The following is a 43627-nucleotide window of genomic DNA, read 5'->3' on the forward strand; positions in this document are numbered from 1 at the left end:
CAACGCCTACGTGCTGGCCCACGAGTACGGCCACCACGTGCAGCACCTGCTGGGCACCAGCCGGCTGGTCACCCCGGGCGAGACCGGACCGGCCAGCGGCACCGTGCGCCTGGAGCTGCAGGCCGACGGCCAGCCCCCGGCCCCCGGGCCGACCACCGCCACCCCGGCCACGGCGGTCCTGGACGCCGGAGGTGTCCAGCCGGGCACCTTCACGGAACCTCATCGAGCGACGACCTCCTGGTCGGGGACGGGACACCGGTGGGGTCCGCTCGCAGCACTCTGCCCGGGGCGGGACCGCTGCGCACGCCGATGCCGTGCGGTCGGTCGGTGCCGGGACCTAGGGTCGGGTCATGCCCGTCGAAGGTGAGTACGAGCCGAGTCCGGAGAAGTGGGTCCGCGACCAGGTGGAGGTGTACGAGCGCACCGGCGGCAGGGAGGGCAACACCCTGCCCGGCCGCACCGAGCCGGTCGTCGTCTTCACCACCCGGGGCGCCAAGAGCGGCAAGGTCCGCAAGAACCCGTTGATGAAGGTCGAGCACGACGGGGTGTACGCGATGGTCGCCTCGCAGGGCGGCGCGCCGAAGCACCCGACCTGGTACTTCAACCTCAAGGCCCACCCCGACGAGGTCACCGTCCAGGACGGTGAGCACGTCTGGGACGGGGTGGCGCGCGAGATCGACGGCGACGAGTACGCCCGGTGGTGGGAGCGCGCGGTCGCCGCCTACCGCGACTACGCGGACTACCAGCGCAAGACCGATCGGAAGATCCCGATCGTCCTGGTCGAGCCCAAGGACTGACGAGCCGGAAGACTGAGCGGCGGGGTCAGGAGAAGCCGACCACCGCGTGCGGGGTGTAGGGCTCCTCGAGCCGGGCGACCTCCTCCGCCGTCAGCTGCAGCTCCACCGCGGCCACCGCGTCGTCCAGGTGCCGGTCCTTGGTGACACCGACGATCGGCGCGGTCACCACGGGCTTGCTGAGCACCCAGGCCAGCGCCACCTGCGCACGCGGGACCCCACGGGCTCCGGCGACCTCGGCCACCCGCTCGACGACCACCCGGTCCTCGTCGTTGTACAGCCTGCTGCCGAACTCGTCGGTCTCCGACCGGTTGGTCTGGGAGTCCCACTCGCGGGTGAGCCGGCCGCGGGCCAGCGGGCTCCACGGGATCACCCCGATGCCCTCGTCGGCGCAGAGCGGCAGCATCTCCCGCTCCTCCTCCCGGTTGAGCAGGTTGTAGTGGTCCTGCATGGAGACGAAGCGGTGCCAGCCGTGCTCGCCGGCCACGTGCAGGGCCTTGCTGAACTGCCAGGCCCACATGCTCGAGGCGCCCAGGTAGCGCACCTTGCCCGATCGCACCGCGGAGTCCAGGGCCTCCAGCGTCTCCTCGATCGGCGTGCCCGGGTCCCAGCGGTGGATCTGGTACAGGTCCACGTAGTCGGTGCCCAGCCGCCGGAGGCTCGCGTCGAGCTCGGCCAGGATCGCCTTGCGGGACAGCCCCGCGCCGTTCGGCCCGGGCCGCATCCGGCCGTGCACCTTCGTGGCCAGGACGACGTCCTCCCGGTCGGCGAAGTCGCGGATCGCACGGCCGGTGATCTCCTCGCTGGAGCCGGCCGAGTAGACGTTCGCGGTGTCGAAGAAGGTGATCCCGGCGGCCAGCGCCTTCTCGATGACGGCCCGGCTCTCCTCCTCGGGCAGGCTCCACGGATGACCGCCGCGGGCGGGGTCGCCGAAGCTCATCATCCCGAGACAGAGGCGGGACACCTGCAGGCCGGTGCTGCCCAGACGCGTGTACTCCATGGCCCGTCCCTTCCCCCGGCGCCGCCCTGCCCAACCTCCGGGCCGACGTGCTCAGGGCAGGGCGGCGTACCGCTCCTGCACGGCGGCCAGCACGCCCGGGGGCAGCTCGGTGAACGGCTCCAGCTCGATCGGCCGGCCCGCGCCCCGCCCCGTCCGCCAGACGCCCACGACCACACCCCGGTGCAGCGCGGTGGCCCGGAACATGCCGTTGCCGCCGGGCACGATCCGGTCGGCGAACTCCGTCGGCACGGTGCAGCTGCGGTCGGCGTAGCCGAGCACCAGCTCGTCGAAGCCGGGCAGCAGGTGCACGCCCTCGGCCTCGGCGCGGGCGGCGGCGAGCCGGTCGGGGGTCGCCGGGTCGAGCCAGTGCTCGGTGCCGTCGACGACGAGCCGCTCCAGCCGGGGTGCGGCGATCGCCAGCCCCGCCTTGACGTCGCGGACCAGCACGCCTGCCCAGCGCACCAGGTCCTTGACGGTCGCGGGGCCGTGCGAGGCGAAGAAGCGCAGCGCCAGCTCGCCGAGGGCCTCCTCACGCCCGAGGTGGCGGGGGGAGGTGATCCACTCCTCGAGCAGCACGAACTGCTGGTCGCTCCCGGCCGTGGGCCCCAGCACGAGCGTCCCGGTCTGGGCGAGGTACCAGAGCAGGTGGTAGCCGCGCTGACCCTGGGTGGACACCCCACCGGCGGCGATCACCGCCAGCAGGTCGGCCCGGCCGAGCCGGCCACCGCCGGTCAGGGCGCTGATCGCCAGCTCCCGGGCCCGCTCCAGCTCTGCCTCGGTGATCCCGACGACGGCGCGTCGCTTCTCCACCCCGGCGAGGGCGCGCGGCCCGAGCAGCGCCAGCATCCAGGGCAGGTCCTCGGCGGCGGTCAGGTGCAGCGTGCCGCGCATCGGCCAGGACCGGACCACCTCGCCGGCGTCCAGCGCGGCGGTGACCGCCGCCCGGGTGCCGCCGGCGGTGCGCAGCGCGACCGAGGTCAGCGCACCGGGCAGGTCCTGCCCCTGGACGGCGGTCGACCAGCGCACCGCCTCGGCCGGGGTCGGGCACCGCGGCCCGATCAGCCGTTGTGCCGCCATCCGCAGCCCGGCCAGGTCCACCGTCATGCCGACACCCTGGCAGCCCGGGCCGACAGTCCTGGGGTCAGCGCGCCCGGCGCAGGTACACCAGGCCCTCGGCGTCGGGCTCGGTGGTCAGCGGACCGAACCCGACCGCCTCCGCCGTCCGCAGGCTGGCGGTGTTGTCCGGTTCGACACCGAGCACGAACTGCTCGACGTCGGCGAGCGCGTCGGTCGAGACGAGGGCGCGGAGCGTCGCCGTCCCGTACCCGCGGCGCCAGCGGGCCGGGTCGACCACGTAGGCGGCGCCCATCGTGCGGCGCTCGTCGGTGGCGACCACCTGCTCGGTGGCCGGGTCCCACTGCGTCCACCGGTCGTAGACGTCGCCGCCGATCAGCGCGACCGGGGCGCCGTCGGCGGCCAGCGCGACGAACGAGCGGGCCCGCAGCACGGTCCGGCCGCGGAACTCCTCGCCCCGGGCGGCGGTGCGCAGGGCCAGCTCCCGTTCGGGCCAGCTGCGGCCGCCCAGCTGGCGCTGCACCACCGGGTGGTCGAACCAGGGCAGCACCGGCAGCAGGAACTCGGGCTCGAACGGCACCAGCCGGAGGGTCTCGCAGACAGGCACCGCCCCACCCTGCAGCACGCCCACGGCCACGTCATCCGGAGGCGTCGACCGCCCCCGGCCGACGTCGTACCGTGCCCTCATGATGGGGATGGGCAATCTCGGCCCGGACGGGCGCCGCCGGCAGCGGCTGGTCGCCGGGATCATCGTGGCGGCGATGCTGCTGGCCGCCGGCGCGGTGCTCTTCAGCGGCGCCTTCTGATGGACGGCGGACCGGACATCGACGCCTGGTTCGCCGCCGCCGGCACCCGGGAGGCCGACCTGCGAGCCACCGACGCACTGGTCCTGGCCGCCGCACCCGGCATCGACCGGCAGCTCGTGCCGATGGGCCGCGGGCAGGTGCTCGGGTACGGCCTGATGCCCTACCGGCCGCGATCGGCGACGGAGACGACGATGTGGCCGTTGATCGCGCTGGCCGCGCAGAAGCGGCACCTCTCGCTGTACGTGTCGGCCGTCGTGGACGGCGCCTACCTGGCCGAGTCGCGGGCCGCGCAGCTGGGGAAGGTGTCCTGCGGCAAGAGCTGCATCCGGTTCACGTCCCTGGACCGGGTGGACACGGTGGCGCTGGACCAGCTGGTGCGCGACGCGGTGGCCAGCACCGCCCGTGGGGACAACGACTACACCGGCGGCTGAGCGGCGCGGCGGAGGAGGTCGAGGACCTCGTCGTCCTCGGTGGCGCGGAAGTCGGCGTAGGCCTGGCCGACCGAGCGGAAGCCCGGCGGGCTGCTGAGCACCACCAGCTCGTCGGTCGCCGCGGTCAGGGCCGGCACCGCGTCCGGGGAGCAGACCGGGACGGCGAGCACCACGCGCGCGGCGCCCTGGGCCCGGGCGACGGCGCAGGCGGCGCGGGCGGTCGAGCCGGTGGCGATGCCGTCGTCCACCAGCACGACGGTGCGGCCGGCCAGCGGCACCCGCGGCCGCACCTCGCGGAAGAGCCGGACCCGCCGGTCGACCTCTGCCTGCTGGTCGTCCCGGACGCGGGCGAGGTCGGCGTCGACCACCCGGGCCACCCGGAGCACCCGCTCCTCGAGCACCACCACCCCGCCCTCGCCGACCGCGCCCATCGCGAGCTCGGGCTGGCCCGGCACCCCGAGCTTGCGCACGACGAGGACGTCCAGCGGTGCGGCCAGCGCGGCGGCGACCGGGACGGCCACCGGCACGCCGCCCCTCGGCAGCCCCAGCACCACGGGCCCGGCCGCTCGCAGGTGGTCCAGCGGGCGTGCCAGGTGGTCGCCGGCATCGGCGCGGTCACGGAAGAACACGGCCACCTCCGGGATGCGGGTCCGGTCCCGATGCTGCCGGGTCGGGACAGCGGGGGGAACGGGGCCCTAGGTCCCTTGCGGTCGCGGCCGGGACCGGGCAGCGTGGCGTGCAGCAGGACCCCGGGGGACGTGCCGGCAGACGGCACGCGGGGTACGAGCACCGGAGGGCACGCATGCCGTTGGCCGTGCTGCAGACCGTCCAGACCATCCCGTTCGTCGACCGATCCGTCGACCGATCCGTCGACCTGGCCGTGCGTCGGCTGTCCGAGGAGCTCGGGCAGCGACCGCAGGTGGTACGGCCGGTGGTGCTCGAGTGCCGGCAGCAGCTCAGCGGTTCCCCGGCCGGGGCTCTGCCCGAGCTGGTCGAACGGCTCGCCCGGCATCGCCTCCGGGCACCGGTGGACTGACCTCCGGGCACCGGTGGACTGACCTCCGGGCACCGGTGGACTGACCGGCCGAGGAACGGGTGGCCCCGTCGGCGGATGATGGGGTCATGGGCTACGTCGACGTCACGGGGATCCGGTTCACCCTGCCGGACGGGCGGGTGCTCCTCGACGACGTCGCCTTCCGTGTCGGGGAGGGCGCCTGCGCCGCGCTGGTCGGGGAGAACGGCGCCGGCAAGACCACCATGCTGCGGATCATCAGCGGCGACCTGACACCGGATGCCGGCTCGGTGGCGCTGATCGGCGGGCTGGGCATCATGCGCCAGTTCATCGGCTCGGTGCGCGACGACACCACCGTCCAGCGGTTCCTCGTCGACCTCGCGCCGCCCGCCGTCCGGGAGGCCTGGGACGCCGTCGAGACCGCCGAGCTGCGGATGATGGAGGACGACGACGAGCCCACCCAGATGGCCTACGCCAACGCGCTGGCCCACTGGGGCGACGTCGGCGGTTACGACGTCGAGGTCACCTGGGACACCGTCACGGTCGCCGCGCTGGGCGTGCCCTACGACGGCTGCAAGTACCGCGAGCTGAACACCCTCTCCGGCGGCGAGCAGAAGCGGCTGGCCCTGGAGTGCCTGCTCCGCGGCCCCGACCAGGTGCTGCTGCTCGACGAGCCGGACAACTACCTCGACGTCCCCGGGAAGCGGTGGCTGGAGGATCGGCTGATCGAGACCCGCAAGACGGTGCTGTTCGTCAGCCACGACCGGGAGCTGCTGGCCCGGGTCGCCGACCGGGTGGTCACCGTCGAGGGCGGGACGGCGTGGGTGCACGGCGGCAACTGGGCGAGCTACCCCGCGGCACGCACCGCCCGGCACGACCGGATGGCGGAGCTGCGCAAGCGCTGGGACGAGGAGCACGAGCGACTGGTCGACCTGGTGCGCACGCTGCAGCAGCAGGCGAAGAACTCCCCGGACATGGCCGCCCGCTACCACGCCATGCAGACCCGGCTGGCCAAGTACGAGGCCGCCGGGCCACCGCCGGAGCGGCCACCGGACCAGCACGTGACCATGCGGCTGCGTGGCGGCCGCACGGGGGTGCGGGTGGTGATGGCCGAGCAGCTCGAGCTCTCCGGCCTGATGCGCCCCTTCGACGTGGAGGTCGAGTACGGCGACCGGGTCGCCGTCCTGGGCTCCAACGGGGCCGGCAAGTCGCACTTCTTGCGGCTGCTGGCCGGCCAGGACGTCGCGCACACCGGCGAGTGGCGGCTCGGGGCGCGCGTCGTCCCCGGGTTCTTCGCCCAGACCCACGCCCATCCCGAGTGGCTGGACCGCACCCTGGTCGACCTGCTCTGGCACGGCGAGCCCGGGCGGCCGGGCGTCGACCGCGGGCGGGCCATGGCGGCGCTGCGCCGGTACGGGCTGGCCCCCTCCGGTGACCAGCTGTTCCGGTCGCTCTCCGGTGGTCAGCAGGCGCGGTTCCAGGTGCTCCTGCTCGAGCTCTCCGGCGCCACCCTGCTGTTGCTCGACGAGCCGACCGACAACCTCGACGTGCTGTCGGCCGAGTCGCTGGAGGAGGCGCTGGACGCCTTCGACGGCACGGTGGTCGCGGTGACCCACGACCGCTGGTTCGCCCGCACCTTCGACCGCTTCCTGCTCTTCGGCGCCGACGGGCACGTGCGCGAGGTCCCCGAGCCGGTGTTCGACGAGGGCCGGGTCCAGCGCGCCCGCTGAGCTCAGAGGTCGGGGTCGAGGGTGCCGTCGCCGCCGATCCGGTCCAGTTCGGTCAGCTCCTCGGGTCCGAGCTGCCGGGCCGCCGCCTCGAGGTTCTCCTCCAGGTGGGCGACCGACGAGGTGCCCGGGATGAGCAGCAGGTTGGGGGAGCGGGCCAGCAGCCAGGTCAGCGCCACCTGCATCGGGGTGGTCTCGAGCCGGCGGGCCACCGTGTCCAGCGCCGCCGACTGCAGCGGCGAGAAGCCGCCCAGCGGGAAGAAGGGCACGTAGGCGATGCCGTCCCGGGCCAGCGCGTCGACCAGCGGGTCGTCGGCCCGGTGCACCAGGTTGTAGTGGTTCTGCACGCACACCACCGGGGCTATGCCGCGGGCCTCGGCCAGCATCTGCGGCGTCACGTTGCTGACCCCGAGGTGCCGGACCAGCCCCTCCTGCTGGAGCTGGGCGAGGGCCTCCATCGGCTCGGCCAGCGAGCGCTGCACCGGCTCGGCGAACCCGGGCATCCGCAGGTTGACCACGTCCAGGACGTCGAGCCCCAGGTGGTCGAGGTTGTCGTGCACCGCCTGCCGCAACTCGTCGGCACCCAGCGCCTCGGGCCACTCGCCCGCCGCCGTGCGCCGGGCCCCGACCTTGGTGACGATCGTGAGCTGCTCCGGGTAGGGGTGCAGCGCCTCGCGGATGACCTCGTTGGTGACGTGCGGGCCGTAGTAGTCGCTGGTGTCGATGTGGTCGACGCCGAGCTCGACCGCGCGGCGCAGCACCGCCACCGCGGCGTCCCGGTCGGCAGGTGGGCCCATCACGTGCGGGCCGGCGAGCTGCATGGCGCCGTAGCCGATGCGGTGCACGGCGCGGTCACCGAGGGGGAACTGGCCGGACTGCTCCGCCGTCGTCGTCATGCCCGCCGGGCTACCCCGGGAGGCGGGGGTGCCACACCGTCAGCGGATGACGAACGGGACCTCGGGGACGGCGATGGGGGAGAGGACCCGCTGCCAGACGGCGACGTCGGCGTCCACCCGTGCGGCGCCCTCGGCGACCCGGGCCTCCGCGGCCAGCGCGGCCCGGTCCGCGCGGTCGCCCCGCACCGCCACCACCGCGATCCCGGTGCCGGCGAGTGCCAGGCCGGCGCCCACCCAGATCGGGGCGGTGTAGCCCAGCCCGGCCGACAGCACGCCGGCCCCGAGCGCAGCACCCAGCGCGTTCGCCACGTTGAACGCGGCCTGGTTCGCCGCGGACACCAGGCTCCCGCCGGGGACCCGGGCGGCCTCGATGACCCGGTTCTGCACCACCGGGCCGAGCGCGAAGGCCAGCGTCCCGAAGAGCACGAGCACCGGGACGGCGAGCACCGCGATGTCGGCGACGAGCGCGAAGAGGGCGAGCGCAGCGGCGGTGGCGACCAGGCCGACGGCGACGAAGGAGAGCCCCCACCGGTCACCGAGCCGGCCGCCGATCAGCGTGCCGACGGTGGTGCCCACGCCGAAGAGCGCCAGCACCGGGGTGACCCAGCCCTCGGACAGGCCGGTGAGCTCGGTGAGGATCGGGCTGACGTAGCTGTAGACGGCGAACAGTGCGGCGAACCCGACCATCGTCAGCCCGAGCACCAGCCACACGCCGGGCCGGCGGAAGGCGCCCAGCTCGCTGCGCAGGTCGGTGGGCTCACCGGCGACGCCGGGCATCCAGGCGAGCAGCCCGGCGATGGTGACCAGACCGATGACGGCGACCCCGGCGAAGACCACCCGCCAGCTCAGCTGCTGGGCGACGAACGTGCCCAGCGGCACGCCCACGACGTTGGCCAGCGTCAGCCCGGTGATCATCAGGGAGATCGCCTGGGTGGCCTTCTCCTTCGGCACCAGCCGGCGGGCGGCCACCGCCCCCACGCCGAAGAACGACCCGTGCGCCAGCGCGGCGAACACCCGGGCGGCCACGAGCGTGCCGTAGTCGGGGGCCAGCGCGGACAGCAGGTTGCCGACCGTGAACAGCACCATCAGCGCGACCAGCGTCTGTCGCGGGGTGAAGCGCACCCCGAGGGCGGTCAGCGTCGGGGCGCCGATCACCACGCCGATGGCGTAGGCGGAGATGAGCAGCCCGACGGCGGAGACCGAGACGTCCAGCCCCTCGGCGATCTGGGGCAGCATCCCCATCACCACGAACTCGGTGGTGCCGATGCCGAAGGCACCGATGGCGAGCGCGATCAGGGCGCGGGGCAAGGCGGGGCTCCTCGGTGTACTGCGGAGAGGCGGCCCGGACGTCGGGGCCTCCTCCAGCCAAGGGCAGGAAGGCCCCGGACCGTGCCTGCGCCGGGCATGAGACTGGTCACGTCGTCCCACCCGGCCGCGTGCGACGGGCCGCGCACCGGTGCTGGACCGGTGCGCGGCCCGTCGGCCGGAGCGGGGTGGATCAGGGCTGGAGCAGCACCTTCACGGCGCCGTCCTGCTTCTGCCGGAAGGTCTCGTAGGCCTGCGACGCCTGCTCCAGCGGCACGTGGTGGGTGGCGAAGTCGTCGACGCCGAGCGGGTCGGCGTCGGTGAGCAGCGGCAGGATGTCGGGCACCCAGCGCCACACGTTGGCCTGGCCCATCCGCAGCTCGATCTGCTTGTCGAACATCCGCATGAGCGGCATCGGGTCGGTCGCCCCGCCGTAGACGCCGGACAGCGAGATGGTGCCGCCGCGGCGCACCGCCTCGATCGCGGTGTTGAGCGCGGCCATCCGGTCGATGCCGACCACCGTCATGACCTTCTCCATGATGGCGTCGGGCACCAGGGCGCTGGCCTTCTGCGCGAACTTCGCGCCGGGGGAGCCGTGCGCCTCCATGCCGACGGCGTCGATGACGGCGTCCGGACCGCGGCCGTCGGTCTTGTCCCGCACCCAGGCGACGACGTCGGCCTGGTCGGTGGAGTCCAGGACGTCGATCCCGTTGGCGCGGGCCCGGGCCAGCCGCTCGGGCACGGTGTCGGACGCGAGGACCTGGGCGGCACCGAGGTGCTTGGCGATCCGGGTGGCCATGTCGCCGATCGGGCCCAGGCCGAGGACCAGCACCGACCCGCCGGGGACGACGCCGGCGTACTGCACGGCCTGCCAGGCGGTGGGCAGCACGTCGGAGAGGTAGACGAAGCGGTCGTCGGCCGGGCCCTCGGGGACCTTGATCGGCAGGGTGTTGCCGAAGGGCACCCGCAGGTACTCGGCCTGGCCGCCGGGCACCTGGCCGTAGAGCTTCGTGTAGCCGAACAGGGAGGCGCCGAAGCCCTGCTCCCGGTTCTGCGTCGTCTCGCACTGGCTCTGCAGCCCCTGGTCGCACATCCAGCAGGTGCCGCAGGAGATGTTGAACGGGACGACGACCCGGTCGCCTGCCTTGAGTTCGGTGACCGCGGGACCGACCTCGCGGACGATGCCCATCGGCTCGTGGCCGAGCACGTCGCCGACGGTCATGAACGGCGCCATGACCTCGATCAGGTGCAGGTCCGAGCCGCAGATGCCGCTCGAGGTCACCTGGACGATCACGTCGGTGGGGTCCTTGATCTCCGGGTCCGGGACGGTGTCCACCCGGACGTCGTCCCGGCCGTGCCAGGTCACTGCGCGCATGGGGGTGCTCCTCGGGTCTGGGTGCCCCGGACGGCCGCGACGGGGCAGCAGGCCGTTCACCGGGGCGTGACGTTCCTCGCCCCTACCCATCACGGCGAGTTCGATTCCTGACCCGCGCGCAGTGATGACGTGACAGAGGGTGCCCATTTGGCACTAAGTGTTGTGACCTCCGCCACTTGACCGGGTGTGCTCACCCGGTCGTCCACATCACGAACCGATCACGTCGTGTTTACATGGGCCCCGCCCGAATCGCCCCCGACGGAAAGACAGGTGCATGGACCCGCAACACCTCGCCCGGCTCGACGACGAGGGGACGGTGCTCTCGACCGGCACCGCTGGCGGGTCCGCCGCCGCCACCCCGCCGTCCGACCGCCCCGAGGTGCTCGCCTCCGTGCTGCCGTTCCGCCGGGCCGTCCGTCGTCCGCGCCGCCTCCTCGGTGCCGCCTCGACGCGCACCGCGTCGGTCACCTGCCCCGTCTCGGCCGGCACCTCGCCGGTCGCCGCGGCGGAGCAGTGGCCGCTCCCGGTCGAGGGGGCCGACCCGGTGCTCGTCGACACCTGGCCGCTCGGACCGGCCGGCACCCCGCTGTCGGCAGCCGCCGCACCGGCCGCCGAGGTCGCGACGAGCTCCCGCCGCCGGCTGACGCTCCCGTCCGGCCGGCCGGCGCTGTTCGTGGCCGCGGCGATCATCGGGGTGGTCGGGCTCGGGCTCACCGCCGCCGGCGCGCCGTCCCCGGTCGCCCGGGCGGCGGCCGACGAGCCGGTCAGCGTCGCCGAGGAGCTGGGCATGGTCCAGGCGGAGCAGCCCGCGCTCACCGGCGAGGAGGCCGCCGCCCGGCTGCAGGAGCTGGCCGCCACCCGCGCCCAGCGCGAGGACGCCGAGGCCGCCGCCGCCCAGGTGCAGGCAGAGGCGGACCGCGTCGCGGCCGAGGCGGCCGCGGCGGCCGCCGCCGAGGCGGCCCGGCCCAAGGCCGTGCTGCCCGTGCAGGGGCGGCTCACCAGCCAGTTCGGTTCGCGCTGGGGCACGCTGCACGCGGGCATCGACTTCGCCGCGCCGTTGGGCACCCCCGAGTACGCGGTGATGGACGGCGTCGTCCTCCGCGCCGGCGCGGCCAGTGGCTTCGGGCTGGCGGTCTACGTCCAGCACGCGAACGGCGACGTCTCGGTCTACGGCCACATGCAGGAGATCCTGGTCGAGGAGGGGCAGACCGTGCGGGCGGGCGACACCATCGCACTGCTCGGCAATGAGGGGCAGTCCACCGGTCCGCACCTGCACTTCGAGGTGCACGCCGGCGGCCTCGACGGGCCCCGGATCGACCCTCTCCCGTGGCTGCGCGAGCGCGGCGTCGCCATCTGATCGAGGACCTCGTCGTCCCCCCGCCCCTGCGAGGGGGCCGGCCTGGCGTTCCTGGCTGACATGCGGCATCGTGCATGTCAGAACGCGGGGCGACGGAGGGGACGGCGATGGGTCACGACCACGGTGCGGGGCACGGCTCCGGCACCACGGCCGCCGGGCACCGCGGCCGGCTGGCCGTCGTCCTGGTCCTCACCGGCTCGGTCTTCGTCCTGGAGCTGGTCGGCGCGCTGATCTCGGGCTCACTGGCCCTCCTCGCCGACGCCGCCCACATGGCCACCGACGCGCTCGGCATCGGCATGGCCCTCGGTGCGGTCACCCTCGCCCAGCGCCCCGCCCACGGCCGGCGCACCTTCGGCTGGCAGCGCATGGAGGTCCTCGCCGCCGTCGGCAACGGTCTGCTCCTGCTCGTCGTCGGCGGGTACGTCGTGGTCGAGGCGATCCGCCGGATCGGCGACCCACCCGACATCGACTCCGGCTGGATGCTCGGCGTCGCCCTCGTCGGGCTGGCGGTCAACGTCGGCTCGCTCGCCCTGCTCCGCTCCGGCCAGCGCGAGTCGCTGAACACCCGGGGCGCCTACCTCGAGGTGGTCGGTGACGCGCTGGGCTCCGTCGCCGTGATCGTCGCCGCCGTCGTCATCGCCACGACCGGCTGGACCGGGGCCGACGTCGTCGCCTCCCTCGCGGTCGGCGCGCTGGTCCTGCCCCGCGCCTGGTCGCTGCTGCGGGAGGCGCTGGACGTGCTGCTCGAGGCGGCCCCCAAGGGAGTCGACCTGGAGCAGGTGCGCGACCACGTGCTCGGCGTCCACGGCGTCTTGGACGTGCACGACCTGCACGCCTGGACCATCACCTCGGGTCTGCCGGTGCTCTCCGCGCACGTCGTCGTCAGTGACGAGGCGCTGGCCGACGGGCACGGCGGCCGGGTGCTCGATGCCCTCTGCAGCTGCCTGGGCGACCACTTCGACCTGGAGCACTGCACCTTCCAGCTCGAGTCGCCCGGGCACCGGAACCACGAAGCGCCCGTCCACGACTGAGGGAGCGGGGCGGGCTGGGACGATGCCCCCGTGTCCGTCTCCCTGGTGATCACCGCCGACACCCACGTGCCCAAGCGGGCCCGGGACCTGCCCGACCCGCTGTGGCAGCAGATCGAGGCGGCGGACGTCGTGGTGCACGCCGGCGACTGGGTGGACGTGGCCCTGCTCGACGAGCTGGAGCGGCGGTCGCGGCGGCTGGTGGCGGTGTACGGCAACAACGACCACGGGGTGCTGCGGGACCGGCTCCCGGAGGTGGTCCGGGTCGAGTTCGACGGCGTCCGGTTCGCGGTGGTGCACGAGACCGGGGACGCCAAGGGCCGGGAGCAGCGCTGCGCGGCCGCCTTCCCGGACGTCGACGTCCTGGTGTTCGGACACAGCCACATCCCCTGGGACACGACCGGGCCCACCGGGCTGCGGCTGCTCAACCCCGGGTCGCCCACCGACCGGCGCCGCCAGCCGTTCGCCACGTTCCTCACGGCCACGGCCGATGCCGGGCAGCTGCGGGACGTGGTGCTGCACCGGCTGCCCGTGCGACCGCCGCGCCGGTGAGCCCGCCCCCGCTCCCACCGGCCGCGGTCGCCCTGCTCGCGTGCCCGGTCTGCGGCCAGCAGCTCGCCGCTGACCGGGATGGTCTCCGGTGCACCGCCGGGCACGCCTTCGACCGGGCGCGGCAGGGCCACGTCACGCTCCTCCCACCGGGTGGCAGCCCGCACGAGGGTGACTCCGCGGCCATGGTGGGGGACCGGGCGGACTTCCTGGCCGCCGGCCACTACGCCGGCATCACCGCGGCGCTGGCCGACGCCGCCCTCGCCGGGCCGCCGCCGCGGACGCTGCTCGACTCGGGCGGCGGCACCGGAGCGCACCTCGCCGGCGTGCTGGACCGGGCACCCGCCGCCGTCGGGGTGGTGCTCGACGCCTCCCGCTACGCCGCCCGCCGGGCCGCCCGCGCCCACCCCCGCGCGATCGCCGTGGTGGCCGACTCCTGGGCCCGCTGGCCGGTCCGGGACGGGTCCGTCGACCGGGTGCTCGTCGTGTTCGCCCCGCGCAACGGCGCGGAGACCGCCCGGGTGCTGACCCCGGACGGCCGGTTGGTCGTCGTCACCCCGGCCGTCGACCACCTGGCCGAGCTCGTCGGCCCGCTGGGGCTGCTGCACGTCGACCCGGCCAAGGCCGACCGGCTGGCCGCCACGCTCGAGCCGCACCTGCGCCCGGCCGGGACGGCGGGCCATCGATCGGTGTTGGAGCTGGACCACCTCGCGGTGCGCACGCTCGTCGGGATGGGCCCGCACGCCCGGCACCTCGCGGCGGGGGAGCTGGCCGCCCGGGTGGCCACGCTGCCGGAGCCGGTCGCGGTCACGGTGGCGGTCGACGTCGGCAGCTGGACGCGCGGCTGAGCGCACGTCCAGCCGCGGCCAGGGCCCGGAGCCGCCCAGGTCCCGGTCGTGCCGAGGGCCCGGCCCTGCGGCCGGGCCCTCGGGGAGCCTGCTGGTGCCCGCTGCGGGGCGGGTGGGTCAGCGGGTGACGCGACGCTGCTTGCCGGTGGCGGCCACGTAGACCGCCAGTACGAGGATCGCGCCCAGGATCGACGCCCACCAGCCGCCGAGGTCGAACTCCAGCCCGTCGCCCTGGACGAGGCTGAACACGAGGTTGCCCACCACCGAGCCGATGAGGCCGAGCACGAGGGTGGCGACGAGGCCGAGGTCCTGCTTGCCCGGGACCACGGCACGGGCGATCAGACCGGCGACGAAGCCGATCAGGACGGTCAAGAGGATCCCACCGATGTCCACGGGCGACCTCCGGTGCACGACGGTCGAGCCGTCTCGCGCTGGTCCGTCCAGCGCAAGATCAACGATTCCCACGCCCGGACGTGACCAAACTCCCCGAGCCGCCGCATCGCCCATCGGGCGTGCGCCCGGGCGTGGCCCGACGGCTGGCGTACCGCGCCCACCTGCACTTCCGCCGGCGCCGGGCCGGGCCACCGGGGGAGCGGCCCGGGACGCGCCGCACCGACTCCTGCTCCCGCCGCGTCGGCCGTGACGTGACGGTCTAAGCTCCGACCGTGACGATCGCACCCGCCCCGATCGTGAGCCGGCCGAGCCCGGCCCACGAGGCCGAGAAGGGATCGCGGCTCCTCGGTCTGCTGCGCACCACCGACCACAAGACCATCGGCCTGATGTACACGACGGCGTCGTTCATCTGGTTCTTCGTCGGTGGCTTCATGGCGTTGCTGATGCGCGGTGAGCTGGCCCGCCCCGAGCTTCAGTTCCTCTCGCCCGAGCAGTACAACCAGCTGGTCACCATGCACGGCACGGTGATGCTGCTGTTCTTCGCGACGCCGATGTTCTTCGCCTTCGCGAACCTGATCATGCCGCTGCAGCTGGGTGCGCCGGACGTCGCCTTCCCCCGGCTGAACGCCTTCTCCTTCTGGCTGTTCCTCTTCGGCTCCTCCATCGCCGTCTCCGGCTTCCTGACCCCCGGTGGCGCCGCCGACTTCGGCTGGTACGCCTACACCCCGCTGTCGACCGGCGCACACAGCCCGGGCGCCGGAGGTGACCTGTGGATCACCGGCCTGGCGGTCAGTGGTCTGGGCACGATCCTCGGTGGCGTCAACTTCATCGCAACGATCGTCTGCCTGCGGGCGCCGGGCCTGACGATGTTCCGGATGTCCATCTTCACCTGGGCATCGCTGGTCACCAGCATCCTGATCCTGCTCGCCTTCCCGATCCTGACCGCCGCGCTGTTCGCGCTGCTGGCCGACCGGCACCTCGGTGCGCAGGTCTACTCGCCGGAGAACGGCGGGCCGATGCTGTGGCAGCACCTGTTCTGGTTCTTCGGGCATCCAGAGGTCTACATCATCGCGTTGCCGTTCTTCGGCATCATCAGCGAGGTCATCCCGGTCTTCAGCCGCAAGCCGCTGTTCGGCTACAAGGGCATGGTCTTCGCGCTGATCGCGATCACCGCCCTGTCGCTGGCAGTCTGGGCGCACCACATGTTCGCCACCGGCGCGGTGCTGCTGCCGTTCTTCGCCTTCCTGACGTACCTGATCGCGGTGCCCACCGGGATCAAGTTCTTCAACTGGATCGGCACCATGTGGCGCGGCCAGATCACCTTCGAGACGCCGATGCTGTTCTCGATCGGCTTCCTGATCACCTTCCTGCTCGGTGGTCTGACCGGTGTCCTGCTGGCCAGCCCGCCGCTGGACTGGCACGTCAACGACAGCTACTTCGTCGTGGCCCACTTCCACTACGTCGTCTTCGGCACCGTGGTCTTCGCCGCCTACGCCGGTCTCTACTTCTGGTTCCCGAAGATGTGCGGCCGGATGATGGACGAGAAGATCGGCAAGCTGCACTTCTGGCTGACCTTCATCGGCTTCCACGCCACGTTCCTCATCCAGCACTGGCTGGGCAACGCGGGCATGCCGCGCCGGTACGCCGACTACCTCGCCCTCGACGGCGGCGGCTCCTTCACCACGATGCACACGATCTCGACCATCGGGTCGTTCATCCTCGGCGCCTCGGTGATCCCCTTCGTCTACAACGTCGTGAAGTCGTGGAAGCACGGCCGGCTGGCGCTGCGCGACGACCCCTGGGGGCACGGCAACTCGCTGGAGTGGGCGACCTCGTCGCCTCCGCCGCGGCACAACTTCGTCGAGATCCCCCGGATCCGGTCGGAGCGCCCCGCGTTCGAGCTGCACTACCCGCACCTGCGGGACCGCCTGGAGATGGAGGCGCACGCCGGCAAGGGGCACCAGCCCTACGCCAGCGAGGCCGGTCTCACCGGCGGTGCCCGCCAGGGAGCCGACGACAAGGACCCGACCTGAGCACGGCCCCCTGAGAGGGACCACCACGGACGCCCCGTCAGCCGATCGGCTGGCGGGGCGTCCGTGCGTCCGGGGCCGGGGACCGTCGGGCAGGGCGCGGTCGGAGGGCGATCACCGGTCCGGCACGATGACGGCGTGACCGACCGCGCCGCCGCCCCAGCGCCGACCGACCCGACTGCTGCACCGCCGACGTCCGACGGTGCCCTGCTGACCGTGACCGGCAGCGACCGGCCGGGGGTGACCGCGGCGCTGTTCGCCGCGCTGGCCCAGGTCGGCCCACACCCGGTCGAGGTCCTCGACGTCGAACAGGTCGTGGTGCACGGCCAGCTGGTGCTGGGCGTCGTCGTCGGGAGCCCGGAGAGCGGGTCCGTCGGGTCCCTGGCCGACCGCCTGCGCGCCGCCGTCGCCGAGGTGGCGTCCCGGACCGGCGTCGCGGTGAGCGTCCAGCCCACCGCGGCCGGCAGCGCCCGGCAGGAGCGCACCGCCCGCCACCACGTCATCGTGCTCGGCCGCCCCGTCCCGCCCGCTGCGGTCGCCGGCGCCGCGCGCGCCATCGCCGGGGTGGGCGGCAACATCGAGGCGATCCGCCGGCTGTCGGACTACCCGGTCACCAGCTTCGAGCTGACCGTCTCGGGTGCCGCGTCCACCGAGCTGCGGACGGCGCTGGCCACGGTCGCCGCCGAGACGGGCACCGACATCGCCGTGGAGCAGGTCGGGCTGGCCCGGCGCGGCAAGCGGCTGATCGTGCTGGACGTCGACTCGACCCTGGTACGCGGCGAGGTGATCGACGAGCTGGCCGCCCGGGCCGGCCGGGCCGCCGAGGTCGCCCGGATCACCGCGGCGGCGATGAACGGCGAACTCGACTTCGAGGAGTCCCTCCGGGCGCGGGTGGCGGTGCTGGCAGGGCTGCCGGTGGGCGTGCTGGACGAGGTCCGCGCGCACCTGGTCCTCACCCCGGGCGCCCGCACCCTGATCCGCACGCTGCAGCGGCTGGGGTTCCGCTGCGGCATCGTCAGCGGCGGGTTCACCCAGATCACCGACCCGCTCGCCGCCGAGCTCGGGCTGGACTTCGCCGCCGCGAACACCCTCGAGGTGGCCGACGGCCGACTCACCGGTGGGCTCGTCGGCGAGGTCGTCGACCGGGCGGGCAAGGCCCGGGCGCTGGCCCGCTTCGCCGCGCAGCACGGCGTCCCGCTGGACCAGACGGTCGCGGTGGGCGACGGCGCCAACGACCTCGACATGCTCAACGCCGCCGGGCTGGGCATCGCCTTCAACGCCAAGCCGTTCGTGCGCGACCAGGCGCACGCCGCGTTGAACCAGCCCTACCTCGACGCCGTCCTCCAGGTCCTCGGGTTCACCCGCGACGAGGTGCTGGACGCCAGCTGAACGGAAGTCAGCGGCTCCACGCGAGTCGGGCACGGCTGCTGACCGCGGTGTCGACCGTCAGGACGACGATGTGCTGAGCTCCACGCCGGCGGTGCGGAGCTGCTCCAGGGCCGCCTCGGTGGTGGCCGGTGAGACGCCGGCGGTGAGGTGCAGCAGCACCCGGGTGGCGAACCCGGCGCCGACCCCGTCCAGCGCGGTGGCCCGGACGCAGTGGTCGGTGGCGATGCCGACGACGTCGATCGCGTCGACACCGTGGGCCCGCAGCCAGTCGGCCAGCGGCTGCCCGTCGAAGGAGCCCTCGAAGCCGGAGTAGGCGGCTTCGTACTCGCCCTTGTCGAAGACCGCCTCGATCGGCCGCCGGTCCAGGTCGGAGTGCAGCTCGACCCCGGACGTGCCGACGACGCAGTGCGCGGGCCAGGTCTCCAGGTAGTCGGGCTGCTCGGCGAAGTGACCGCCCGGGTCGACGTGGTGGTCCCGGGTGGCGACGACGTGCGCGTAGTCGGTCGCGGCGGCGTGGGCGCTGATCGCCCGGGCGACGGCGGTGCCGCCGTCGACGGCGAGGCTCCCGCCCTCGCAGAAGTCGTTCTGCACGTCCACGATCACCAGGGCACGGGTCATGACCCCATCCTGCCCCGGCGACGACCTCCGCCGGGGCGGGGCCCTCGGCTACCCGGTGACGGTGTCGATCGCCGGCTCGCCCCGGGACAGCGACCACGCCTCGGTCGGCAGGGCGCCGCGCGCCTGGACGTGCAGGTCCCGGGCAGCGGCCAGCGAGTCGGCGGGGGATCGGGGATCGACGAGCTCGCCCCCGCGGACCAGCGGCCGGATCAGGTCGCGGTCGTGCTCCTGGGCGGGGACCGGTGCCGCGCTGACCACCTCGGCGGTCGCCGTCCCGGCGGCGTCGTGCCGCCGGACGGCGTGCTTGCGGCCGCCCACCGAGCGCTTGCCCACGGAGTTCTTGGCCACCGGTACCCCGTCCCGGGCCACGAGCTTGTAGACCATCCCGACGGTGGGTGAGCCGGAGCCGGTCACCAGTGAGGTGCCCACCCCGTAGCCGTCGACCGGGGCGGCCGCCAGCGCGGCGATCGCGTACTCGTCGAGGTCGCTGGTGACGATGACCCGGGTGGCCGTCGCGCCCAGGGAGTCCAGCAGCTCGCGGGCGCGGGTCGCCTCGATGGCGAGGTCACCGGAGTCCAGGCGGACGGCGCCGAGTTCCGGGCCGGCCACCTCGACCGCCGTCCGGATGCCCTGCTCGGTGTCGTAGGTGTCGACCAGCAGCGTCGTCCCGACGCCCAGGGTGTCCAGCTGCGCGCGGAACGCCGCCGCCTCGTCGTCGTGCAGCAGGGTGAACGCGTGGGCGCTGGTGCCGGTCGTGGGGATGCCGTAGCGGGCGCCGGCGGCCAGGTTCGACGTGGCCGAGAAGCCGACCAGGGCCGCGGCCCGCGCGGCGGCGACGGCGGCCTCCTCGTGTGTGCGCCGGGAGCCCATCTCGATGCACGGGCGGCCACAGGCGGCGCCGACCATCCGGGCACCGGCGGCGGCGATGGCGCTGTCGTGGTTGAGCATCGACAGGACCAGGGTCTCCAGCAGCACGGCCTGGCCGAACGGGGCCCGCACGGTGAGCACCGGCGAGCCGGGGAAGTAGAGGTCGCCCTCGGCGTAGCCGTCGACGTCCCCGGTGAACCGGAAGCCGGCCAGGTGCTCCAGCAGTCGTGGGTCGTCCACGCCCTGCTGTCGGAGCGCGTCCAGCTCGGCGTCCCCGAAGCGGAAGTCGGCCAGCGCCTCCAGGAACCGGCCGGTCCCGGCGAGCACCCCGTACCGCCGGCCGTGCGGCAGCCGGCGGGCGAAGACCTCGAAGACGCAGTCCCGGTCGGCGGTGCCGTCGGCCAGGGCGGCGGCCAGCATGGTCAGCTCGTAGCGGTCGGTGAGCATCGCGGGGCTGAGCGGCGGGCTCTGCGGCATGGAGCAGCACGATAGGTGCCCACCGACTGCGTCGCTGGAGGCGGTCGTCCTAGAGTGCTCACGTGGCCGGACCGCTCGCGCCCGAACGGGTGTCGGAGACGTCGACGGGGGAGGAGTCCGCCCTCGACCGCCCCTGGGTCACCGTCGTCTGGGACGACCCGGTCAACCTGATGACCTACGTGACGTTCGTGCTCCAGGAGCTGTTCGGGTACGACGAGGCGACCGCGACGGAGCTCATGCTGCAGGTGCACAACGAGGGCAAGGCGATCGTCAGCTCCGGTCCGCGGGAGCGGATGGAGCACGACACCAACCGGCTGCACGCCTACGGGCTGTGGGCCACGTACCAGCGGGACGCGTGAAGCCGTTCCGCCGCAAGGGCGACGAGCTGGTGGCCCGGCTGGTCGACGCCGAGGCCGACATCGTGGGCCTGCTGCTGGACCAGCTGGAGCAGCTGCTGTCCGCGGACCCGGCCGACTCCGGTGGCGACCCGGTGCTGGAGCGCCTGCTGCCCAGCGGTCACGCCAGCGACCCGCAGCTGGCCGCCGAGTACCGCGACCTGACCGAGGCCGGGCTGCGCAGCGGCAAGGCCGACGACCTGGCGATGGTCCGGGCCACCGTGCCGCCCGGCGGTGGCGAGGTGCGGCTGGACGCCGAGCAGGCGCGCGCCTGGCTGCGCACCACCAACGACCTCCGGCTGGCGATGGGCACCCGGCTGGGCATCACCGCGGAGACCGAGCCCCCGGAGATCGACGCCACGGGCGAGGGGGCCGACGACGAGAACTCGCAGCTGGCCGTCTACTACTGGCTCACCGCCGTGCAGGGGTCGTTGATCGACGCCTTGGCCGCCGGTCGAGGCGACCGACGGTGAGCAGCACCAGGATGGCGACGAGCAGGTCGGCGACGAAGAACACGTAGACCAGGCTGTGCACGTCGACGTCCTGCACGAGCGCCCCGATGCAGGACAGCAGGGTGATGCCGGACAGGGCGGCCAGCAGCACCAGCCCGATGAGCCGGCCGAGCACCACGAGCACCAGCTCGACGCGGTCGGTCCGCTGGTCGGTGGCGCGGCCACTGCGGTGGAGCAGCCGGGCCGATCCGATGGCCAGGGCCGGCAGCGCGACCAGGACGACGCCGATCACCATGAGAACCTCGATCACCACGGTCGGCGACGTTATCGGTCGGACACGTCCGCGACGCAATCCGTTCCCGCGGCGGTCACCCGTTCCGGCGCCCGTCCGGGGCGGGGAGGACGCCGGCCGGTGGCGCTGCCTAGACTGGCCCTGTGCTGCGCATCGACCGCGCGATCTACGACGCCATCGTGGCCCACGCCCGGGAAGACCACCCGGACGAGGCCTGTGGCGTCGTCGCCGGCCCCGAGGGCAGTGACCGGCCCGAGCGCTTCATCCCGATGCTCAACGCGGCCCGCTCGCCGACGTTCTACGAGTTCGACAGCGCCGACCTGCTGAAGCTGTACCGCGACATGGACGACCGGGACGAGGTGCCCGTGGTCATCTACCACTCGCACACCGCCACCGAGGCCCACCCCTCGCGCACCGACATCAGCTACGCCTCCGAGCCCGAGGCGCACTACGTGCTGGTCTCCACCCGCGAGCACGGTGCCCGCACCGGCCTGGCCGGTGACGAGGTCGAGTTCCGCAGCTTCCGGATCGTCGACGGCGAGGTGCGCGAGGAGGACGTCGATGTCGTCGACCAGCGCGCCGAGCGTGTCCCCGTTGCCCTGGACGGTCTTGTTGCCGCCGGTGTGGGTGCGCAGGATGGTCGGGATGCGGACCTCGATGGCCATGGGGGAACTCCTTCTCGCGGGGTGACAGGGGTCGCGCAGGGCGCGCAGGAACGACTGTTCGGGGGAACGCCGGTGTGCGGCCGGCGATTCCGCCGGCCGCGGGGTGAGCTGCGGCTCAGTCGTAGACGACGGTGGTCGGCGAGTGGCCGAACAGGTAGGACTCGACGACCTCGACGTCCTCCTCGCGCACCTCGCCGTCGACGATCCGGAAGCTGCGGAACTCGACCTCGTCACCGGCCAGGCCGGTGCGGGCACCGTGCTCGCGGGTGGAGACCAGCACGTAGTGCGCCTCGGGCTCGGAGGCGTAGCTGATGTCGGTGCGCGAGGGGTGGGCCTCGGTGGCGGTGTGCGAGTGGTAGATGACCACGGGCACCTCGTCCCGGTCGTCCATGTCGCGGTACAGCTTCAGCAGGTCGGCGCTGTCGAACTCGTAGAACGTCGGCGAGCGGGCCGCGTTGAGCATCGGGATGAAGCGCTCGGGCCGGTCACTGCCCTCGGGGCCGGCGACGACGCCACAGGCCTCGTCCGGGTGGTCTTCCCGGGCGTGGGCCACGATGGCGTCGTAGATCGCGCGGTCGATGCGCAGCACAGGGCCAGTCTAGGCAGCGCCACCGGCCGGCGTCCTCCCCGCCCCGGACGGGCGCCGGAACGGGTGACCGCCGCGGGAACGGATTGCGTCGCGGACGTGTCCGACCGATAACGTCGCCGACCGTGGTGATCGAGGTTCTCATGGTGATCGGCGTCGTCCTGGTCGCGCTGCCGGCCCTGGCCATCGGATCGGCCCGGCTGCTCCACCGCAGTGGCCGCGCCACCGACCAGCGGACCGACCGCGTCGAGCTGGTGCTCGTGGTGCTCGGCCGGCTCATCGGGCTGGTGCTGCTGGCCGCCCTGTCCGGCATCACCCTGCTGTCCTGCATCGGGGCGCTCGTGCAGGACGTCGACGTGCACAGCCTGGTCTACGTGTTCTTCGTCGCCGACCTGCTCGTCGCCATCCTGGTGCTGCTCACCGTCGGTCGCCTCGACCGGCGGCCAAGGCGTCGATCAACGACCCCTGCACGGCGGTGAGCCAGTAGTAGACGGCCAGCTGCGAGTTCTCGTCGTCGGCCCCCTCGCCCGTGGCGTCGATCTCCGGGGGCTCGGTCTCCGCGGTGATGCCCAGCCGGGTGCCCATCGCCAGCCGGAGGTCGTTGGTGGTGCGCAGCCAGGCGCGCGCCTGCTCGGCGTCCAGCCGCACCTCGCCACCGCCGGGCGGCACGGTGGCCCGGACCATCGCCAGGTCGTCGGCCTTGCCGCTGCGCAGCCCGGCCTCGGTCAGGTCGCGGTACTCGGCGGCCAGCTGCGGGTCGCTGGCGTGACCGCTGGGCAGCAGGCGCTCCAGCACCGGGTCGCCACCGGAGTCGGCCGGGTCCGCGGACAGCAGCTGCTCCAGCTGGTCCAGCAGCAGGCCCACGATGTCGGCCTCGGCGTCGACCAGCCGGGCCACCAGCTCGTCGCCCTTGCGGCGGAACGGCTTCACGCGTCCCGCTGGTACGTGGCCCACAGCCCGTAGGCGTGCAGCCGGTTGGTGTCGTGCTCCATCCGCTCCCGCGGACCGGAGCTGACGATCGCCTTGCCCTCGTTGTGCACCTGCAGCATGAGCTCCGTCGCGGTCGCCTCGTCGTACCCGAACAGCTCCTGGAGCACGAACGTCACGTAGGTCATCAGGTTGACCGGGTCGTCCCAGACGACGGTGACCCAGGGGCGGTCGAGGGCGGACTCCTCCCCCGTCGACGTCTCCGACACCCGTTCGGGCGCGAGCGGTCCGGCCACGTGAGCACTCTAGGACGACCGCCTCCAGCGACGCAGTCGGTGGGCACCTATCGTGCTGCTCCATGCCGCAGAGCCCGCCGCTCAGCCCCGCGATGCTCACCGACCGCTACGAGCTGACCATGCTGGCCGCCGCCCTGGCCGACGGCACCGCCGACCGGGACTGCGTCTTCGAGGTCTTCGCCCGCCGGCTGCCGCACGGCCGGCGGTACGGGGTGCTCGCCGGGACCGGCCGGTTCCTGGAGGCGCTGGCCGACTTCCGCTTCGGGGACGCCGAGCTGGACGCGCTCCGACAGCAGGGCGTGGACGACCCACGACTGCTGGAGCACCTGGCCGGCTTCCGGTTCACCGGGGACGTCGACGGCTACGCCGAGGGCGACCTCTACTTCCCCGGCTCGCCGGTGCTCACCGTGCGGGCCCCGTTCGGCCAGGCCGTGCTGCTGGAGACCCTGGTCCTGTCGATGCTCAACCACGACAGCGCCATCGCCGCCGCCGGTGCCCGGATGGTCGGCGCCGCCTGTGGCCGCCCGTGCATCGAGATGGGCTCCCGGCGCACACACGAGGAGGCCGCCGTCGCCGCCGCGCGGGCCGCGGCCCTGGTCGGCTTCTCGGCCACGTCGAACCTGGCCGCCGGCGCCCGCTACGGCATCCCCACGACCGGCACCAGCGCCCACGCGTTCACCCTGCTGCACGACGACGAGGCGGCGGCGTTCCGCGCGCAGCTGGACACCCTGGGCGTCGGGACGACGCTGCTGGTCGACACCTACGACACCGAGCAGGGCATCCGGACGGCGGTCGAGGTGGCCGGCCCGGAACTCGGCGCCGTCCGCCTGGACTCCGGTGACCTCGCCATCGAGGCGACCCGCGCCCGCGAGCTGCTGGACTCCCTGGGCGCGACGGCCACCCGGGTCATCGTCACCAGCGACCTCGACGAGTACGCGATCGCCGCGCTGGCGGCCGCCCCGGTCGACGGCTACGGGGTGGGCACCTCACTGGTGACCGGCTCCGGCTCACCCACCGTCGGGATGGTCTACAAGCTCGTGGCCCGGGACGGGGTACCGGTGGCCAAGAACTCCGTGGGCAAGCGCTCGGTGGGCGGCCGCAAGCACGCCGTCCGGCGGCACGACGCCGCCGGGACGGCGACCGCCGAGGTGGTCAGCGCGGCACCGGTCCCCGCCCAGGAGCACGACCGCGACCTGATCCGGCCGCTGGTCCGCGGGGGCGAGCTCGTCGATCCCCGATCCCCCGCCGACTCGCTGGCCGCTGCCCGGGACCTGCACGTCCAGGCGCGCGGCGCCCTGCCGACCGAGGCGTGGTCGCTGTCCCGGGGCGAGCCGGCGATCGACACCGTCACCGGGTAGCCGAGGGCCCCGCCCCGGCGGAGGTCGTCGCCGGGGCAGGATGGGGTCATGACCCGTGCCCTGGTGATCGTGGACGTGCAGAACGACTTCTGCGAGGGCGGGAGCCTCGCCGTCGACGGCGGCACCGCCGTCGCCCGGGCGATCAGCGCCCACGCCGCCGCGACCGACTACGCGCACGTCGTCGCCACCCGGGACCACCACGTCGACCCGGGCGGTCACTTCGCCGAGCAGCCCGACTACCTGGAGACCTGGCCCGCGCACTGCGTCGTCGGCACGTCCGGGGTCGAGCTGCACTCCGACCTGGACCGGCGGCCGATCGAGGCGGTCTTCGACAAGGGCGAGTACGAAGCCGCCTACTCCGGCTTCGAGGGCTCCTTCGACGGGCAGCCGCTGGCCGACTGGCTGCGGGCCCACGGTGTCGACGCGATCGACGTCGTCGGCATCGCCACCGACCACTGCGTCCGGGCCACCGCGCTGGACGGGGTCGGCGCCGGGTTCGCCACCCGGGTGCTGCTGCACCTCACCGCCGGCGTCTCACCGGCCACCACCGAGGCGGCCCTGGAGCAGCTCCGCACCGCCGGCGTGGAGCTCAGCACATCGTCGTCCTGACGGTCGACACCGCGGTCAGCAGCCGTGCCCGACTCGCGTGGAGCCGCTGACTTCCGTTCAGCTGGCGTCCAGCACCTCGTCGCGGGTGAACCCGAGGACCTGGAGGACGGCGTCGAGGTAGGGCTGGTTCAACGCGGCGTGCGCCTGGTCGCGCACGAACGGCTTGGCGTTGAAGGCGATGCCCAGCCCGGCGGCGTTGAGCATGTCGAGGTCGTTGGCGCCGTCGCCCACCGCGACCGTCTGGTCCAGCGGGACGCCGTGCTGCGCGGCGAAGCGGGCCAGCGCCCGGGCCTTGCCCGCCCGGTCGACGACCTCGCCGACGAGCCCACCGGTGAGTCGGCCGTCGGCCACCTCGAGGGTGTTCGCGGCGGCGAAGTCCAGCCCGAGCTCGGCGGCGAGCGGGTCGGTGATCTGGGTGAACCCGCCGCTGACGATGCCGCAGCGGAACCCCAGCCGCTGCAGCGTGCGGATCAGGGTGCGGGCGCCCGGGGTGAGGACCAGGTGCGCGCGGACCTCGTCCAGCACGCCCACCGGCAGCCCTGCCAGCACCGCCACCCGCGCCCGGAGGGACTCCTCGAAGTCGAGTTCGCCGTTCATCGCCGCCGCGGTGATCCGGGCGACCTCGGCGGCCCGGCCGGCCCGGGCGGCCAGCTCGTCGATCACCTCGCCGCGTACCAGGGTCGAGTCGACGTCCAGCACGATCAGCCGCTTGCCGCGCCGGGCCAGCCCGACCTGCTCCACGGCGATGTCGGTGCCCGTCTCGGCGGCGACCGTGGCCAGCGCCGTCCGCAGCTCGGTGGACGCGGCACCCGAGACGGTCAGCTCGAAGCTGGTGACCGGGTAGTCCGACAGCCGGCGGATCGCCTCGATGTTGCCGCCCACCCCGGCGATGGCGCGCGCGGCGCCGGCGACCGCAGCGGGCGGGACGGGGCGGCCGAGCACGATGACGTGGTGGCGGGCGGTGCGCTCCTGCCGGGCGCTGCCGGCCGCGGTGGGCTGGACGCTCACCGCGACGCCGGTCCGGGACGCCACCTCGGCGACGGCGGCGCGCAGGCGGTCGGCCAGGGACCCGACGGACCCGCTCTCCGGGCTCCCGACGACGACGCCCAGCACCAGCTGGCCGTGCACCACGACCTGTTCGACGTCGAGGACCTCGACCGGGTGTGGGCCGACCTGGGCCAGCGCGGCGAACAGCGCCGCGGTCACCCCCGGCCGGTCGCTGCCGGTCACGGTCAGCAGGGCACCGTCGGACGTCGGCGGTGCAGCAGTCGGGTCGGTCGGCGCTGGGGCGGCGGCGCGGTCGGTCACGCCGTCATCGTGCCGGACCGGTGATCGCCCTCCGACCGCGCCCTGCCCGACGGTCCCCGGCCCCGGACGCACGGACGCCCCGCCAGCCGATCGGCTGACGGGGCGTCCGTGGTGGTCCCTCTCAGGGGGCCGTGCTCAGGTCGGGTCCTTGTCGTCGGCTCCCTGGCGGGCACCGCCGGTGAGACCGGCCTCGCTGGCGTAGGGCTGGTGCCCCTTGCCGGCGTGCGCCTCCATCTCCAGGCGGTCCCGCAGGTGCGGGTAGTGCAGCTCGAACGCGGGGCGCTCCGACCGGATCCGGGGGATCTCGACGAAGTTGTGCCGCGGCGGAGGCGACGAGGTCGCCCACTCCAGCGAGTTGCCGTGCCCCCAGGGGTCGTCGCGCAGCGCCAGCCGGCCGTGCTTCCACGACTTCACGACGTTGTAGACGAAGGGGATCACCGAGGCGCCGAGGATGAACGACCCGATGGTCGAGATCGTGTGCATCGTGGTGAAGGAGCCGCCGCCGTCGAGGGCGAGGTAGTCGGCGTACCGGCGCGGCATGCCCGCGTTGCCCAGCCAGTGCTGGATGAGGAACGTGGCGTGGAAGCCGATGAAGGTCAGCCAGAAGTGCAGCTTGCCGATCTTCTCGTCCATCATCCGGCCGCACATCTTCGGGAACCAGAAGTAGAGACCGGCGTAGGCGGCGAAGACCACGGTGCCGAAGACGACGTAGTGGAAGTGGGCCACGACGAAGTAGCTGTCGTTGACGTGCCAGTCCAGCGGCGGGCTGGCCAGCAGGACACCGGTCAGACCACCGAGCAGGAAGGTGATCAGGAAGCCGATCGAGAACAGCATCGGCGTCTCGAAGGTGATCTGGCCGCGCCACATGGTGCCGATCCAGTTGAAGAACTTGATCCCGGTGGGCACCGCGATCAGGTACGTCAGGAAGGCGAAGAACGGCAGCAGCACCGCGCCGGTGGCGAACATGTGGTGCGCCCAGACTGCCAGCGACAGGGCGGTGATCGCGATCAGCGCGAAGACCATGCCCTTGTAGCCGAACAGCGGCTTGCGGCTGAAGACCGGGATGACCTCGCTGATGATGCCGAAGAACGGCAACGCGATGATGTAGACCTCTGGATGCCCGAAGAACCAGAACAGGTGCTGCCACAGCATCGGCCCGCCGTTCTCCGGCGAGTAGACCTGCGCACCGAGGTGCCGGTCGGCCAGCAGCGCGAACAGCGCGGCGGTCAGGATCGGGAAGGCGAGCAGGATCAGGATGCTGGTGACCAGCGATGCCCAGGTGAAGATGGACATCCGGAACATCGTCAGGCCCGGCGCCCGCAGGCAGACGATCGTTGCGATGAAGTTGACGCCACCGAGGATCGTGCCCAGACCACTGACCGCCAGGCCGGTGATCCACAGGTCACCTCCGGCGCCCGGGCTGTGTGCGCCGGTCGACAGCGGGGTGTAGGCGTACCAGCCGAAGTCGGCGGCGCCACCGGGGGTCAGGAAGCCGGAGACGGCGATGGAGGAGCCGAAGAGGAACAGCCAGAAGGAGAAGGCGTTCAGCCGGGGGAAGGCGACGTCCGGCGCACCCAGCTGCAGCGGCATGATCAGGTTCGCGAAGGCGAAGAACATCGGCGTCGCGAAGAACAGCAGCATCACCGTGCCGTGCATGGTGACCAGCTGGTTGTACTGCTCGGGCGAGAGGAACTGAAGCTCGGGGCGGGCCAGCTCACCGCGCATCAGCAACGCCATGAAGCCACCGACGAAGAACCAGATGAACGACGCCGTCGTGTACATCAGGCCGATGGTCTTGTGGTCGGTGGTGCGCAGCAGACCGAGGAGCCGCGATCCCTTCTCGGCCTCGTGGGCCGGGCTCGGCCGGCTCACGATCGGGGCGGGTGCGATCGTCACGGTCGGAGCTTAGACCGTCACGTCACGGCCGACGCGGCGGGAGCAGGAGTCGGTGCGGCGCGTCCCGGGCCGCTCCCCCGGTGGCCCGGCCCGGCGCCGGCGGAAGTGCAGGTGGGCGCGGTACGCCAGCCGTCGGGCCACGCCCGGGCGCACGCCCGATGGGCGATGCGGCGGCTCGGGGAGTTTGGTCACGTCCGGGCGTGGGAATCGTTGATCTTGCGCTGGACGGACCAGCGCGAGACGGCTCGACCGTCGTGCACCGGAGGTCGCCCGTGGACATCGGTGGGATCCTCTTGACCGTCCTGATCGGCTTCGTCGCCGGTCTGATCGCCCGTGCCGTGGTCCCGGGCAAGCAGGACCTCGGCCTCGTCGCCACCCTCGTGCTCGGCCTCATCGGCTCGGTGGTGGGCAACCTCGTGTTCAGCCTCGTCCAGGGCGACGGGCTGGAGTTCGACCTCGGCGGCTGGTGGGCGTCGATCCTGGGCGCGATCCTCGTACTGGCGGTCTACGTGGCCGCCACCGGCAAGCAGCGTCGCGTCACCCGCTGACCCACCCGCCCCGCAGCGGGCACCAGCAGGCTCCCCGAGGGCCCGGCCGCAGGGCCGGGCCCTCGGCACGACCGGGACCTGGGCGGCTCCGGGCCCTGGCCGCGGCTGGACGTGCGCTCAGCCGCGCGTCCAGCTGCCGACGTCGACCGCCACCGTGACCGCGACCGGCTCCGGCAGCGTGGCCACCCGGGCGGCCAGCTCCCCCGCCGCGAGGTGCCGGGCGTGCGGGCCCATCCCGACGAGCGTGCGCACCGCGAGGTGGTCCAGCTCCAACACCGATCGATGGCCCGCCGTCCCGGCCGGGCGCAGGTGCGGCTCGAGCGTGGCGGCCAGCCGGTCGGCCTTGGCCGGGTCGACGTGCAGCAGCCCCAGCGGGCCGACGAGCTCGGCCAGGTGGTCGACGGCCGGGGTGACGACGACCAACCGGCCGTCCGGGGTCAGCACCCGGGCGGTCTCCGCGCCGTTGCGCGGGGCGAACACGACGAGCACCCGGTCGACGGACCCGTCCCGGACCGGCCAGCGGGCCCAGGAGTCGGCCACCACGGCGATCGCGCGGGGGTGGGCGCGGGCGGCCCGGCGGGCGGCGTAGCGGGAGGCGTCGAGCACCACCCCGACGGCGGCGGGTGCCCGGTCCAGCACGCCGGCGAGGTGCGCTCCGGTGCCGCCGCCCGAGTCGAGCAGCGTCCGCGGCGGCGGCCCGGCGAGGGCGGCGTCGGCCAGCGCCGCGGTGATGCCGGCGTAGTGGCCGGCGGCCAGGAAGTCCGCCCGGTCCCCCACCATGGCCGCGGAGTCACCCTCGTGCGGGCTGCCACCCGGTGGGAGGAGCGTGACGTGGCCCTGCCGCGCCCGGTCGAAGGCGTGCCCGGCGGTGCACCGGAGACCATCCCGGTCAGCGGCGAGCTGCTGGCCGCAGACCGGGCACGCGAGCAGGGCGACCGCGGCCGGTGGGAGCGGGGGCGGGCTCACCGGCGCGGCGGTCGCACGGGCAGCCGGTGCAGCACCACGTCCCGCAGCTGCCCGGCATCGGCCGTGGCCGTGAGGAACGTGGCGAACGGCTGGCGGCGCCGGTCGGTGGGCGACCCGGGGTTGAGCAGCCGCAGCCCGGTGGGCCCGGTCGTGTCCCAGGGGATGTGGCTGTGTCCGAACACCAGGACGTCGACGTCCGGGAAGGCGGCCGCGCAGCGCTGCTCCCGGCCCTTGGCGTCCCCGGTCTCGTGCACCACCGCGAACCGGACGCCGTCGAACTCGACCCGGACCACCTCCGGGAGCCGGTCCCGCAGCACCCCGTGGTCGTTGTTGCCGTACACCGCCACCAGCCGCCGCGACCGCCGCTCCAGCTCGTCGAGCAGGGCCACGTCCACCCAGTCGCCGGCGTGCACCACGACGTCCGCCGCCTCGATCTGCTGCCACAGCGGGTCGGGCAGGTCCCGGGCCCGCTTGGGCACGTGGGTGTCGGCGGTGATCACCAGGGAGACGGACACGGGGGCATCGTCCCAGCCCGCCCCGCTCCCTCAGTCGTGGACGGGCGCTTCGTGGTTCCGGTGCCCGGGCGACTCGAGCTGGAAGGTGCAGTGCTCCAGGTCGAAGTGGTCGCCCAGGCAGCTGCAGAGGGCATCGAGCACCCGGCCGCCGTGCCCGTCGGCCAGCGCCTCGTCACTGACGACGACGTGCGCGGAGAGCACCGGCAGACCCGAGGTGATGGTCCAGGCGTGCAGGTCGTGCACGTCCAAGACGCCGTGGACGCCGAGCACGTGGTCGCGCACCTGCTCCAGGTCGACTCCCTTGGGGGCCGCCTCGAGCAGCACGTCCAGCGCCTCCCGCAGCAGCGACCAGGCGCGGGGCAGGACCAGCGCGCCGACCGCGAGGGAGGCGACGACGTCGGCCCCGGTCCAGCCGGTCGTGGCGATGACGACGGCGGCGACGATCACGGCGACGGAGCCCAGCGCGTCACCGACCACCTCGAGGTAGGCGCCCCGGGTGTTCAGCGACTCGCGCTGGCCGGAGCGGAGCAGGGCGAGCGAGCCGACGTTGACCGCCAGCCCGACGAGGGCGACGCCGAGCATCCAGCCGGAGTCGATGTCGGGTGGGTCGCCGATCCGGCGGATCGCCTCGACCACGACGTACCCGCCGACGACGAGCAGGAGCAGACCGTTGCCGACGGCGGCGAGGACCTCCATGCGCTGCCAGCCGAAGGTGCGCCGGCCGTGGGCGGGGCGCTGGGCGAGGGTGACCGCACCGAGGGCCATGCCGATGCCGAGCGCGTCGGTGGCCATGTGGGCGGCGTCGGCGAGGAGGGCCAGTGAGCCCGAGATCAGCGCGCCGACCAGCTCCAGGACGAAGACCGAGCCGGTGAGGACCAGGACGACGGCCAGCCGGCCGCGGTGCCCGGCGGCCGTGGTGCCGGAGCCGTGCCCCGCACCGTGGTCGTGACCCATCGCCGTCCCCTCCGTCGCCCCGCGTTCTGACATGCACGATGCCGCATGTCAGCCAGGAACGCCAGGCCGGCCCCCTCGCAGGGGCGGGGGGACGACGAGGTCCTCGATCAGATGGCGACGCCGCGCTCGCGCAGCCACGGGAGAGGGTCGATCCGGGGCCCGTCGAGGCCGCCGGCGTGCACCTCGAAGTGCAGGTGCGGACCGGTGGACTGCCCCTCATTGCCGAGCAGTGCGATGGTGTCGCCCGCCCGCACGGTCTGCCCCTCCTCGACCAGGATCTCCTGCATGTGGCCGTAGACCGAGACGTCGCCGTTCGCGTGCTGGACGTAGACCGCCAGCCCGAAGCCACTGGCCGCGCCGGCGCGGAGGACGACGCCGTCCATCACCGCGTACTCGGGGGTGCCCAACGGCGCGGCGAAGTCGATGCCCGCGTGCAGCGTGCCCCAGCGCGAACCGAACTGGCTGGTGAGCCGCCCCTGCACGGGCAGCACGGCCTTGGGCCGGGCCGCCTCGGCGGCGGCCGCCGCGGCCGCCTCGGCCGCGACGCGGTCCGCCTCTGCCTGCACCTGGGCGGCGGCGGCCTCGGCGTCCTCGCGCTGGGCGCGGGTGGCGGCCAGCTCCTGCAGCCGGGCGGCGGCCTCCTCGCCGGTGAGCGCGGGCTGCTCCGCCTGGACCATGCCCAGCTCCTCGGCGACGCTGACCGGCTCGTCGGCCGCCGCCCGGGCGACCGGGGACGGCGCGCCGGCGGCGGTGAGCCCGAGCCCGACCACCCCGATGATCGCCGCGGCCACGAACAGCGCCGGCCGGCCGGACGGGAGCGTCAGCCGGCGGCGGGAGCTCGTCGCGACCTCGGCGGCCGGTGCGGCGGCTGCCGACAGCGGGGTGCCGGCCGGTCCGAGCGGCCAGGTGTCGACGAGCACCGGGTCGGCCCCCTCGACCGGGAGCGGCCACTGCTCCGCCGCGGCGACCGGCGAGGTGCCGGCCGAGACGGGGCAGGTGACCGACGCGGTGCGCGTCGAGGCGGCACCGAGGAGGCGGCGCGGACGACGGACGGCCCGGCGGAACGGCAGCACGGAGGCGAGCACCTCGGGGCGGTCGGACGGCGGGGTGGCGGCGGCGGACCCGCCAGCGGTGCCGGTCGAGAGCACCGTCCCCTCGTCGTCGAGCCGGGCGAGGTGTTGCGGGTCCATGCACCTGTCTTTCCGTCGGGGGCGATTCGGGCGGGGCCCATGTAAACACGACGTGATCGGTTCGTGATGTGGACGACCGGGTGAGCACACCCGGTCAAGTGGCGGAGGTCACAACACTTAGTGCCAAATGGGCACCCTCTGTCACGTCATCACTGCGCGCGGGTCAGGAATCGAACTCGCCGTGATGGGTAGGGGCGAGGAACGTCACGCCCCGGTGAACGGCCTGCTGCCCCGTCGCGGCCGTCCGGGGCACCCAGACCCGAGGAGCACCCCCATGCGCGCAGTGACCTGGCACGGCCGGGACGACGTCCGGGTGGACACCGTCCCGGACCCGGAGATCAAGGACCCCACCGACGTGATCGTCCAGGTGACCTCGAGCGGCATCTGCGGCTCGGACCTGCACCTGATCGAGGTCATGGCGCCGTTCATGACCGTCGGCGACGTGCTCGGCCACGAGCCGATGGGCATCGTCCGCGAGGTCGGTCCCGCGGTCACCGAACTCAAGGCAGGCGACCGGGTCGTCGTCCCGTTCAACATCTCCTGCGGCACCTGCTGGATGTGCGACCAGGGGCTGCAGAGCCAGTGCGAGACGACGCAGAACCGGGAGCAGGGCTTCGGCGCCTCCCTGTTCGGCTACACGAAGCTCTACGGCCAGGTGCCCGGCGGCCAGGCCGAGTACCTGCGGGTGCCCTTCGGCAACACCCTGCCGATCAAGGTCCCCGAGGGCCCGGCCGACGACCGCTTCGTCTACCTCTCCGACGTGCTGCCCACCGCCTGGCAGGCCGTGCAGTACGCCGGCGTCGTCCCCGGCGGGTCGGTGCTGGTCCTCGGCCTGGGCCCGATCGGCGACATGGCCACCCGGATCGCCAAGCACCTCGGTGCCGCCCAGGTCCTCGCGTCCGACACCGTGCCCGAGCGGCTGGCCCGGGCCCGCGCCAACGGGATCGACGTCCTGGACTCCACCGACCAGGCCGACGTCGTCGCCTGGGTGCGGGACAAGACCGACGGCCGCGGTCCGGACGCCGTCATCGACGCCGTCGGCATGGAGGCGCACGGCTCCCCCGGCGCGAAGTTCGCGCAGAAGGCCAGCGCCCTGGTGCCCGACGCCATCATGGAGAAGGTCATGACGGTGGTCGGCATCGACCGGATGGCCGCGCTCAACACCGCGATCGAGGCGGTGCGCCGCGGCGGCACCATCTCGCTGTCCGGCGTCTACGGCGGGGCGACCGACCCGATGCCGCTCATGCGGATGTTCGACAAGCAGATCGAGCTGCGGATGGGCCAGGCCAACGTGTGGCGCTGGGTGCCCGACATCCTGCCGCTGCTCACCGACGCCGACCCGCTCGGCGTCGACGACTTCGCCACCCACCACGTGCCGCTGGAGCAGGCGTCGCAGGCCTACGAGACCTTCCGGCAGAAGCAGGACGGCGCCGTGAAGGTGCTGCTCCAGCCCTGATCCACCCCGCTCCGGCCGACGGGCCGCGCACCGGTCCAGCACCGGTGCGCGGCCCGTCGCACGCGGCCGGGTGGGACGACGTGACCAGTCTCATGCCCGGCGCAGGCACGGTCCGGGGCCTTCCTGCCCTTGGCTGGAGGAGGCCCCGACGTCCGGGCCGCCTCTCCGCAGTACACCGAGGAGCCCCGCCTTGCCCCGCGCCCTGATCGCGCTCGCCATCGGTGCCTTCGGCATCGGCACCACCGAGTTCGTGGTGATGGGGATGCTGCCCCAGATCGCCGAGGGGCTGGACGTCTCGGTCTCCGCCGTCGGGCTGCTCATCTCCGCCTACGCCATCGGCGTGGTGATCGGCGCCCCGACGCTGACCGCCCTCGGGGTGCGCTTCACCCCGCGACAGACGCTGGTCGCGCTGATGGTGCTGTTCACGGTCGGCAACCTGCTGTCCGCGCTGGCCCCCGACTACGGCACGCTCGTGGCCGCCCGGGTGTTCGCCGCGCTGGCGCACGGGTCGTTCTTCGGCGTGGGGGCGGTGGCCGCCCGCCGGCTGGTGCCGAAGGAGAAGGCCACCCAGGCGATCTCCCTGATGATCACCGGGCTGACGCTGGCCAACGTCGTGGGCGTGCCGCTGGGCACGTTCGTCGCCCAGCAGCTGAGCTGGCGGGTGGTCTTCGCCGGGGTCGCCGTCATCGGTCTGGTCACCATCGCCGGGCTGCTCGCCTGGATGCCCGGCGTCGCCGGTGAGCCCACCGACCTGCGCAGCGAGCTGGGCGCCTTCCGCCGGCCCGGCGTGTGGCTGGTGCTCGGGCTGACGATGGTCGGGTTCGCCGCACTGTTCGCCGTCTACAGCTACGTCAGCCCGATCCTCACCGAGCTCACCGGCCTGTCCGAGGGCTGGGTCACCCCGGTGCTGGCGCTCTTCGGCGTGGGCACCACCGTCGGCACGCTGATCGGCGGCCGGCTCGGTGACCGGTGGGGGCTCTCCTTCGTCGCCGTCGGCCTGGTCGCCACCGCCGCTGCGCTCGCCCTCTTCGCGCTCGTCGCCGACATCGCGGTGCTCGCCGTCCCGGTGCTCGTGCTCTTCGGGACGCTGGCCTTCGCGCTCGGCCCGGTGGTGCAGAACCGGGTCATCGAGGCCGCCCGGGTCCCCGGCGGGAGCCTGGTGTCCGCGGCGAACCAGGCCGCGTTCAACGTGGCGAACGCGCTGGGTGCTGCGCTCGGGGCCGGCGTGCTGTCGGCCGGGCTGGGCTACACCGCCCCGATCTGGGTGGGCGCCGGCCTGGCACTCGCCGGCACCGGGATCGCGGTGGTGGCGGTGCGGGGCGACCGCGCGGACCGGGCCGCGCTGGCCGCGGAGGCCCGGGTCGCCGAGGGCGCCGCACGGGTGGACGCCGACGTCGCCGTCTGGCAGCGGGTCCTCTCCCCCATCGCCGTCCCCGAGGTCCCGTTCGTCATCCGCTGACGGTGTGGCACCCCCGCCTCCCGGGGTAGCCCGGCGGGCATGACGACGACGGCGGAGCAGTCCGGCCAGTTCCCCCTCGGTGACCGCGCCGTGCACCGCATCGGCTACGGCGCCATGCAGCTCGCCGGCCCGCACGTGATGGGCCCACCTGCCGACCGGGACGCCGCGGTGGCGGTGCTGCGCCGCGCGGTCGAGCTCGGCGTCGACCACATCGACACCAGCGACTACTACGGCCCGCACGTCACCAACGAGGTCATCCGCGAGGCGCTGCACCCCTACCCGGAGCAGCTCACGATCGTCACCAAGGTCGGGGCCCGGCGCACGGCGGCGGGCGAGTGGCCCGAGGCGCTGGGTGCCGACGAGTTGCGGCAGGCGGTGCACGACAACCTCGACCACCTGGGGCTCGACGTCCTGGACGTGGTCAACCTGCGGATGCCCGGGTTCGCCGAGCCGGTGCAGCGCTCGCTGGCCGAGCCGATGGAGGCCCTCGCCCAGCTCCAGCAGGAGGGGCTGGTCCGGCACCTCGGGGTCAGCAACGTGACGCCGCAGATGCTGGCCGAGGCCCGCGGCATAGCCCCGGTGGTGTGCGTGCAGAACCACTACAACCTGGTGCACCGGGCCGACGACCCGCTGGTCGACGCGCTGGCCCGGGACGGCATCGCCTACGTGCCCTTCTTCCCGCTGGGCGGCTTCTCGCCGCTGCAGTCGGCGGCGCTGGACACGGTGGCCCGCCGGCTCGAGACCACCCCGATGCAGGTGGCGCTGACCTGGCTGCTGGCCCGCTCCCCCAACCTGCTGCTCATCCCGGGCACCTCGTCGGTCGCCCACCTGGAGGAGAACCTCGAGGCGGCGGCCCGGCAGCTCGGACCCGAGGAGCTGACCGAACTGGACCGGATCGGCGGCGACGGCACCCTCGACCCCGACCTCTGAGCTCAGCGGGCGCGCTGGACCCGGCCCTCGTCGAACACCGGCTCGGGGACCTCGCGCACGTGCCCGTCGGCGCCGAAGAGCAGGAAGCGGTCGAAGGTGCGGGCGAACCAGCGGTCGTGGGTCACCGCGACCACCGTGCCGTCGAAGGCGTCCAGCGCCTCCTCCAGCGACTCGGCCGACAGCACGTCGAGGTTGTCGGTCGGCTCGTCGAGCAACAGCAGGGTGGCGCCGGAGAGCTCGAGCAGGAGCACCTGGAACCGCGCCTGCTGACCACCGGAGAGCGACCGGAACAGCTGGTCACCGGAGGGGGCCAGCCCGTACCGGCGCAGCGCCGCCATGGCCCGCCCGCGGTCGACGCCCGGCCGCCCGGGCTCGCCGTGCCAGAGCAGGTCGACCAGGGTGCGGTCCAGCCACTCGGGATGGGCGTGGGTCTGGGCGAAGAACCCGGGGACGACGCGCGCCCCGAGCCGCCACTCGCCGGTGTGCGCGACGTCCTGGCCGGCCAGCAGCCGCAAGAAGTGCGACTTGCCGGCCCCGTTGGAGCCCAGGACGGCGACCCGGTCGCCGTACTCGACCTCCACGTCGAAGGGGCGCATCAGGCCGGAGAGCTCGAGCTGCTCGGCCATCACCACCCGCACCCCCGTGCGGCCGCCACGCAGCCGCATGGTCACGTGCTGGTCCGGTGGCCGCTCCGGCGGTGGCCCGGCGGCCTCGTACTTGGCCAGCCGGGTCTGCATGGCGTGGTAGCGGGCGGCCATGTCCGGGGAGTTCTTCGCCTGCTGCTGCAGCGTGCGCACCAGGTCGACCAGTCGCTCGTGCTCCTCGTCCCAGCGCTTGCGCAGCTCCGCCATCCGGTCGTGCCGGGCGGTGCGTGCCGCGGGGTAGCTCGCCCAGTTGCCGCCGTGCACCCACGCCGTCCCGCCCTCGACGGTGACCACCCGGTCGGCGACCCGGGCCAGCAGCTCCCGGTCGTGGCTGACGAACAGCACCGTCTTGCGGGTCTCGATCAGCCGATCCTCCAGCCACCGCTTCCCGGGGACGTCGAGGTAGTTGTCCGGCTCGTCGAGCAGCAGCACCTGGTCGGGGCCGCGGAGCAGGCACTCCAGGGCCAGCCGCTTCTGCTCGCCGCCGGAGAGGGTGTTCAGCTCGCGGTACTTGCAGCCGTCGTAGGGCACGCCCAGCGCGGCGACCGTGACGGTGTCCCAGGTGACCTCGACGTCGTAACCGCCGACGTCGCCCCAGTGGGCCAGCGCGTTGGCGTAGGCCATCTGGGTGGGCTCGTCGTCGTCCTCCATCATCCGCAGCTCGGCGGTCTCGACGGCGTCCCAGGCCTCCCGGACGGCGGGCGGCGCGAGGTCGACGAGGAACCGCTGGACGGTGGTGTCGTCGCGCACCGAGCCGATGAACTGGCGCATGATGCCCAGCCCGCCGATCAGCGCCACCGAGCCGGCATCCGGTGTCAGGTCGCCGCTGATGATCCGCAGCATGGTGGTCTTGCCGGCGCCGTTCTCCCCGACCAGCGCGGCGCAGGCGCCCTCCCCGACACGGAAGGCGACGTCGTCGAGGAGCACCCGCCCGTCCGGCAGGGTGAACCGGATCCCCGTGACGTCGACGTAGCCCATGACCCCATCATCCGCCGACGGGGCCACCCGTTCCTCGGCCGGTCAGTCCACCGGTGCCCGGAGGTCAGTCCACCGGTGCCCGGAGGTCAGTCCACCGGTGCCCGGAGGCGATGCCGGGCGAGCCGTTCGACCAGCTCGGGCAGAGCCCCGGCCGGGGAACCGCTGAGCTGCTGCCGGCACTCGAGCACCACCGGCCGTACCACCTGCGGTCGCTGCCCGAGCTCCTCGGACAGCCGACGCACGGCCAGGTCGACGGATCGGTCGACGGATCGGTCGACGAACGGGATGGTCTGGACGGTCTGCAGCACGGCCAACGGCATGCGTGCCCTCCGGTGCTCGTACCCCGCGTGCCGTCTGCCGGCACGTCCCCCGGGGTCCTGCTGCACGCCACGCTGCCCGGTCCCGGCCGCGACCGCAAGGGACCTAGGGCCCCGTTCCCCCCGCTGTCCCGACCCGGCAGCATCGGGACCGGACCCGCATCCCGGAGGTGGCCGTGTTCTTCCGTGACCGCGCCGATGCCGGCGACCACCTGGCACGCCCGCTGGACCACCTGCGAGCGGCCGGGCCCGTGGTGCTGGGGCTGCCGAGGGGCGGCGTGCCGGTGGCCGTCCCGGTCGCCGCCGCGCTGGCCGCACCGCTGGACGTCCTCGTCGTGCGCAAGCTCGGGGTGCCGGGCCAGCCCGAGCTCGCGATGGGCGCGGTCGGCGAGGGCGGGGTGGTGGTGCTCGAGGAGCGGGTGCTCCGGGTGGCCCGGGTGGTCGACGCCGACCTCGCCCGCGTCCGGGACGACCAGCAGGCAGAGGTCGACCGGCGGGTCCGGCTCTTCCGCGAGGTGCGGCCGCGGGTGCCGCTGGCCGGCCGCACCGTCGTGCTGGTGGACGACGGCATCGCCACCGGCTCGACCGCCCGCGCCGCCTGCGCCGTCGCCCGGGCCCAGGGCGCCGCGCGCGTGGTGCTCGCCGTCCCGGTCTGCTCCCCGGACGCGGTGCCGGCCCTGACCGCGGCGACCGACGAGCTGGTGGTGCTCAGCAGCCCGCCGGGCTTCCGCTCGGTCGGCCAGGCCTACGCCGACTTCCGCGCCACCGAGGACGACGAGGTCCTCGACCTCCTCCGCCGCGCCGCTCAGCCGCCGGTGTAGTCGTTGTCCCCACGGGCGGTGCTGGCCACCGCGTCGCGCACCAGCTGGTCCAGCGCCACCGTGTCCACCCGGTCCAGGGACGTGAACCGGATGCAGCTCTTGCCGCAGGACACCTTCCCCAGCTGCGCGGCCCGCGACTCGGCCAGGTAGGCGCCGTCCACGACGGCCGACACGTACAGCGAGAGGTGCCGCTTCTGCGCGGCCAGCGCGATCAACGGCCACATCGTCGTCTCCGTCGCCGATCGCGGCCGGTAGGGCATCAGGCCGTACCCGAGCACCTGCCCGCGGCCCATCGGCACGAGCTGCCGGTCGATGCCGGGTGCGGCGGCCAGGACCAGTGCGTCGGTGGCTCGCAGGTCGGCCTCCCGGGTGCCGGCGGCGGCGAACCAGGCGTCGATGTCCGGTCCGCCGTCCATCAGAAGGCGCCGCTGAAGAGCACCGCGCCGGCGGCCAGCAGCATCGCCGCCACGATGATCCCGGCGACCAGCCGCTGCCGGCGGCGCCCGTCCGGGCCGAGATTGCCCATCCCCATCATGAGGGCACGGTACGACGTCGGCCGGGGGCGGTCGACGCCTCCGGATGACGTGGCCGTGGGCGTGCTGCAGGGTGGGGCGGTGCCTGTCTGCGAGACCCTCCGGCTGGTGCCGTTCGAGCCCGAGTTCCTGCTGCCGGTGCTGCCCTGGTTCGACCACCCGGTGGTGCAGCGCCAGCTGGGCGGCCGCAGCTGGCCCGAACGGGAGCTGGCCCTGCGCACCGCCGCCCGGGGCGAGGAGTTCCGCGGCCGGACCGTGCTGCGGGCCCGCTCGTTCGTCGCGCTGGCCGCCGACGGCGCCCCGGTCGCGCTGATCGGCGGCGACGTCTACGACCGGTGGACGCAGTGGGACCCGGCCACCGAGCAGGTGGTCGCCACCGACGAGCGCCGCACGATGGGCGCCGCCTACGTGGTCGACCCGGCCCGCTGGCGCCGCGGGTACGGGACGGCGACGCTCCGCGCCCTCGTCTCGACCGACGCGCTCGCCGACGTCGAGCAGTTCGTGCTCGGTGTCGAACCGGACAACACCGCCAGCCTGCGGACGGCGGAGGCGGTCGGGTTCGGTCCGCTGACCACCGAGCCCGACGCCGAGGGCCTGGTGTACCTGCGCCGGGCGCGCTGACCCCAGGACTGTCGGCCCGGGCTGCCAGGGTGTCGGCATGACGGTGGACCTGGCCGGGCTGCGGATGGCGGCACAACGGCTGATCGGGCCGCGGTGCCCGACCCCGGCCGAGGCGGTGCGCTGGTCGACCGCCGTCCAGGGGCAGGACCTGCCCGGTGCGCTGACCTCGGTCGCGCTGCGCACCGCCGGCGGCACCCGGGCGGCGGTCACCGCCGCGCTGGACGCCGGCGAGGTGGTCCGGTCCTGGCCGATGCGCGGCACGCTGCACCTGACCGCCGCCGAGGACCTGCCCTGGATGCTGGCGCTGCTCGGGCCGCGCGCCCTCGCCGGGGTGGAGAAGCGACGCGCCGTCGTCGGGATCACCGAGGCAGAGCTGGAGCGGGCCCGGGAGCTGGCGATCAGCGCCCTGACCGGCGGTGGCCGGCTCGGCCGGGCCGACCTGCTGGCGGTGATCGCCGCCGGTGGGGTGTCCACCCAGGGTCAGCGCGGCTACCACCTGCTCTGGTACCTCGCCCAGACCGGGACGCTCGTGCTGGGGCCCACGGCCGGGAGCGACCAGCAGTTCGTGCTGCTCGAGGAGTGGATCACCTCCCCCCGCCACCTCGGGCGTGAGGAGGCCCTCGGCGAGCTGGCGCTGCGCTTCTTCGCCTCGCACGGCCCCGCGACCGTCAAGGACCTGGTGCGCTGGGCAGGCGTGCTGGTCCGCGACGTCAAGGCGGGGCTGGCGATCGCCGCACCCCGGCTGGAGCGGCTCGTCGTCGACGGCACCGAGCACTGGCTCGACCCGGCGACCCCCGACCGGCTCGCCGCCGCCCGCGCCGAGGCCGAGGGCGTGCACCTGCTGCCCGGCTTCGACGAGCTGGTGCTCGGCTACGCCGACCGCAGCTGCACCGTGCCGACGGAGTTCGCCGACCGGATCGTGCCCGGCGGCAACGGCATGTTCCGGGCCACCGCGCTGCACCGGGGTGTGGTCGTGGGCGTCTGGCGGACGGGGCGGGGCGCGGGCCGGCCGATCGAGCTGGAGCCGTTCACCGAGCTGCCCCCGGGCGTGCTGGCCGCCGTGCAGGAGCGGTACGCCGCCCTGCCCTGAGCACGTCGGCCCGGAGGTTGGGCAGGGCGGCGCCGGGGGAAGGGACGGGCCATGGAGTACACGCGTCTGGGCAGCACCGGCCTGCAGGTGTCCCGCCTCTGTCTCGGGATGATGAGCTTCGGCGACCCCGCCCGCGGCGGTCATCCGTGGAGCCTGCCCGAGGAGGAGAGCCGGGCCGTCATCGAGAAGGCGCTGGCCGCCGGGATCACCTTCTTCGACACCGCGAACGTCTACTCGGCCGGCTCCAGCGAGGAGATCACCGGCCGTGCGATCCGCGACTTCGCCGACCGGGAGGACGTCGTCCTGGCCACGAAGGTGCACGGCCGGATGCGGCCCGGGCCGAACGGCGCGGGGCTGTCCCGCAAGGCGATCCTGGCCGAGCTCGACGCGAGCCTCCGGCGGCTGGGCACCGACTACGTGGACCTGTACCAGATCCACCGCTGGGACCCGGGCACGCCGATCGAGGAGACGCTGGAGGCCCTGGACTCCGCGGTGCGATCGGGCAAGGTGCGCTACCTGGGCGCCTCGAGCATGTGGGCCTGGCAGTTCAGCAAGGCCCTGCACGTGGCCGGCGAGCACGGCTGGCACCGCTTCGTCTCCATGCAGGACCACTACAACCTGCTCAACCGGGAGGAGGAGCGGGAGATGCTGCCGCTCTGCGCCGACGAGGGCATCGGGGTGATCCCGTGGAGCCCGCTGGCCCGCGGCCGGCTCACCCGCGAGTGGGACTCCCAGACCAACCGGTCGGAGACCGACGAGTTCGGCAGCAGGCTGTACAACGACGAGGACCGGGTGGTCGTCGAGCGGGTGGCCGAGGTCGCCGGAGCCCGTGGGGTCCCGCGTGCGCAGGTGGCGCTGGCCTGGGTGCTCAGCAAGCCCGTGGTGACCGCGCCGATCGTCGGTGTCACCAAGGACCGGCACCTGGACGACGCGGTGGCCGCGGTGGAGCTGCAGCTGACGGCGGAGGAGGTCGCCCGGCTCGAGGAGCCCTACACCCCGCACGCGGTGGTCGGCTTCTCCTGACCCCGCCGCTCAGTCTTCCGGCTCGTCAGTCCTTGGGCTCGACCAGGACGATCGGGATCTTCCGATCGGTCTTGCGCTGGTAGTCCGCGTAGTCGCGGTAGGCGGCGACCGCGCGCTCCCACCACCGGGCGTACTCGTCGCCGTCGATCTCGCGCGCCACCCCGTCCCAGACGTGCTCACCGTCCTGGACGGTGACCTCGTCGGGGTGGGCCTTGAGGTTGAAGTACCAGGTCGGGTGCTTCGGCGCGCCGCCCTGCGAGGCGACCATCGCGTACACCCCGTCGTGCTCGACCTTCATCAACGGGTTCTTGCGGACCTTGCCGCTCTTGGCGCCCCGGGTGGTGAAGACGACGACCGGCTCGGTGCGGCCGGGCAGGGTGTTGCCCTCCCTGCCGCCGGTGCGCTCGTACACCTCCACCTGGTCGCGGACCCACTTCTCCGGACTCGGCTCGTACTCACCTTCGACGGGCATGACCCGACCCTAGGTCCCGGCACCGACCGACCGCACGGCATCGGCGTGCGCAGCGGTCCCGCCCCGGGCAGAGTGCTGCGAGCGGACCCCACCGGTGTCCCGTCCCCGACCAGGAGGTCGTCGCTCGATGAGGTTCCGTGAAGGTGCCCGGCTGGACACCTCCGGCGTCCAGGACCGCCGTGGCCGGGGTGGCGGTGGTCGGCCCGGGGGCCGGGGGCTGGCCGTCGGCCTGCAGCTCCAGGCGCACGGTGCCGCTGGCCGGTCCGGTCTCGCCCGGGGTGACCAGCCGGCTGGTGCCCAGCAGGTGCTGCACGTGGTGGCCGTACTCGTGGGCCAGCACGTAGGCGTTG

General features: G+C 73.8%; 49 protein-coding genes and 1 pseudogene. 25 read left to right on the top strand and 25 right to left on the bottom strand.

What is annotated here, in order from left to right; all coding sequences use genetic code 11:
- Window positions 1-37: 37 nt before the first annotated feature.
- On the top strand, window positions 38-367 hold the full coding sequence (locus G5C62_RS27975; RefSeq protein WP_241175773.1) for a hypothetical protein: 330 nt from the start codon (window positions 38-40) through the stop codon (window positions 365-367).
- Window positions 351-797 (top strand): nitroreductase family deazaflavin-dependent oxidoreductase, encoded by a 447-nt coding sequence (locus G5C62_RS07640; RefSeq protein WP_164700540.1) that lies wholly within the window; start codon window positions 351-353, stop codon window positions 795-797. Before G5C62_RS27975 ends, G5C62_RS07640 begins: the two co-directional genes overlap by 17 nt.
- 25 nt (window positions 798-822) lie before the next feature.
- On the opposite strand, the gene G5C62_RS07645 is transcribed toward G5C62_RS07640, so the two are convergent.
- From G5C62_RS07645 to G5C62_RS07655, 3 genes are read right to left on the bottom strand one after another with little or no spacing between them, the layout of a single operon-like run.
- Window positions 823-1794, bottom strand: coding sequence for an aldo/keto reductase (locus tag G5C62_RS07645; RefSeq protein WP_164700541.1), 972 nt, complete (start codon window positions 1792-1794; stop codon window positions 823-825).
- Window positions 1795-1845: 51 nt separating this feature from the next.
- Window positions 1846-2898, bottom strand: a complete 1053-nt coding sequence (locus tag G5C62_RS07650; RefSeq protein ID WP_164700542.1) for a winged helix DNA-binding domain-containing protein — start codon at window positions 2896-2898, stop codon at window positions 1846-1848.
- Between the two features lie 37 nt (window positions 2899-2935).
- A complete protein-coding gene (locus tag G5C62_RS07655) occupies window positions 2936-3556 on the bottom strand; it encodes a GNAT family N-acetyltransferase (protein WP_164700543.1) in 621 nt (206 codons plus the stop codon).
- A gap of 117 nt (window positions 3557-3673) precedes the next feature.
- On the opposite strand from G5C62_RS07655, the gene G5C62_RS07660 reads away from it, so the two are divergent.
- Window positions 3674-4105, top strand: a complete 432-nt coding sequence (locus G5C62_RS07660) for a DUF1801 domain-containing protein (RefSeq protein WP_164700544.1) — start codon at window positions 3674-3676, stop codon at window positions 4103-4105.
- Here G5C62_RS07660 and G5C62_RS07665 read toward each other — a convergent pair.
- On the bottom strand, window positions 4090-4734 hold the full coding sequence (locus G5C62_RS07665) for a phosphoribosyltransferase (RefSeq protein WP_164700558.1): 645 nt from the start codon (window positions 4732-4734) through the stop codon (window positions 4090-4092). The two genes, G5C62_RS07660 and G5C62_RS07665, sit on opposite strands and share 16 nt — an antisense overlap.
- Before the next feature lie 173 nt (window positions 4735-4907).
- Here G5C62_RS07665 and G5C62_RS07670 point away from each other — a divergent pair, with 173 nt between their 5' ends.
- On the top strand, window positions 4908-5141 hold the full coding sequence (locus tag G5C62_RS07670) for a hypothetical protein (protein ID WP_164700545.1): 234 nt from the start codon (window positions 4908-4910) through the stop codon (window positions 5139-5141).
- A gap of 86 nt (window positions 5142-5227) precedes the next feature.
- On the top strand, window positions 5228-6847 hold the full coding sequence (locus G5C62_RS07675; RefSeq protein ID WP_164700546.1) for an ABC-F family ATP-binding cassette domain-containing protein: 1620 nt from the start codon (window positions 5228-5230) through the stop codon (window positions 6845-6847).
- A 2-nt stretch (window positions 6848-6849) separates the two neighbouring features.
- Here the strand turns inward: G5C62_RS07675 and G5C62_RS07680 are convergent, their stop codons facing one another.
- From G5C62_RS07680 to G5C62_RS07690, 3 genes are all read right to left on the bottom strand, one after another.
- Complete coding sequence (locus tag G5C62_RS07680) at window positions 6850-7740, bottom strand: oxidoreductase (RefSeq protein ID WP_164700547.1); 891 nt, start codon at window positions 7738-7740, stop codon at window positions 6850-6852.
- 39 nt (window positions 7741-7779) lie between these two features.
- The gene (locus G5C62_RS07685; RefSeq protein WP_164700548.1) at window positions 7780-9048 is read right to left on the bottom strand and encodes an MFS transporter; all 1269 of its coding nucleotides are present in this window, start codon (window positions 9046-9048) and stop codon (window positions 7780-7782) included.
- A gap of 190 nt (window positions 9049-9238) precedes the next feature.
- Window positions 9239-10420: a zinc-dependent alcohol dehydrogenase gene (locus G5C62_RS07690; protein WP_164700549.1), complete on the bottom strand. Its 1182-nt coding sequence runs from the start codon at window positions 10418-10420 to the stop codon at window positions 9239-9241.
- 274 nt (window positions 10421-10694) lie between these two features.
- Between G5C62_RS07690 and G5C62_RS07695 the strand changes: the two genes are divergently transcribed.
- From G5C62_RS07695 to G5C62_RS07710, 4 genes are all read left to right on the top strand, one after another.
- Window positions 10695-11777, top strand: a complete 1083-nt coding sequence (locus G5C62_RS07695; RefSeq protein WP_206330519.1) for a M23 family metallopeptidase — start codon at window positions 10695-10697, stop codon at window positions 11775-11777.
- A 107-nt stretch (window positions 11778-11884) separates the two neighbouring features.
- A complete protein-coding gene (locus tag G5C62_RS07700) occupies window positions 11885-12808 on the top strand; it encodes a cation diffusion facilitator family transporter (RefSeq protein WP_164700550.1) in 924 nt (307 codons plus the stop codon).
- A gap of 30 nt (window positions 12809-12838) precedes the next feature.
- On the top strand, window positions 12839-13357 hold the full coding sequence (locus tag G5C62_RS07705; protein WP_164700551.1) for a metallophosphoesterase: 519 nt from the start codon (window positions 12839-12841) through the stop codon (window positions 13355-13357).
- On the top strand, window positions 13354-14202 hold the full coding sequence (locus G5C62_RS07710; RefSeq protein ID WP_241175771.1) for a putative RNA methyltransferase: 849 nt from the start codon (window positions 13354-13356) through the stop codon (window positions 14200-14202). Before G5C62_RS07705 ends, G5C62_RS07710 begins: the two co-directional genes overlap by 4 nt.
- A gap of 117 nt (window positions 14203-14319) precedes the next feature.
- Here G5C62_RS07710 and G5C62_RS07715 read toward each other — a convergent pair whose 3' ends face one another.
- The gene (locus G5C62_RS07715; RefSeq protein WP_241175772.1) at window positions 14320-14595 is read right to left on the bottom strand and encodes a GlsB/YeaQ/YmgE family stress response membrane protein; all 276 of its coding nucleotides are present in this window, start codon (window positions 14593-14595) and stop codon (window positions 14320-14322) included.
- A 272-nt stretch (window positions 14596-14867) separates the two neighbouring features.
- On the opposite strand from G5C62_RS07715, the gene ctaD (G5C62_RS07720) reads away from it, so the two are divergent.
- Both ctaD (G5C62_RS07720) and serB (G5C62_RS07725) read left to right on the top strand, forming a co-directional pair.
- Window positions 14868-16628, top strand: coding sequence for a cytochrome c oxidase subunit I (ctaD, locus tag G5C62_RS07720; RefSeq protein WP_164700553.1), 1761 nt, complete (start codon window positions 14868-14870; stop codon window positions 16626-16628).
- A gap of 135 nt (window positions 16629-16763) precedes the next feature.
- Window positions 16764-18014 carry a phosphoserine phosphatase SerB gene (gene serB / locus G5C62_RS07725; RefSeq protein ID WP_164700554.1) on the top strand — a complete coding sequence of 417 codons (1251 nt, stop codon included), beginning with the start codon at window positions 16764-16766 and terminating at the stop codon, window positions 18012-18014.
- Between the two features lie 57 nt (window positions 18015-18071).
- Here serB (G5C62_RS07725) and G5C62_RS07730 read toward each other — a convergent pair whose 3' ends face one another.
- Window positions 18072-18632 carry an isochorismatase family protein gene (locus tag G5C62_RS07730; RefSeq protein ID WP_036333433.1) on the bottom strand — a complete coding sequence of 187 codons (561 nt, stop codon included), beginning with the start codon at window positions 18630-18632 and terminating at the stop codon, window positions 18072-18074.
- A gap of 48 nt (window positions 18633-18680) precedes the next feature.
- Window positions 18681-19976, bottom strand: a complete 1296-nt coding sequence (locus G5C62_RS07735) for a nicotinate phosphoribosyltransferase (RefSeq protein ID WP_164700555.1) — start codon at window positions 19974-19976, stop codon at window positions 18681-18683.
- A gap of 62 nt (window positions 19977-20038) precedes the next feature.
- Here G5C62_RS07735 and clpS (G5C62_RS07740) point away from each other — a divergent pair, with 62 nt between their 5' ends.
- The gene (gene clpS / locus G5C62_RS07740; RefSeq protein ID WP_036333437.1) at window positions 20039-20335 is read left to right on the top strand and encodes an ATP-dependent Clp protease adapter ClpS; all 297 of its coding nucleotides are present in this window, start codon (window positions 20039-20041) and stop codon (window positions 20333-20335) included.
- Complete coding sequence (locus G5C62_RS07745) at window positions 20332-20844, top strand: DUF2017 family protein (protein WP_036333439.1); 513 nt, start codon at window positions 20332-20334, stop codon at window positions 20842-20844. The genes clpS (G5C62_RS07740) and G5C62_RS07745 overlap by 4 nt, the downstream gene beginning before the upstream one ends.
- On the opposite strand, the gene G5C62_RS07750 is transcribed toward G5C62_RS07745, so the two are convergent.
- The gene (locus tag G5C62_RS07750) at window positions 20783-21136 is read right to left on the bottom strand and encodes a hypothetical protein (RefSeq protein ID WP_164700556.1); all 354 of its coding nucleotides are present in this window, start codon (window positions 21134-21136) and stop codon (window positions 20783-20785) included. The two genes, G5C62_RS07745 and G5C62_RS07750, sit on opposite strands and share 62 nt — an antisense overlap.
- A 158-nt stretch (window positions 21137-21294) precedes the next feature.
- On the opposite strand from G5C62_RS07750, the pseudogene G5C62_RS29005 reads away from it, so the two are divergent.
- A pseudogene (locus G5C62_RS29005) lies at window positions 21295-21528 on the top strand (Mov34/MPN/PAD-1 family protein); the annotation flags it as partial.
- Between the two features lie 367 nt (window positions 21529-21895).
- Here G5C62_RS29005 and G5C62_RS07765 read toward each other — a convergent pair.
- Entirely contained in the window at window positions 21896-22369 is a 474-nt protein-coding gene (locus tag G5C62_RS07765; protein ID WP_164700557.1) for a Mov34/MPN/PAD-1 family protein, read from the bottom strand.
- A gap of 122 nt (window positions 22370-22491) precedes the next feature.
- Here G5C62_RS07765 and G5C62_RS07770 point away from each other — a divergent pair, with 122 nt between their 5' ends.
- Entirely contained in the window at window positions 22492-22845 is a 354-nt protein-coding gene (locus G5C62_RS07770; RefSeq protein WP_164700556.1) for a hypothetical protein, read from the top strand.
- Here the strand turns inward: G5C62_RS07770 and G5C62_RS07775 are convergent.
- Both G5C62_RS07775 and clpS (G5C62_RS07780) read right to left on the bottom strand, forming a co-directional pair.
- Entirely contained in the window at window positions 22784-23296 is a 513-nt protein-coding gene (locus G5C62_RS07775; RefSeq protein WP_036333439.1) for a DUF2017 family protein, read from the bottom strand. The genes G5C62_RS07770 and G5C62_RS07775 overlap by 62 nt on opposite strands.
- Window positions 23293-23589 carry an ATP-dependent Clp protease adapter ClpS gene (clpS, locus tag G5C62_RS07780; protein WP_036333437.1) on the bottom strand — a complete coding sequence of 99 codons (297 nt, stop codon included), beginning with the start codon at window positions 23587-23589 and terminating at the stop codon, window positions 23293-23295. Before clpS (G5C62_RS07780) ends, G5C62_RS07775 begins: the two co-directional genes overlap by 4 nt.
- A 62-nt stretch (window positions 23590-23651) precedes the next feature.
- Here clpS (G5C62_RS07780) and G5C62_RS07785 point away from each other — a divergent pair, with 62 nt between their 5' ends.
- On the top strand, window positions 23652-24947 hold the full coding sequence (locus G5C62_RS07785) for a nicotinate phosphoribosyltransferase (RefSeq protein ID WP_164700555.1): 1296 nt from the start codon (window positions 23652-23654) through the stop codon (window positions 24945-24947).
- A 48-nt stretch (window positions 24948-24995) separates the two neighbouring features.
- The gene (locus tag G5C62_RS07790; protein WP_036333433.1) at window positions 24996-25556 is read left to right on the top strand and encodes an isochorismatase family protein; all 561 of its coding nucleotides are present in this window, start codon (window positions 24996-24998) and stop codon (window positions 25554-25556) included.
- 57 nt (window positions 25557-25613) lie between these two features.
- On the opposite strand, the gene serB (G5C62_RS07795) is transcribed toward G5C62_RS07790, so the two are convergent.
- Window positions 25614-26864 carry a phosphoserine phosphatase SerB gene (gene serB / locus G5C62_RS07795; protein WP_164700554.1) on the bottom strand — a complete coding sequence of 417 codons (1251 nt, stop codon included), beginning with the start codon at window positions 26862-26864 and terminating at the stop codon, window positions 25614-25616.
- A 135-nt stretch (window positions 26865-26999) separates the two neighbouring features.
- The gene (gene ctaD / locus G5C62_RS07800) at window positions 27000-28760 is read right to left on the bottom strand and encodes a cytochrome c oxidase subunit I (protein ID WP_164700553.1); all 1761 of its coding nucleotides are present in this window, start codon (window positions 28758-28760) and stop codon (window positions 27000-27002) included.
- Window positions 28761-29032: 272 nt separating this feature from the next.
- On the opposite strand from ctaD (G5C62_RS07800), the gene G5C62_RS07805 reads away from it, so the two are divergent.
- Window positions 29033-29308 carry a GlsB/YeaQ/YmgE family stress response membrane protein gene (locus tag G5C62_RS07805; RefSeq protein ID WP_241175772.1) on the top strand — a complete coding sequence of 92 codons (276 nt, stop codon included), beginning with the start codon at window positions 29033-29035 and terminating at the stop codon, window positions 29306-29308.
- Window positions 29309-29425: 117 nt separating this feature from the next.
- Here G5C62_RS07805 and G5C62_RS07810 read toward each other — a convergent pair whose 3' ends face one another.
- The 4 genes from G5C62_RS07810 to G5C62_RS07825 form a co-directional block, all read right to left on the bottom strand.
- Window positions 29426-30274, bottom strand: a complete 849-nt coding sequence (locus G5C62_RS07810) for a putative RNA methyltransferase (RefSeq protein ID WP_241175771.1) — start codon at window positions 30272-30274, stop codon at window positions 29426-29428.
- On the bottom strand, window positions 30271-30789 hold the full coding sequence (locus G5C62_RS07815) for a metallophosphoesterase (protein ID WP_164700551.1): 519 nt from the start codon (window positions 30787-30789) through the stop codon (window positions 30271-30273). The genes G5C62_RS07810 and G5C62_RS07815 overlap by 4 nt, the downstream gene beginning before the upstream one ends.
- Window positions 30790-30819: 30 nt before the next feature.
- Complete coding sequence (locus tag G5C62_RS07820) at window positions 30820-31743, bottom strand: cation diffusion facilitator family transporter (protein WP_164700550.1); 924 nt, start codon at window positions 31741-31743, stop codon at window positions 30820-30822.
- 107 nt (window positions 31744-31850) lie between these two features.
- Window positions 31851-32933 carry a M23 family metallopeptidase gene (locus G5C62_RS07825; RefSeq protein WP_206330519.1) on the bottom strand — a complete coding sequence of 361 codons (1083 nt, stop codon included), beginning with the start codon at window positions 32931-32933 and terminating at the stop codon, window positions 31851-31853.
- 274 nt (window positions 32934-33207) lie between these two features.
- On the opposite strand from G5C62_RS07825, the gene G5C62_RS07830 reads away from it, so the two are divergent.
- The 3 genes from G5C62_RS07830 (at window position 33208) to G5C62_RS07840 (ending at window position 36778) form a co-directional block, all read left to right on the top strand.
- Entirely contained in the window at window positions 33208-34389 is a 1182-nt protein-coding gene (locus tag G5C62_RS07830; protein ID WP_164700549.1) for a zinc-dependent alcohol dehydrogenase, read from the top strand.
- Between the two features lie 190 nt (window positions 34390-34579).
- Window positions 34580-35848, top strand: coding sequence for an MFS transporter (locus G5C62_RS07835; RefSeq protein ID WP_164700548.1), 1269 nt, complete (start codon window positions 34580-34582; stop codon window positions 35846-35848).
- 39 nt (window positions 35849-35887) lie between these two features.
- Window positions 35888-36778, top strand: a complete 891-nt coding sequence (locus G5C62_RS07840) for an oxidoreductase (RefSeq protein WP_164700547.1) — start codon at window positions 35888-35890, stop codon at window positions 36776-36778.
- A gap of 2 nt (window positions 36779-36780) precedes the next feature.
- Here the strand turns inward: G5C62_RS07840 and G5C62_RS07845 are convergent, their stop codons facing one another.
- Complete coding sequence (locus G5C62_RS07845) at window positions 36781-38400, bottom strand: ABC-F family ATP-binding cassette domain-containing protein (protein WP_164700546.1); 1620 nt, start codon at window positions 38398-38400, stop codon at window positions 36781-36783.
- Between the two features lie 86 nt (window positions 38401-38486).
- Complete coding sequence (locus tag G5C62_RS07850; protein WP_164700545.1) at window positions 38487-38720, bottom strand: hypothetical protein; 234 nt, start codon at window positions 38718-38720, stop codon at window positions 38487-38489.
- Between the two features lie 173 nt (window positions 38721-38893).
- On the opposite strand from G5C62_RS07850, the gene G5C62_RS07855 reads away from it, so the two are divergent.
- Entirely contained in the window at window positions 38894-39538 is a 645-nt protein-coding gene (locus G5C62_RS07855) for a phosphoribosyltransferase (RefSeq protein WP_164700558.1), read from the top strand.
- On the opposite strand, the gene G5C62_RS07860 is transcribed toward G5C62_RS07855, so the two are convergent.
- Window positions 39523-39954 (bottom strand): DUF1801 domain-containing protein, encoded by a 432-nt coding sequence (locus G5C62_RS07860; protein ID WP_164700544.1) that lies wholly within the window; start codon window positions 39952-39954, stop codon window positions 39523-39525. The two genes, G5C62_RS07855 and G5C62_RS07860, sit on opposite strands and share 16 nt — an antisense overlap.
- Window positions 39955-40071: 117 nt before the next feature.
- On the opposite strand from G5C62_RS07860, the gene G5C62_RS07865 reads away from it, so the two are divergent.
- Genes G5C62_RS07865 through G5C62_RS07875 form a run of 3 tightly spaced genes read left to right on the top strand, consistent with a single transcriptional unit; the run spans window position 40072 to window position 42805 of the window.
- Complete coding sequence (locus tag G5C62_RS07865; RefSeq protein ID WP_164700543.1) at window positions 40072-40692, top strand: GNAT family N-acetyltransferase; 621 nt, start codon at window positions 40072-40074, stop codon at window positions 40690-40692.
- Between the two features lie 37 nt (window positions 40693-40729).
- The gene (locus G5C62_RS07870; protein WP_164700542.1) at window positions 40730-41782 is read left to right on the top strand and encodes a winged helix DNA-binding domain-containing protein; all 1053 of its coding nucleotides are present in this window, start codon (window positions 40730-40732) and stop codon (window positions 41780-41782) included.
- Window positions 41783-41833: 51 nt separating this feature from the next.
- Complete coding sequence (locus G5C62_RS07875; RefSeq protein WP_164700541.1) at window positions 41834-42805, top strand: aldo/keto reductase; 972 nt, start codon at window positions 41834-41836, stop codon at window positions 42803-42805.
- Window positions 42806-42830: 25 nt separating this feature from the next.
- Here G5C62_RS07875 and G5C62_RS07880 read toward each other — a convergent pair whose 3' ends face one another.
- Together G5C62_RS07880 and G5C62_RS27980 are read right to left on the bottom strand one after the other, a co-directional pair.
- The gene (locus G5C62_RS07880; protein WP_164700540.1) at window positions 42831-43277 is read right to left on the bottom strand and encodes a nitroreductase family deazaflavin-dependent oxidoreductase; all 447 of its coding nucleotides are present in this window, start codon (window positions 43275-43277) and stop codon (window positions 42831-42833) included.
- Window positions 43261-43617: a hypothetical protein gene (locus G5C62_RS27980; RefSeq protein ID WP_346774116.1), complete on the bottom strand. Its 357-nt coding sequence runs from the start codon at window positions 43615-43617 to the stop codon at window positions 43261-43263. The genes G5C62_RS07880 and G5C62_RS27980 overlap by 17 nt, the downstream gene beginning before the upstream one ends.
- Window positions 43618-43627 lie beyond the last annotated feature (10 nt).

The sequence above is a fragment of the Modestobacter sp. KNN46-3 genome, from assembly GCF_011039295.1.

Bases quoted from the DNA above. Each gene is read 5' to 3' on its own strand.
- G5C62_RS07875 (WP_164700541.1), top strand. From the start codon at position 41,834: ATGGAGTACACGCGTCTGGGCAGCACCGGCCTGCAGGTGTCCCGCCTC.
- G5C62_RS07830 (WP_164700549.1), top strand. From the start codon at position 33,208: ATGCGCGCAGTGACCTGGCACGGCCGGGACGACGTCCGGGTGGACACC.
- G5C62_RS07650 (WP_164700542.1), bottom strand. From the start codon at position 2,898: ATGACGGTGGACCTGGCCGGGCTGCGGATGGCGGCACAACGGCTGATC.
- G5C62_RS07660 (WP_164700544.1), top strand. From the start codon at position 3,674: ATGGACGGCGGACCGGACATCGACGCCTGGTTCGCCGCCGCCGGCACC.
- G5C62_RS07785 (WP_164700555.1), top strand. From the start codon at position 23,652: ATGCCGCAGAGCCCGCCGCTCAGCCCCGCGATGCTCACCGACCGCTAC.
- G5C62_RS07695 (WP_206330519.1), top strand. From the start codon at position 10,695: ATGGACCCGCAACACCTCGCCCGGCTCGACGACGAGGGGACGGTGCTC.
- G5C62_RS07640 (WP_164700540.1), top strand. From the start codon at position 351: ATGCCCGTCGAAGGTGAGTACGAGCCGAGTCCGGAGAAGTGGGTCCGC.
- G5C62_RS07700 (WP_164700550.1), top strand. From the start codon at position 11,885: ATGGGTCACGACCACGGTGCGGGGCACGGCTCCGGCACCACGGCCGCC.
- G5C62_RS07850 (WP_164700545.1), bottom strand. From the start codon at position 38,720: ATGCCGTTGGCCGTGCTGCAGACCGTCCAGACCATCCCGTTCGTCGAC.
- G5C62_RS07825 (WP_206330519.1), bottom strand. From the start codon at position 32,933: ATGGACCCGCAACACCTCGCCCGGCTCGACGACGAGGGGACGGTGCTC.
- G5C62_RS07860 (WP_164700544.1), bottom strand. From the start codon at position 39,954: ATGGACGGCGGACCGGACATCGACGCCTGGTTCGCCGCCGCCGGCACC.
- G5C62_RS07845 (WP_164700546.1), bottom strand. From the start codon at position 38,400: ATGGGCTACGTCGACGTCACGGGGATCCGGTTCACCCTGCCGGACGGG.
- G5C62_RS07645 (WP_164700541.1), bottom strand. From the start codon at position 1,794: ATGGAGTACACGCGTCTGGGCAGCACCGGCCTGCAGGTGTCCCGCCTC.
- G5C62_RS07670 (WP_164700545.1), top strand. From the start codon at position 4,908: ATGCCGTTGGCCGTGCTGCAGACCGTCCAGACCATCCCGTTCGTCGAC.
- G5C62_RS07790 (WP_036333433.1), top strand. From the start codon at position 24,996: ATGACCCGTGCCCTGGTGATCGTGGACGTGCAGAACGACTTCTGCGAG.
- G5C62_RS07735 (WP_164700555.1), bottom strand. From the start codon at position 19,976: ATGCCGCAGAGCCCGCCGCTCAGCCCCGCGATGCTCACCGACCGCTAC.
- G5C62_RS07880 (WP_164700540.1), bottom strand. From the start codon at position 43,277: ATGCCCGTCGAAGGTGAGTACGAGCCGAGTCCGGAGAAGTGGGTCCGC.
- G5C62_RS07820 (WP_164700550.1), bottom strand. From the start codon at position 31,743: ATGGGTCACGACCACGGTGCGGGGCACGGCTCCGGCACCACGGCCGCC.
- G5C62_RS07870 (WP_164700542.1), top strand. From the start codon at position 40,730: ATGACGGTGGACCTGGCCGGGCTGCGGATGGCGGCACAACGGCTGATC.
- G5C62_RS07840 (WP_164700547.1), top strand. From the start codon at position 35,888: ATGACGACGACGGCGGAGCAGTCCGGCCAGTTCCCCCTCGGTGACCGC.
- G5C62_RS07690 (WP_164700549.1), bottom strand. From the start codon at position 10,420: ATGCGCGCAGTGACCTGGCACGGCCGGGACGACGTCCGGGTGGACACC.
- G5C62_RS07730 (WP_036333433.1), bottom strand. From the start codon at position 18,632: ATGACCCGTGCCCTGGTGATCGTGGACGTGCAGAACGACTTCTGCGAG.
- G5C62_RS07680 (WP_164700547.1), bottom strand. From the start codon at position 7,740: ATGACGACGACGGCGGAGCAGTCCGGCCAGTTCCCCCTCGGTGACCGC.
- G5C62_RS07655 (WP_164700543.1), bottom strand. From the start codon at position 3,556: ATGAGGGCACGGTACGACGTCGGCCGGGGGCGGTCGACGCCTCCGGAT.
- G5C62_RS07865 (WP_164700543.1), top strand. From the start codon at position 40,072: ATGAGGGCACGGTACGACGTCGGCCGGGGGCGGTCGACGCCTCCGGAT.
- G5C62_RS07675 (WP_164700546.1), top strand. From the start codon at position 5,228: ATGGGCTACGTCGACGTCACGGGGATCCGGTTCACCCTGCCGGACGGG.